This is a genomic window from Salmonella sp. JXY0409-18 (genome assembly GCF_020268625.1).
In the GTDB taxonomy this organism is placed as follows: Bacteria; Pseudomonadota; Gammaproteobacteria; order Enterobacterales; family Enterobacteriaceae; genus Salmonella; species Salmonella enterica.
In genome coordinates this window covers 3,215,736-3,273,406 of the sequence record NZ_CP084216.1, presented here as the reverse complement: position 1 = coordinate 3,273,406, position 57,671 = coordinate 3,215,736, and the positions used below count along the sequence as shown (strand labels likewise).

Sequence of the window (57,671 nt, the reverse complement as noted above, 5' to 3'; positions counted from 1 at the left end):
CCCCGGTTGCATGGTCGAGACCCGCGAAAAGAGCAGGTTCTTTACCGAAGTTTCGCGTAAACGAAAGCGGAATAACGAGCGGATCAGATGCAGCTATTTTGTTAATTATTGATTCAGTCGCATCTTTGCTTCCGTCGTTGATGAAAACAATCTCAACTTCATACGGTTTTAGCTCTTCAAACTCGCGAACCGTTTTATAGAAAATAGGTATTGTGGCTTCTTCATTGAAGACCGGAACGACTAACGAGATTTTCATTTCGCATCCCTAAAGACAATGAACTTTGAATAAATGAATCCGCATATCAGGCTGATAGCTGAAAAGGTGACAAGCGTAAGGAGTGGTGGCAGGGAGCATTTGTCAGCCATCCAGCCAACAACGGCGCTCAGTGTTCCCATAAATCCCACGTACATCATGTAGCGAAGCGTGGTGGTGCTGGCGTTAAAGGTGAAGCGCGCATTGGCATAGAAGCTGAACGATACAGCGATAACAAAACCGGAAAAGTTCGCCAACGCCTGATGCGTATGCATCCCATACACACAAAAAGCAAATACGCCCCAATGAATAAGCGTGTTAAGAACACCGATCGATGTGTACTTAGCGAATAACTTCAACATTATGAAAATCAGCGGATTCGGAAAGGTCTGGAGTGTAGCACTACAAATTGCTTTGATCGATATAAACGATCAATAATGTGATATTTGATAGTTTAAACTTATTGTTATCTTATTAATTGATCGTTGTTACCGATCAATTGGGGCTGCTGATTGCTAAGTGGTTTGGGACAAAAACGGGACACACAAAGCTTTGCATCGGCTTGCAAGGCTTTGCATGTTTTTCGAGGATGGGACGAGTGTGAGTGCCGTAGTAATGGGATAACTTGTTGTTAGCTCAGGTAGTTCCAGAAACATCTAAGCCGTGGGGCGCAGGTTCGAATCCTGCAGGGCGCGCCATTTAACCTCTCAAAATTATGTTAATCCGTAAGCTTCTGCGGCGGCGACGTTGCGCCATCCGCAGTACGTGACGCTAATATGCAAATAACTAATTGCGTTTAATCTGTTTATGGTGCTCCTCAGCCTGGATCTCGTGGGCGAAAGAATGGGCATTATTCATCGATTGATGGATGACCATTGCTTTTTCATAGTCGTCCATTTCAGAAAAGGGTGTCGCATTTTCCACAGTAGTCGGGGCGCTGGGTTTCTGTGTCTGAGCCATTTGCTGATGCGCGAAGGCGTCACCGTTATTCATCATCTCATGCGCCGTGGCGGATAATTGGCGGGATTCCATTTTCTCTGCGGCGTTTACGCCAGCTGAAATAAAAAAACGACAGCTAAAAGGGATGTAAACTTATTTATCTTATTTCTCCGGTGTGGGTTAATAAGAGAAATAATAAAACAGTCGTTGGGTCTGGCGCGTGACGGGATAATGACGATGATGTCAGATTATTTTGCTGGCTAGTGATAGCGCCTTTCACTATCGCTACAGTTCAACGGAGGTGTTTGGGTAATGTCAAAATAAAACGAGTAGCGCGCGTATCGGAGGTGACAGAAACTTTTCCCTGATGCGCAATGACGATGGATTTTACAATTGCCAGGCCTATACCGCTGCCTTCCCCTTTACGCTGGCGGGAGGGATCAACCCGATAAAAACGATCGAAAAGGCGCGGCAAATGTTCCGGCGCGATTGGCGTACCGGGGTTTTCAACAATAATATGTATCTGGTCGTCCGCTTCTTTTATCCGAAGAGTAATGGTTTTACCCGGCGGCGTATAGTGCATCGCATTAGAGAGTAAGTTACTGATCGCTCTGCGCAGCATGATGGGATCGCCGGTGATCCAGCAGGCGCGGCCTTCAAAGCGCAAGCTCCCAACACCTTTTCGGCAGAAAAACTCGATGAGACGCTTTACCACGGGGCGGTGCTCCGGGTGCGGCCAAAAGCCATGACGGTAGCGGTGATTATCGCCGGTCTGCTGCCTTTTTTATGGGGGGCTGGCGCGGGTTCTGAGGTGATGAGCCGTATTGCCGCGCCGATGGTCGGCGGCATGATTACCGCGCCGCTGCTGTCGCTGTTCATCATTCCGGCAGCCTACAAGCTGATGTGGCTGCGCAGGCATCGTCGCCTTGCGGCATAACGTGTGCACCCCGCCTGCGGCGTCAAACTGCAGGCGGGTTCAGCCTACGTTTATCGTCCGAGTGCGTTGACCCGTTTGCGGTATTCGCCTGGTGTACAACCGAATTCACGGACAAAAGCTTTGTGAAAAGAAGATTCGCTCGCATAACCTACCGACTCGGCAATCACCATCACCGGCAGCGCTTCACGCGACAGGGTCTGGGCGGCGATTTGCAGGCGCAGCGTTGTTAACACGGCTAAGGGCGTCGTCGCGGACACGTCGCGAAATAGCTGGGCGAAGCTTGCCCGAGACATGTGTACCCGTTGCGCCAGCGTTTCGACCGTCCAGGGTTGCGCCGGAGTTTCCAGCATGTGAAGGATCACGCGGCCCAGCCGGGGATGCAGCAATAAATTGAGCACGCTTTTCGCCGTGCCAGCCTGCGATAGCCAGTCGCGAACGGCGAGGGTAAACAGCGTGGCGCACTGCTGACTGTATAAGACGTCAGCGCCGGGTAAATGGCGTTCTGACTCCTGCTGTAACAGCAAAATGGCGGCGTTAAGCCAGATACTGGCGGGGCTATGCGACGGCGGGGCAAGACATAACACTTCCGGCAACGCGGTAAGGAAATAACGTGACGTCGTGTGCAGACGTAGACTACCGCACACGATATGTGTCGGTGCTTCGCCAGACTGGCGCAAACGGTGGGCGGAGTTTTGCGGCAGAATCACCACCTTTCCCGGCGTAAGCGTCATGGCGTCGCCGGTAGGCATTTCCAGTTGCGCTTCGCCCTGCGTAACGGTATGCCAGCGAATCACCGATAGTTCGCCAGCGGCGTGCGGCAACTGCCAGTCGCCGCCTAACGGGCAATTCTTGTCGATTGAGCCCTGAGGGGAGTTAAGCGTCAATAGCCGACTAAGCGCATCCATAAAGACTCCAGAACAGATTCTTTTTCAAAAATAGGGATAACCATTTCTGTCTCTGATCACTATATTTCGGACTCAATGTCATTTCTACTTTTGTTTTTGCTAACCGCCAATTTAGACGATAAGACAAAAAATGACGCGTTGCAGATAACCCTGTCTTTTTTGACGTTACTTATACTTGTCCTGACAAACAGATGGTGATTTGGCGGAGAAAGAAGATGACACAGTATCAGGCGCTCATTATTGGTTTTGGCAAGGCAGGAAAAACGTTGGCGGCAACTCTGGCGAAGACGGGATGGCGCGTGGCGATTATCGAACAGTCCGCCAGTATGTTCGGCGGAACCTGCATCAACATTGGCTGTATTCCAACGAAAACGCTGGTGCATGACGCGGAACGTGAGGGCGATTTTTCTGTCGCCATGCAACGCAAAGCGGCGGTCGTAAATTTTTTACGCGACAAAAATTTTCATAATCTTGCCGACCTGGACAATGTCGATGTGATTGAGGGAAGGGCGGAGTTTATTGATAACCATACCTTACGGGTATTTCAGGCGGACGGCGAGCGGGTGTTACGGGGAGAAAAGATCTTCATTAATACTGGCGCAGAGTCGGTGATCCCGGCTATTACGGGCATAACAACGACGGCGGGGGTGTTCGATAGCACCGGGTTACTCAGCCTGAGCCAGCGTCCGGCGCGGCTGGGGATTTTAGGCGGCGGTTATATTGGCCTTGAATTTGCCTCAATGTTCGCCAACTTCGGTACGAAGGTCACTATCTTTGAAGCAGCGTCGCAATTCCTGCCTCGTGAAGATCGGGATATCGCGCAGGCAATTACCCGTATTTTACAGGAAAAGGGCGTCGAGCTGATTTTAAACGCCAACGTACAGGCCGTATCCTCAAAGGAGGGCGCGGTACAAGTAGAAACGCCGGAAGGCGCGCATCTTGTGGATGCCCTGCTGGTGGCGTCGGGGCGAAAACCGGCGACGGCTGGCTTACAGTTGCAGAACGCCGGCGTGGCGGTGAACGAACGCGGCGGGATCATCGTGGATGATTACCTGCGTACCACGGCGGACAATATCTGGGCGATGGGCGATGTTACCGGTGGGTTGCAGTTTACCTATATTTCACTGGATGATTTTCGTATTGTACGCGATGGGTTATTGGGAGATGGCAAACGCAGTACCCGCGATCGCCAGAACGTTCCGTATTCCGTCTTTATGACGCCGCCGCTCTCTCGTGTCGGGCTGACGGAAGAACAAGCGCGGGCAAGCGGCGCAACGGTGCAGGTGGTGACATTACCGGTAGCGGCGATCCCTCGCGCCCGTGTTATGAACGATACCCGTGGCGTACTAAAAGCGGTAGTGGACGTGAATACGCAGCGTATTGTAGGGGTGTCATTGTTATGCGTTGATTCTCATGAAATGATTAATATCGTTAAAACCGTTATGGATGCAGATTTACCTTATACGGTGTTACGCGACCAGATATTTACCCATCCTACAATGAGTGAGTCTTTAAACGATCTCTTCTCTCTCATTAAGTAAAACATAAATAACGTAGCCCTGTTAATCAGGGCTTTTTTTGCCTGTCAGGCTATAAAAATACGCCAGGACAAATATGCTGGCGTCTGAAAGAAAAGGCTTTAGTCAGGCGTAACGTATTATAACACCATTGAAATAACCCACGACTGGAAATCTCGATGTTAAAAGTTACCACGCTTATTGCTTCATTATTGGCTGCGCCGCTGGCGTTTTCCGCCTCCGCCCAGCCGCTAACTGACGTTGAATATATCAGCGTTTCTGCGGTGGCAGCAACGCCGTCAATGCTTGAAGACGCTATTGCCAGACTGGCGCAAAGTAAACAGGCCTCGTCATGGAAAATTACGTCAATGCGTATTGATAATACGGGTTACGCCACTGCGATATTATATAAATAAGGAGAGCCTGAGATGGATAAATATCTTCGTCTGTTAAGTCAGGGGGATCGGCTGGGATTAACATTAATTCGCCTGAGTATCGCCATCGTTTTTATCTGGATTGGACTACTAAAATTTGTGCCCTATGAGGCAGACAGTATTACCCCGTTTGTAGCGAACAGCCCGTTTATGTCTTTTTTCTATGAACATCCGGAAGAATATCGTCAGCATCTGACTCATGAGGGCGAACTAAAACCGGAGGAACGCGCCTGGCAAACGGCCAATAATACGTATGCGTTTTCGGATGGTCTGGGCGTGGTGGAATTGATTATCGCGGCGCTGGTACTGGCTAACCCTGTTAGCCGCTGGTTAGGGCTGGCAGGCGGCGTGCTGGCATTCCTGACGCCATTTGTCACGCTGTCGTTTTTAATCACCACGCCGGAGGCCTGGGTCATGCCGCTGGGCGATGCGCATTATGGTTTTCCGTATTTATCGGGCGCCGGACGGCTGGTATTAAAAGATACGTTAATGCTGGCAGGTGCGGTGATGATCATGGCGGACTCCGCCCGTTCGTTACTTTTACAGCGACAGTAGCGACCCTCTTACCCTCTTACCCTCTTACCCTCTTTATGCCGCGATTCGTCGGGTGGCGCTTGCGCCATCCGACAATTTATTGATGAATGATGGTCTACCCTGACAGAAGTTCCTGTTCCACCTGTTGAACCTGCGCCTCCAGCGTATTGCGAATTTCGGTTAGTGCCCGTTCCTGCTCGGAGAAATAGGCTTCCTTATCCGCAACGGAAGAGGCGAGCCGCCAGGCGTTTTCCGTTTCCAGTTGCGTTATCTCTTTCAACAGCGCGTCGATTTGTGTGCGGAGCTGGCGTATTTTATGGCGCAGATGTTCCAGGTTATTTAGCCTGTCGCTTGCCATCATCGGTTCCAGACCGCTTTGCAGCTGCGTCAATAACGCGCGAATTGCCGCCAGATCGGCATTCTGCCGCGCCTGATTAAGCTGTACCATCATCTGGTGCGCTTTTTCTTTCAATTCATCGGCGACTACATCCGGGTGACACAGGCGGCTGGCCTGACGCCACAAACGTTTTAATTCACTGCGTTCGTCAGCCGACAAACGTTGATCGCGGGCGTAGCGGAATTGCGCTTCCTGCTGCTGCTCCCGGTACTGGTGATAGTCCTGTTCCGCATTTTCCTGCGCCTGGCGGAATGCGCTGTCGTCCTGATGGGAAAAATCCGCTTCCAGCTCGCGAATTTCCGCCAGCAACGCGGTAATTAATTCCGTCTGCTGCTGGATTCGCTGACGGATGCCCACCGCTTCGCGCGAGGCGGCATTCAATCCTGTCCACTGCTGTTTTAGCGTTGCCAGTTGATCCACGGCCTGGGAAATAAATTGCAGGCAGGATTGATAATCTTTTTCCCGGCGTTTTATTTCGGCTTCTTGCTTACGCTGCATACTCACCGCGAGCTGTTTACGCAACTCCAGAATACGGCTCATCAACGGCCCGAGACGCAGATGATAGAGATCGTTGAAATCGTCGAGGATTTGTACCCGCGCATTTCGTTTGTCAATCAGATCGCGAAGCTGGGCTTCAAGCGCTTTCAGCTCCAGTTTACTGGCGGCAATAGAGGGATCTTGCCACGTCGAGAGCGCCCGTTGAGCCTGTAGCCAGGCGGCGATCTCTTGCATGGCGTCACTGAATCGACGAGCTTCAATCGCCTGGGCAATCGCGCTGATTACGGCATCCTGCGGCTCATTTTTCAGGTAGATGAGCTGCTGACGGATAATCTCTTCGTCCTCAAGTTCGATGGCGCTTTTGATGATCTCTAAACGTTTGATGATCTTATTCATGACGTTGATGCCTGGCGTGGCTCAAAAACGGATAACAGATACCAGGTCTGATTCACCTTTTTGAAAATACTGAAAAAATACTAAATGTATTCTGTAGGGTGTCGTACTTTTCGTCCAGAGTTATTCACATATTTTATACTCGGCGTCTGTCACCCGTAACGTTCTATATCGGCGCGCACTCTTTTCTTTTTACTCCCCGCGACATCTTTTTTTACACGATAACGTTAACGTCCGGAGTTGAGCCTTGACAAACGATTGCGCCTTGCGGCAGCGAGAGCGAAATGTTAAAAGGTGCCCCTCAATAAAAACGATACAGGGGTAGGACGTGAAAAACGCGTCAACTGCATCCGGCGCCAGCGTGTCGGATGCCGCGTCGAAGAATGAACCGACGCTTCAACGGGGGTTGCAAAACCGCCATATTCAGCTAATTGCGCTGGGCGGCGCCATTGGCACCGGACTGTTTCTGGGCATCGGCCCGGCGATTCAAATGGCGGGGCCGGCTGTTTTGTTGGGCTATGGCGTTGCCGGGATTATCGCTTTTCTCATTATGCGCCAGTTGGGTGAAATGGTCGTGGAAGAGCCGGTTTCCGGATCGTTTGCCCACTTCGCCTGGAAATATTGGGGGCCGTTTGCGGGCTTTTTGTCGGGCTGGAACTATTGGGTCATGTTTGTGCTGGTCGGGATGGCGGAGCTGACCGCGGCGGGCATCTATATGCAGTACTGGCTGCCTGACGTACCAACATGGATTTGGGCGGCGGCGTTTTTTATTATCATTAATGCCGTAAATCTGGTGAACGTTCGTCTGTATGGCGAAACGGAATTCTGGTTCGCGCTCATTAAAGTGCTGGCGATTATCGGCATGATAGGTTTTGGTCTGTGGCTGCTGTTCTCCGGCCACGGCGGCGAACATGCCAGCATTGATAACCTCTGGCGTTATAACGGTTTCTTCGCTACCGGTTGGCATGGTTTGCTTCTGTCGCTGGCGGTGATTATGTTTTCTTTTGGCGGACTGGAGCTGATCGGCATTACTGCGGCGGAAGCGCGCGATCCGCAAAAAAGCATTCCGAAAGCGGTGAATCAGGTGGTATACCGTATTTTGCTGTTCTACATCGGTTCGCTGGTGGTGTTGCTGGCGCTCTATCCGTGGGTAGAGGTGAAATCCAATAGCAGCCCTTTTGTGATGATCTTCCATAACCTGGACAGTAATGTGGTGGCTTCGGCGCTGAATTTCGTTATTCTGGTCGCGTCGCTTTCGGTGTATAACAGCGGCGTTTATTCGAACAGCCGAATGCTGTTCGGCCTGTCCGTACAAGGCAATGCGCCGAAATTTTTAACCCGCGTCAGCCATCGCGGCGTGCCGGTGAACTCGCTGATACTTTCCGGAGCGATTACCTCGCTGGTGGTGCTGATCAACTATCTGTTGCCGCAAAAAGCGTTTAGCCTGTTGATGGCGCTGGTTGTCGCGACGCTATTGCTAAACTGGATAATGATCTGTCTCGCGCATTTACGTTTTCGCGCGGCGATGCGTCGTAAAGGGCGCGAGACGCAATTTAAGGCGCTGTTCTATCCCGCCGGAAACTATTTGTGCATTGCGTTTCTGGCGCTGATTCTGGTGTTAATGTGTACGATGGACGATATGCGATTGTCGGCGATTTTGCTGCCGGTATGGATTGTATTCCTGTTTATCGCGTTTACAGTTTTGCGCCGTAAGGCTCATTAACTTTTTTGCCCGATCCCATGCTCATGCGATCGGGCAATCCATTAATGCCGCAATGTCCCTGACAGCGCGCGAATATCGCTGCCGGTCGGCGTCTGATGAATACGCAAGCCGAACTCTTCCACCACCGCAAATATATGGTCGAAAATATCGGCCTGAATGCTCTCATATTCCAGCCACACGACGGTATTGGTAAAGGCGTAGATCTCTATCGGCAAACCATGATCGTCAGGCGCCAGTTGGCGTACCATCAGCGTCATATCTTTACGGATGCGCGGATGGTGGCGTAAATATTCGTTCAGATAGGCGCGAAATGTCCCGATATTGGTCATTCGGCGGTGATTTAAGGCTGATTCCGGCGCATCCAGTTGTTTATTCCATTCATCGATTTCCTGATGACGGCTGGTAAGGTACGGCTTTAACAGTTGCGCGGTTAACAGCCGCTGTTTTTCATCAGCATCCAGAAAATGGATACTGGTCGCGTCAATATTAATGCTGCGTTTAATCCGGCGTCCGCCGGACGCAGACATGCCGCTCCAGTTTTTGAACGAGTCGGAAACCAGTGACCAGGTGGGAATGGTGGTGATGGTATTATCCCAGTTGCGTACTTTTACCGTGGTTAAGCCAATATCAATGACCGCGCCATCTGCGCCATATTTCGGCATTTCCAGCCAGTCGCCCAGTTTGAGCATATCGTTGGCGGAAAGCTGGATACCGGCAACCAGGCCAAGAATCGGGTCTTTAAAGACCAGCATTAATACCGCGGCCATCGCGCCCAGCCCGCTGATTAAAATTGCTGGTGACTGGCCAATCAGCAGTGAGATCATCAGAATGCCGACGATAATAGCGCCGATGAGCTTAATGCCCTGAAATATTCCTTTTAGCGGTAACTGAGAGGCGGCGGGCCATTTTTGCGATAGATTGAAAATCACGTCCAGCAGAGAAAATAACGACAGCAGGGCGTAGGTCATAATCCATAACTGCGCGCAGGTCGTCAGGATATCCGCAGCCTCACTGCCTTTTTGTAGCCAGAGCGCGGCCTGAATATTGACAATGATGCCTTGCAGCGTAAAAGCCAGACGATGGAATAATTTATTCTGGGTAATAATTTGCAGCCACAGGCGGGAACTGGCGCTGGCACGTTTTTCGAAAGCGCGCAGTACTATCCAGTGCAAAATAATATGCACGACAACTGCCGTCAGAAAAATAATACCAAATATCACCACCAGCGACGTGGTGTGATTCATTTCAATTCCCGCTAAATCTTCTACCTGGGATATCAATTCCTGCATAATCTCTCCTTTATAAACAGCAGCCTATGATGACTGCTGAATGGCATTTATGCAAATCAGGACGCTCGCGCTTCAGGCATAATCAGCAACAGACGGGTAAAAGCGCTTCAGGGGTTATCCATACGCTATATTTTATCCAGCGCCCCATAAACGTCGTTATTTTACGCCACCCCATTTTTTTGAACAGGCGCCAGTTCGTCAACAATGGATGAAAACATTTTAACCAGAATGCTTAAAACGATTGCAATGTTTCTGTCGGATGATGATTAGCACCGTCGTACCTCTCAACAATAACATTAAGGAACATCGGATGACCCAAAAGCGTACCCTGCTAAAATACGGCATACTCTCGCTGGCGCTGGCCGCGCCATTATCTGCCTGTGCGTTTGACTCTCTTACGGTATTTGGCGATAGCCTTAGCGATACCGGGAATAACGGTCGCTGGACCTGGGATAGTGGTCAAAATAAGCTCTACGACGAACAGTTGGCCGAACGATTTGGGCTGGCATTAAGCCCTTCCAACAATGGCGGTTCTAATTATGCCGCCGGCGGCGCGACGGCGACCCCGGAATTAAACCCGCAGGATAATACCGCGGATCAGGTACGGCAGTGGCTTGCCAAAACGGGGGGAAAAGCCGACCACAACGGTTTGTATATTCACTGGGTCGGCGGAAACGATCTGGCGGCGGCCATCGCGCAACCAACCATGGCACAGCAAATAGCCGGTAATAGCGCCACTAACGCGGCGGCGCAGGTAGGACTGTTACTGGATGCCGGCGCCGGGCTGGTTGTGGTGCCAAACGTACCGGATATTAGTGCGACGCCAATGCTTCTGGAGGCGGTAATCACCGCCGGGCTGGGCGCAGCGGCGCCTCCGGCGTTAAAAGCGGCGTTAGACGCGCTGGCGGAGGGTGCTACGCCCGATTTCGCCAGTCGGCAACAGGCGATCCGCAAGGCGTTGCTGGCGGCGGCTGCAACGGTAAGCAGCAATCCGTTTATTCAGCAACTGCTCGTTGAGCAACTGCTGGCGGGCTATGAAACGGCGGCAGAGCAGGCGTCAGCTCTGACCGATTATTATAATCAGATGGAAGAGAAGGGGCTGGAGCAACACGGCGGCAATATAGCCCGTGCCGATATCAACGGCCTCTTTAAGGAAATTCTTGCCAACCCGCAGGCGTTTGGTCTGACAAATACCGTAGGTATGGCCTGCCCGCCTGGCGTATCCGCTTCGGCGTGCTCCTCGGCGATGCCTGGATTTAATGCGTCGCAGGACTATCTGTTTGCCGATCATTTACATCCCGGTCCGCAAGTTCATACCATTATTGCGCAATATATCCAGTCGATCATTGCCGCGCCGGTACAGGCGACATACCTGAACCAAAGCGTTCAGTCGATGGCGCAAGGCAGTCGTACCACGCTTGACAGCCGTTATCAGCAGCTTCGCCAGGGGGAAAATCCTGTTGGTTCACTGGGCATGTTCGGTGGATACAGCGGGGGATATCAACGTTATGATAATAATGAGGCCGACGGGAACGGTAATCATAATAATCTGACGGTTGGCGTCGATTATCAGCTTAACGAGCAGGTACTGCTGGGAGGGCTGATAGCCGGTTCTCTGGATAAGCAACATCCTGACGATAATTATCGTTATGACGCCCGCGGTTTTCAGGCCGCCGTATTCAGCCATTTACGCGCCGGTCAGGCGTGGCTGGATAGCGATTTACACTACCTGTCCGCTAAATTCAGTAACATTCAGCGCAGTATCACGCTCGGTGCGCTAAGACGGGTGGAAGAGGGCGAAACCAACGGTCGGCTGTGGGGCGCGAGGTTAACCAGCGGTTATGATTTTGTCATGATGCCGTGGTTAACGACCGGACCGATGCTGCAATATGCATGGGATTACAGCCACGTTAATGGTTATAGCGAGAAGCTCAATACCAGTACATCAATGCGTTTTGGCGACCAAAACGCCCATTCGCAGGTCGGTAGCGCTGGTTGGCGTCTGGATCTCCGCCACAGCATCATTCACTCCTGGGCGCAGATTAATTATCGCCGTCAGTTTGGCGATGATACGTATGTGGCGAACGGCGGCCTTAAATCGACCGCGTTGACGTTTAGCCGCGACGGAAAAGCGCAGGATAAAAACTGGGTTGATATCGCGATTGGCGCAGATTTTCCGCTGTCGGCAACGGTGTCCGCTTTCGCCGGGCTGTCGCAAACGGCAGGGTTAAGCGATGGCAATCAAACCCGTTATAACGTTGGGTTTAGCGCCCGATTTTGATGACACGCCAGGGAGGGCCAACCCCGTGGTGACAATATCGCCATCGTAGGCGCAAACCGGTGTCACGCCGTTTTCTCCTTCATCCAGATAGGGGGTATCCAGATATGGCAAACGGCGTGCCAGTTTTAAATGTTATTTATTTTCAATACCTTGAAAGAGAAAGTTAACACTAGCGATGTAAAACCTGGCACTTCGCGCCATTGATCATTGGGGAACCTGGCAGAAAGGTGAAAAAAGCCGGACGGGCGTCCGGCTTAGGCAGGGGATTAGACTTCCGTCAGTGTGGTTTCAAGCGGCAGACGTGATTTCGGCAGCCCGGCGTTGAAATCCTCGACGCTATGATGGCCGACCGGCACCACGACCAGACTGGTATAGCCTTTTTCTTTCAGACCAAATTCAGCGTCGAGCACCTCGGCGTCGAAACCTTCAATGGGGACAGCGTCGAGACCCATCGCGGCGACGCCCAGCAGAAAGTTACCGACGTTCAGATAGACCTGTTTCGCCATCCACTGGTGGTCATCTTTCAGCGAGACGCGGTGCATATCGGCGAAAAAGCGGCGACCTTTATCATTTGCCGCTTTAGCTTCCGGCGTAGCGAAACGGCCATCGGCATCTTCCTGATCGACGACGCGCTCAAGCCATGCGTCATCCATTGCGGTTTTTGCGCAGAAGACCACCACATGGGAGGCGTCTAACATTTTACGTTCGTTAAACACATAATTGGCGGCGGCGGATTTTGCGACACGCGCTTTGCCCTCTTCCGTACTGGCGACAATAAAGTGCCACGGCTGGGAATTGGTGCTGGAGGGGCTGTACTGTAGTAGTGTTTTTATTTTATCCGCTTCTTCGGCGGTCAGTTTTTTGCTGGGATCGAACGCCTTAGTGGAGTAGCGCTTTAAGGCGACAGAAACGATATCCATAAATGCTCCTGGTTGGTTTAGTACCCTTTTGTATCAGCAGGGTACCGGGTTATCGGTAAAAAGATAAGGGAGGAAAATGCGGAAACGGTTATTGCATCAGCGCGGCCGCAGGCGCAGTTGCTCTCTTTTAGGCAGCCCGTCTACGACCAGATTCCATGAGTCATTTATCAAATCGTTGAGTAGCGAGACGGTGATATCCTCGCCCGCATAGACTGAAATCCAGTGTTTCTTATTCATGTGATAGCCAGGCGCAATGCTGGGGTAAATTTGTTGATTTACCAGGGATTTTTGGGGATCCGACTTCAGGTTCACCACTGGACGGCAGTGATGTTCAGTGAAAAGCATGAATATTTTGCCGCCGACTTTAAACACATCGTACTGTGGGCCGAAAGGCCAGCAGTGTTCGGTAAAAGGCAGTTCCAGCGCAAAGCGTTTTGCACAGGCGTGCAGTGTTTGACCGTCCATTATTGCTCCTCGCGAGTCAGCGCGCGCCACATGGCTTCGAATCCCAGCGCAATATATTCGCCAGCGCGAGCGGGATCGCGCGCGGCGAAATCCATTGTTGTTTCAGCCAGCGCCAGAAAAAGGCCGTCGCCGAAGGCGCGGTACTCATCCGACATAAACACCATCAAAACGGAACGATGACATAAATCGCGCAATTCGGGGAACATATCGTCGGCCCGTTGTTCCGTCTCTTTGGTGAGCTTTTCGCTGACGGCCAGTTGACGGATCGCCCGATGGCGCGCGGGATGGTTCAGACCCCAACTGATGTAACTGTTCCAGATAAAACGGGTCATCATTTTGGCATCGGTAATGGATCGATCCAGCTCCATTATCATTGACTGGCAGAGATCCTGCTTTAAATGCAAATACAACGTGTTAATCAGCTCATCTTTGGTCGCGAAATAGCGAAACAATGTTCCTTCTGCAACACCTGCGTTACGCGCAATCACCGCCGTTGAGGCGGCGATACCGGATTGCGCTATCGCCTGGGTTGCCGCTTCCAGTAATGCTTGTTTTTTGTCTTCACTCTTCGGACGAGCCACTACACGTTACCCTTATGTCTGGAAAAACATGATTGAATCATGCCCGTTGTCGCGTCGCAACGGTGAATGTCAACCTTTGAAAAGTACCTTGACGGCGTATCTTTGCTTTCTATAATGAGTGCTTACTCACTCATAATCAAGGGCTGCCGCATGAAGTGGTAGAAAAGCATATTGCAGGCCATGCGATAAGCCGTCTCACAATTTGTGTGGTTATTACTATGCTTATTGCTGTTGCCGTAAATGTGCGGTGCGGGAGCCGCTGACGAGTTTGATAGAGGGGAGAGCACGATGACCATTTCCGCTCAGGTTATCGACACGATTGTCGAGTGGATTGATGATAATTTGAATCAGCCGTTACGTATTGATGATATTGCCCGTCATGCGGGGTATTCCAAGTGGCACCTGCAGCGCCTTTTTATGCAGTACAAAGGGGAGAGTCTGGGGCGCTACGTGCGTGAACGGAAGCTAAAACTGGCGGCGCGCGACCTGCGCGACACCGACCAGAAGGTGTATGATATTTGTCTAAAGTATGGTTTTGATTCGCAGCAAACCTTTACGCGCATTTTTACCCGCACGTTCAACCTGCCGCCAGGCGCTTATCGTAAAGAAAATCATGGCCGTACGCATTGAAATGTTTAATTGGCCAGCGAAAACCAGCGCCGCCAGATAAAGCGAATAACATAATATTCCAGCGCGCCGAGCAACAGAAACCATAAACAAAACAACAAAGTATAAAGCTGGTTGAGATCCATAAGATGAAAGATCCCGACCAGTTTTTGCGCCAGCGCAAGGCCGAGCGAAGGGGCGGGCAGCAGCAGGCTGGAGAGCAACGCCATCAGCAAAATACCGGCAGCGGTCATCAATGATTCAAGCGGGTGTTTCATGGCTTTGTTAAACGTAAGTTAAAACGCCATTGTCCGGGATATCGCCTGGTAAGGCAAATATGCTGTCTATTGTCCCGCCCAGATTTCACAATGTTTTTGTACCAGGCCTATCAGCGATCCGCCGTCGGCAATAAACTCCCGCATATATTGCGCTTCGTTACCGCCTTTTTTCACCTGCAGACGTAGTGCGTCAATGGCGCTGTCGGCGCCCAGCTTGCGCGCAGAGGGGGTAACGTTGTCCAGCAGACGCAGCGTATCATCTGCCAGGCGACGGCGGTCGCCGGTATAGGCATCGGTTAGCACGCCCTCTAGACCATAGCGGCAAGCCTGAAAACGGTTGAATTTATATAACAGATAGTCTTGTTCCTGCGGTTTAAAGGGACGCTCGGTCAGCAGCCAGTGCGCGGTCGCCTGAATCAACCCTGCCATATTGATGGCATGATCAAGGGTGAGCGGCGTATCCATCACCCGAACTTCTACCGTGCCAAAGGCCGGGCTGGGGCGGATATCCCAGTGCAAATCTTTGATGCTGTCGATCATCGTGGTGTAAGACAGACGACGAAATAGTCCGGCAAACTCTTGCCAGTTACTGACCCACGGCATGGGACCGTTATCGGGAAAAGCGGAAAAAATATTCAGGCGCGCGCAGGCAAAACGGGTGTCAGATCCTTGCATATAGGGAGACGCGGCGGAGAGCGCAATAAAGTGTGGCACAAAATGCGACAGCCCGTGTAAAAGATAAATCGCATCGTCGCCGTTCGCGCAGCCGACATGGACATGCTGGCCGAAAACCGTCGCCTGTTGAATTAAGTAGCCGAAATTTTCCAGCGTGCGTTGATAGCGCTCATTATCACAGACCTCCTGACGCTGCCATTTTTGAAAAGGGTGCGTACCGCCGCCGCAAATGCCGAGATGGTGTTCCGACGCCGCCTGTAAAATAACGTGCTGCATGGCAGAAAGTTGGGCCGCCGCCTGGTCAATATCGCGGCAGACGCCCGTGGCCATCTCCAGCATACTTTCGGTGATATCGTGCTTAATTTCTCCCGCAGTAAGTTGGGGCTTAACGGCGTCGATCAGTGTAGAAGAGTCCTGACTTAAATCGTAGCCAGGTGGATTGATCACCTGCATCTCCAGCTCAATACCAAGCGTATAAGGTTCAGAAACGTGAAAATCATTCAGCGTCATAGTGATCTCATTTATCGGGGTATTGCGCTAAGTATAGAAGCGGGAGCGCTCCTGTCGTGGGGAAAGCGCATTATTGCAAAAACAAGAGTAATAACGCTATTGTCACGTTGAAACCATTCTGTACGGACGGTACGTTCAGCCATCGTGGCGGCAAAGGCTGGCAGCAGATGTAACGAGATGTGCGTGGCGGTAAGCGAGGTAACTTTTGCGCTATCGAATCCCGGGAGCGTGACGCGGTCTGAAAAGGCTTTATAAACGCTCTCTTTGGCGGAGAAGGCCAGCGTCAGGGCAAGCGGAAAAGGGAGCGAGCTCGCCTGGAGAATTTGGTGCTCATCGCTATCGATAATGGACGGCGCCAGCTCTGTCGCCGTGTGCTGACTCATGATTTTTTCTATATCAACGCCGACACGTTGTCGGGATATGACGGCCAGCGCCGTTGACGCACAGTGGCTGATGCTGCCAAATAGGCCGTCCGGCCATAGCGGCTGTCGCTTGTCGCCAATACCGGGCACTGTCCTGACGCCCACCTCGCGTAGCGCGTGAACGGCGGCAATGCGGCCTGCCAGATGTTCAGCTTTACGCTTGCGTCCGGCAGACCGGAGCCGATCGTGATGAGGAAGCCATAGCAGGTCGTGTTCGTGAAAGCTGCTCGCATCAAAGTCGACGATATGCAGCCTGTGTCCGGCAAAGGGAAGGGGAAAATGAGATGTCCGCATCGTTTTTTGCTAATTCCCTCCCCCGAATGAGGGAGGGAAGGTTGCCATCAGAAATGGGTATTAATGCTCATATACCACGTACGTCCCGGTTCGTTATAGGTGTACGCGCCAGCGCCCGCCATATAAGCGCCAGTTTGAGTATCCCTGACGGTTTGCGCGTTACCTTCACGCCACAGACGTTTGTCAAAGAGGTTATCCACGCCACCGGTCAGGCTGACATTTTTGGTCACGTCCCAGGTCGCGCTCAGGCCAACAATACTGTATGGGCTGACCGCTTGCTTATCTGTTCCGGTAACGGGGTTACCCTGATAATCATATTTCTTCGGCTCTTGTTTGCCGTACCAGGTGAAGGTCGATTGCAGAGAAACGTCCTGACGTACCTGCCAGCTCAGGGTTGAGTTAAGCGTGTACTGTGGAATAATCGACAGGCGTTCGCCGGTCTCTTTGTTTTTACTCTGCAGCATATACGTAACGTTATTCGTCCAGTTGACGGTGTCGCTAACCGGTACGTTTAACGTGCCTTCCAGACCTTCAACGACCGCTTTCGGCACGTTCTCCCACTGATAGACATCCGTTTTGCCGTTGTTGATACGCTGCAACGGCACCGTACCCGCTTCAATCTTATTGCGGTAATCATTGCGGAACCAGGTGATGCCGGCCAGCCAGCCATCGCGTTTAAATTCCAGACCGATCTCTTTATTGATGCTGGTCTCGGCTTTCAGATCATCGTTACCCATCATATAGCAGCCGATGCCGGTACCCGCGCCAGTCGCGTAGCAACCCTGACCTTTACTGTACAAAATATAGTTTGGGTTAGTCTGGTACAGACTCGGGGCTTTATAAGCGCGGGCGATCCCCATTTTCAGGGTAAAGTCATCCCCCAGACCTTGCGACAGGTTCAGCGACGGGCTCCAGTTATCCCCCACAATACTGTGATGATCGAAACGTAGCCCCGGCGTCAGCATGGTGCTGTCGGTCAGTTCCATGTTGTTTTCAGCAAACAGAGAGAAAATTTCCGCTTTTGAATAGGGGCTACGATTGGTACTGCTGTAACCCGGGATATTTCCCCCCATAAAGGTTTGCGAGTTGGAGAGCTCGTCTTTCATACGCTGTTGGGCCCATTCGCTACCCAGCGTCAGGTTTTGATTGACCAGCAGATCGAAAGGAAGGCTCACTTCGCTGTGTAGGGTGACGTCATTCAAATCGGCATCGGCATATTTTTGCGATGCTTTGGGATCGAAAATTCCTTCGGTGCCGCCTGCTAAGCCTTCCGGCATCCGGGAGTTACGGGTATGTTCGTATTGCACCCAGTTACTGGTGGTTACGCCATTATCCCAGCCGCCGTTCCAGGTCAGAGAGTAGTTCTGCCGATAGAGGCGGTTCGTCTCTTTTCCGTAATTATCTTTCACCAGTTGGTTCGTATTGGTGTTCTGAGTATCACCGGCATAGAGATTGCCCTGGCGACTGTATCCGGCCTCCAGCTCCAGAGACTGAAGCGGAGCAAAATCCCAACGAACTACGCCGTTGATATCTTTGTTAATGACCCCCTCGCGTCCTGCCGGTAGCGTGTCGGCGTAACTCCCGGTACGTTCAGACTGATGCCCCTGGTTAATATTACGCGCATCCGCCTGCGTTTTGTCGAGGTTGCCATACAGACGGAAGCTGAAATCCCCGCCCAGCGGGCCGTTCAGGCTAAAGTTAGTGCGTTTGGTCGCGCCTTCGTCTTTATGTTCCGGCGCGTTGAAATAGGTATTCCAGGAACCGTGCCACTCGCTACCGCCTTTTTTGGTAATGATATTGACCACGCCACCCGCCGCGCCGTTGCCGTAGCGTGCGGCGGCAGGGCCACGCAGCACTTCAATGCGTTCGATCATCTCCGGCGGCACCCACGCGGTATCGCCACGGGTATCGCGTTCGCCGCGCCAGCCCAGGCGTACCGAGTTACGGCTGGTGACGGGTTTACCGTCTATCAGGATGAGGGTGTTTTCCGGCCCCATGCCGCGAATATCGATTTGGCGATTATTCCCGCGCTGACCGCTGGTGGAGTTGCCGGTCAGGTTCACGCCCGGCATGGTGCGGATGATTTCTGACACGTCGCGCGCGGGCGGATTTTTGCGGATCTCATCGGCGGTGATGGTGGATACGCCTGGCGCCTGTAGGTTTTGCTGGGCAGCGGTCACCACGATGGTGTCTTCATTGGTGAGCGCAGCGCTATCGGTTTTTTCTTCCGCCATCACGGGCAGAGCGGCCCCGTAAATCCCTAAATTGACCAGTAAGGTCAGGGAATGAATCTTCTTGTTCATTGTATATCCTGCTTTTCTTTAGCCACATAAGCCAAAGCGCCCGTCAAAGGCATTGGCCGGGTGGTGAAATTGTGTTCGCGCGTCCCATAGCGCGACAATACGCTATTGCAAATGCAAATAGTTATCAATAATATTATCAATATATTTCACCTTTTATATACAAAATTCATAATAAACACAGGGTTATAATGAAAGAGGCGCTGGCAACGGGAAGTGAGGCCTGGTGGAGGACGAAAACCGGGCCGGAATGGATACGGGAAAAAGACGGAAATTATCGGGTCACTTTTTGGTGGCGCGACCCGCAGGGAAACGAAACACACTCCCCGATACGGCGTGTCTGGGTCTACATCACTGGCGTAACCGATCATCATCAAAACGCGCAGCCTCAGACGATGGCGCGTATTGCCGGAACGGATGTCTGGCGCTGGAGTACGGCGCTTAGCGCTAACTGGCGCGGCAGCTACTGTTTTATTCCTACCGAGCGCGATGACGTTTTTGCCGCTTTTGCGCCGGGCGAAACACCCGATCGGAACGCACTGCGTGAAGGCTGGCGACAGCTATTACCGCAGGCGATTGCCGACCCGCTTAATTCGCAAAGCTGGCGGGGAGGACGTGGTCATGCGGTTTCGGCGCTGGAAATGCCGGATGCGCCCCTTCAGCCGGGATGGGATCGTCCTGAAACGCCGTACTCGCCGCCTTTGATGATGCAGTGGCATAGCGCACGTCTGGGCAATTCCCGCCGCGTATGGATATTGACGACCGGAGACAAGGCGCCGGAGGAAAGACCGTTGGCTATTCTGCTGGACGGTCAATTCTGGGCGGAAAATATGCCCGTCTGGCCCGCGCTCGCCTCGCTGACTCATCAACGTCTGCTTCCCGGTGCCGTCTATCTGCTGATTGACGCGATTGATACTCAACACCGCAGCCAGGAGTTGCCCTGCAATGCCGACTTCTGGCTGGCGGTGCAGCAGGAACTGTTGCCGCAAGTCAGAGCCGTGACGCCTTTTAGCGATGATGCCGGGCGAACGGTGGTCGCCGGACAGAGTTTTGGCGGCCTGTCGGCGCTGTATGCCGGCCTGAACTGGCCGACGCGTTTTGGCTGTGTACTAAGCCAGTCAGGATCGTTCTGGTGGCCCCATCGCATCACCCCGCCGGAGGGGGAAGTCATTACCCGGCTGAAAACCGGCGCATTATGCGCGCGCGGACTGCGTATCGTACTGGAGGCCGGCGTGCGTGAACCGATCGTGTTTCAGGCGAATCAGGCGCTTTATGCCCAACTGAATACCTCGCAGCAGTCCATTTTCTGGCGTCAGGTTGACGGCGGACACGATGCGCTTTGCTGGCGCGGCGGGCTAACGCAAGGGCTGATGCTGCTTTGGCAGCCGCTTATCGACACGCTTTAACCGGGCACATGTCCATGACAGGAGTTGAGTATGGAATTCAGTAATCCCTTCGATAATCCGCAGGGACAGTTTTACATCCTGCAAAATGCGCAGCGTCAATTCAGCCTTTGGCCAGCGGCGTGCGCGCTTCCCGCAGGCTGGGACGTGGTATGCGAACCGCAATCGCAGGACGCGTGCCAGCAGTGGCTTAATACGCGCTGGACAACACTGAATCCGGCCCATTATGCCGATAAGCAGGAGGCGAAATGACGCAGCGTTTACCGTTAGTCGCCGCCCAGCCAGGGATCTGGATGGCGGAAAAACTCTCTGATTTACCCTCCGCCTGGAGCGTGGCGCACTACGTGGAACTGAATGGCGAGCTGGATGCCCCCTTGCTGGCAAAAGCGGTAGCGATAGGGATGCAACAGGCGGATACGCTACGGATGCGTTTTACCGAAGAGAACGGCGAGGTCTGGCAATGGATAGATCCTGAGCGCACCTTCGGCGAGCCCCCGATTGCCGATTTACGCGACCAGCCCGATCCGCATCACGCGGCGCTGACGTTAATGCAGGCGGATTTACGGCAAAACCTGCGCGCAGATAGCGGTAAGCCGCTGGCTTTTCACCAGTTAATCCGCATTGATGATACCCGCTGGTATTGGTATCAGCGCTATCACCATTTGCTGGTGGATGGCTTTAGCTTCCCGGCGATAACCCGCCAGATTGCGGCGATTTATCGCGCCTGGCAGAGCGAGGCCCCTACACCGGAGTCGCCTTTTACCCCCTTTGCGGATGTGGTCGAGGAATATCAGCGCTATCGCCAGAGCGAGGCCTGGCAGCGTGACGGCGCCTTCTGGGCGCAGCAGCGCCGCGAGCTGCCGCCGCCGGCGTCAATGTCTGCCGCGCCGCTGCCGGGGCGGTCGGCGAGCGCGGATATTCTGCGTATGAAATTGAGCGCGCCGGAGGGGGCGTTTCGCCAACTGGCGGCGCACATGCCTGAGATACCGCGAGCGGATCTTGCCCTGGCGCTGGTGACGTTGTGGCTGGGACGATTATGCGGGCGTATGGATTATGCCGCCGGATTTATCTTTATGCGGCGGATGGGCTCAGCGGCGTTAACGGCGACCGGGCCTGTCCTTAACGTGTTGCCGCTGGCGGTTAACCTTCATGCGACGGAAGATCTGCCAACGCTGGCGAAGCGTCTTGCGGCGCAGTTAAAGAAGATGCGCCGCCACCAGCGTTACGACGCCGAACAGATTGTACGCGATAGCGGGCGAGCCGCAGGGGAGACGCCGCTATTTGGCCCGGTGCTCAACATAAAAGTATTTGATTATCATCTGGATCTTCCTGGCATACAGGCGCAAACCCATACCCTGGCGACGGGGCCGGTTAACGATCTTGAACTGGCGCTTTTTCCGGATGAAAACGGCGGTCTGGATATTGAATTGCTGGCGAATGCACAGCGTTACGATGATGCCACGCTCTCCCGCCATGCCTTACGATTGATGGCGCTTATCACGCAGTTTGCGGATAACCCGGCGCTGCGCTGCGGCGATGCGCAAATGCTGCTGGCGGAAGAACAAACGCAATTAACACACCTTAATAATACGGCGGTAACGATTCCCACCGCCACGCTTAGCGATTTGGTGGCGCAGCAGGCGCAAAAAACGCCAGAGGCTGCCGCGTTGGCAGATGCGCATTATCACTTTACCTACCGTGAAATGCGTGAACAGGTTGTGGCGCTGGCATACGCGCTGCGGGAACGCGGCGTTCAGCCTGGCGATAGCGTGGCGGTGGCGTTGCCGCGGTCGGTTTTCCTGACCTTAGCGCTGCATGGCATTGTCGAGGCGGGCGCCGCCTGGCTGCCGCTGGATACCGGTTATCCTGACGATCGGCTGCGAATGATGCTGGAAGATGCGCAGCCGAAACTGTTAATTACGACTCAGGCGCAGCTGGCGCGCTTTCACGATATTCCGGGGATGGAATATTTGTGTTATAGCCAACCGCTATCGGTCAGTGACGCCACTCCGCTGGGGCTGTCATTACCGCATCATACCGCTTACATCATTTTCACCTCTGGCTCGACGGGCAGGCCGAAAGGGGTGATGGTGGGACAAACGGCGATAGTCAACCGGCTGCTGTGGATGCAGGATCACTATCCGTTGACGGCGGATGATGTAGTAGCGCAAAAAACGCCGTGCAGTTTTGACGTCTCAGTATGGGAGTTTTTCTGGCCGTTTATCGCCGGGGCGAAACTAGTGATGGCTGAACCGGAAGCGCACCGCGACCCGCTCGCGATGCAGCGGTTCTTTGCGCAATACGGTGTTACGACCACCCATTTTGTGCCGTCGATGCTGGCGGCCTTTATTGCCTCGCTCACGCCAGCGTCGGCTGGGAAAAGCTGCGCTTCCTTAAAGCGCGTTTTCTGTAGTGGCGAGGCCCTGCCGACGGCGCTGTGCCGCGAATGGGAGACGTTAACCAACGCGCCGCTACACAATCTGTACGGGCCAACGGAGGCCGCGGTGGATGTGAGCTGGTATCCGGCCTGTGGCGATGAGCTGGCGGCTGTTGACGGCAACAGTATCCCGATTGGTTATCCCGTCTGGAATACCGGTTTGCGTATTCTCGATGCGCATATGCAGCCGGTGCCGCCGGGCGTGGCTGGCGATCTCTATCTTACCGGTATCCAACTGGCGCAGGGCTATCTGGGGCGTCCGGATCTTACCGCCAGCCGTTTTATCGCCGATCCTTTTGCGCCAGGCGAACGGATGTACCGTACCGGAGATGTGGCGCGCTGGCTGGATTCCGGCGCGGTGGAGTACCTGGGGCGCAGCGACGATCAGCTCAAAATTCGGGGGCAACGTATTGAACTGGGCGAGATTGACCGCGTCATGCAAACGCTGCCGGATGTTGAACAGGCGGTAGCACATGCCTGCGTCTTTAATCAGGCGGCGGCGACGGGCGGGGATGCCCGGCAACTGGTCGGCTATCTGGTGTCGCACTCCGGTTTGCCGCTGGATTTACCAGCGCTGCAGGAAAAATTACGCCAAAAACTTCCCGCGCATATGGTGCCAGTTGTGCTGTTGCAACTTGCCAGCTTGCCGCTTAGCGCTAATGGCAAGCTGGATCGCAAAGCCCTGCCGCTGCCGGACCTGACGCCGCGCGTGAAAGGGCGTGCGCCGCAGTCCGCAACGGAGATTGCTGTCGCCGCGGCGTTTTCCCGCCTGCTGGGCTGTGAGATTAACGATGTTGAAAGTGATTTCTTTGCGCTGGGCGGACACTCGCTGCTGGCGATGAAACTGGCCGCGCAGCTAAGCCAGACGTTTAATCGCCAGGTGACGCCGGGGCAGGTGATGGTGGCGTCTGACGTGGCGCAGTTGAGTAAGCTGCTCGATACTGACGATGACGAACGCTCGCGCAATCTGGGGTTCGGGCCGCTGTTGCCGCTGCGTGAAAGCGATGGTCCAACGTTATTTTGTTTCCATCCGGCGTCGGGGTTCGCCTGGCAATTTAGCGTATTATCACGCTATCTCAGCCCGTCGTGGTCGATTATGGGGATTCAGTCGCCGCGCCCCGCTGGCCCTATGCAAACCGCAACCACCCTTGATGAGGTATGTGAACATCATCTGGCGACTTTGCTCGCCCGGCAGCCGCATGGCCCTTATTATTTATTAGGCTATTCGCTGGGCGGGACGCTGGCGCAAGGGATCGCCGCCCGGTTGCGCGCACGCGGCGAAACCGTAGCGTTTTTGGGGTTACTGGACACCTGGCCGCCGGAAACGCAAAACTGGCGGGAAAAAGAGGCGAATGGCCTCAATCCGGACGTATTGGCGGAAATTGAACGTGAACGCGCAGCGTTTGTCGCCGCTCAGCAGGGAAATGCCTCCGAAGCCTTATTTACCGCCATTGAAGGCAATTATGCGGATGCCGTCCGTTTGCTGACGACGGCGCATAGCGTACCGTTTGATGGACATGCTACGCTCTTTGTGGCGGATAAAACGGTGCCGGAAGGCGTATCGCCTGAACAGAGCTGGTCGCCGTGGATAGAGTCTTTGGCTATTTATCGCCAGCCGTGCGCGCATGTAGATATTATTTCTCCCTCCGCTTTTGAAACTATCGGGCCCATCATCAGCGAGCTCATTAATAAATAACGGGCGTTGTTTCTGCCTTTAACAAATTAAATCCTGAAACCCATAATAATTACTAATTATTATGGGTTTTTTATTGCAACGATTAATTCTTTTAACATAAGTGATACATGCTACAGGCAAGTTTAATTCCGAATATTTAGCTTTTCGGGCACTGGCGCGCAAAGAGTGTTTCGGATAATTCTGACTTGCTGTTAGAATCTCTGACAGGAATGTGTTCTTTCATTGGATAAAGTTTTCAGGTCATACGGCATGCCATCTCTTAATGTAAAACAAGAAAAACATCAGTCACTTGCAGGTTACTCACTGCCGCCCGCCAACAGTCATGAAATCGATTTGTTTAGCCTTATAGAGGTGTTATGGCAGGCGAAACGTCGTATTCTTGCTACCGTTTTCGCCTTTGCGTGCGTGGGGTTGCTTCTGTCCTTTCTGCTGCCGCAAAAATGGACCAGCCAGGCGATTGTCACACCGGCGGAGTCGGTACAGTGGCAGGGGCTGGAGAGAACGTTGACCGCGCTGCGCGTGTTGGATATGGAGGTAAGCGTTGATCGGGCCAGCGTATTTAATCTGTTTATTAAAAAGTTTAGCTCGCCCTCGCTGCTGGAAGAATATCTTCGTTCTTCTCCGTATGTCATGGATCAATTAAAAGGCGCGCAAATAGACGAGCAGGATCTTCACCGGGCGATTGTCGTGCTGAGCGAAAAAATGAAAGCAGTGGACAGTAATGCCGGCAAGAAAAATGAAACATCATTATTCACGTCGTGGACGTTGAGTTTTACCGCGCCGACGCGGGAAGAAGCGCAAAAAGTGCTGGCTGGCTATATTCAGTACATCTCTGATATCGTCGTGAAAGAGACGCTGGAAAATATTCGTAACCAGCTGGAAATCAAAACCCGCTATGAGCAGGAAAAGCTGGCGATGGATCGGGTGCGTCTCAAAAACCAGCTTGATGCCAATATTCAACGTCTCCATTATTCGCTGGAAATCGCCAACGCCGCCGGCATTAAGAGACCGGTTTACAGTAATGGTCAGGCGGTAAAAGATGATCCGGATTTTTCTATTTCTCTCGGCGCGGATGGTATTTCCCGCAAACTGGAAATTGAAAAAGGGGTAACGGACGTGGCCGAGATCGACGGTGATTTGCGTAACCGTCAATACCATGTTGAACAACTGGCGGCAATGAATGTGAGCGACGTGAAGTTTACCCCGTTTAAATATCAACTGTCGCCGTCTCTGCCAGTGAAAAAAGATGGCCCGGGTAAAGCGATCATTATTATTCTGGCGGCGTTGATTGGCGGTATGATGGCCTGCGGCGGCGTATTACTGCGTCACGCGATGGTCTCGCGTAAAATGGAAAACGCGCTGGCGATAGATGAACGGTTAGTCTGATTTAAACGAAAAGCCGGATAGCGATTATCCGGCTTTGTCATCTGTGTGAACGACTATCGCCGCCCCAGCGGTACCACCAGCGGCGTCCCGGCAACCGGATCGTCGATAATCATACAGCGCAGCCCATAGATTTTTTCGATAAGCTCTGCGGTAACAATCTCTTTCGGCGCGCCCTGCGCGACAATGTTACCTTCGCGTAATGCAATCAAATGCGTGGCGTATCGGCAGGCTTGATTCAGGTCGTGCAGGACGGCGGCGAGCGTATAACCTTTTTCGCGGTTGAGATCGCTTAACAATTCCAGCAAATCAATTTGATGGCTAATATCCAGCCACGTTGTCGGCTCATCCAGCAGCATGATGGACGTTTCCTGCGCCAGCACCATGGCTATCCACGCCCGCTGGCGTTGGCCGCCGGACAGAGTATCTACGCTTTGCGTCGCCAGTGAGGTGATACCTGTTGCACGCATGGCACTGGCGACGGCATCGGCATCTTCCTTACGCCAGCGGGTAAATAACGGCTGATGCGGATACCGCCCTCTGGCGACCAGCTCTTGTACGGTGATATCGCCCGGCGTAGTGGCGTTTTGCGCCAGCAATCCGATGCGCCGCGCCACCTCTTTACTGGCGTAACGCTGTATTTGTTCTCCATCCAGCCAGACATGGCCGTCAACAGGCGTCATCAGACGGCTTAGCGTGCGTAGTAACGTTGACTTGCCGCAGCCGTTAGGGCCGATGATGGCGGTAAAATGACCGTCCGGAATCGAAACATTAAGGTTTTTTGCGACGGTATAGCTGCCATAACCCAGCGTTAACTGGTCGCCGCGCAAACGGGCTACGGATTCGGTCATTTTTTGCGGGACTCCTGAATTAACAAGACGATAAGGTAAATACCGCCGAGGCTGACGGTGACCACGCCCACTGGAAGCTGATAAGGCATAAACAGTTGCTGCGCGCACGCATCGGCGGCCAGTAGTAATAATGCGCCGCACAGCGCCGACTGGGTTAATCCCCAGCGCGCTGTGCCGCTAAGACGGCGGGCGATGTGCGGCGCGACAAGGGCAATAAACGAGATGGGGCCTGCCAGTGCCGTTGCCGCAGCGGTGAGCGACACCGCCACCAGCATCAGCATCAGGCGTGACCGCTCCACGCTAACACCCAGCGCGCAGGCGCTGTCATCGCCCATCTCCAGCAGCCGCATACGACGCACCAGTAGCGCGGCGCCTGTCAGCATCACAATAATCAGCGGCGCCGAAGGCCAGGTTTTTGCCCATGTCAGACCGTTGAGCGACCCGGCGTTCCATAAGCCGGCGGTGAGCGCCGTTTCCAGCGACGCCTGCAACAGAAGCCAGGTATTAAAGGCGACTAACATCGCGCGGATGCCGATACCGATGATAATCAGCCGGAAAGTTTCAATCCCGTTACGCCAGGCGAGCAGCCAGACAATCAATGACGTGACGATACCGCCCGCCATTGCCGCCAGCGCGATCGCGGTAAGATGCTGGCCAAACAGGACCATTGCGACCAGTACGCCGCTCCAGGCGCCGGTATTAAAGCCCATCACATCAGGGCTGCCTAGCGGGTTACGCATCAGCGACTGAAAAATCGCGCCACTGACGCCAAGCGCAGCGCCAATCAGCAACGCCATTAATACGCGCGGTAGTCGCCATTCGGTTACGACAAGGGTGATGTTACGCGGCGCGTCGCCCAACAGCGCGGCAATAATCTGCCCGGTCTCAAGAGGCACGGCGCCGCTTTGCAGGCTCCATAAACCAATGGCGAAGCAGCCAGCCGCCAGAAGCAGGCAGCTTACGATAAGCCGACGAGAAAGAAACATCACAGGCCGCCTCCGTTCGATTTACGGCGTACCAGAAAAATAAGTACCGGCGCGCCGATAAATGCACTGACAACCGATACGCGGAGTTCGCCCGGCACCAACAGACGACCAATAATATCGGCAAAAAGCAGCAGAGCAGGGGTTGCCAGTAGCGTCACTGGCAGCGACCAGCGGTGGTCTGCGCCCACCAGCCAACGCGCCATATGCGGCATCATCAGACCAATAAAGGCGATAGGGCCAACCAGCGCCGTTGCGCTGCCGCACAAGACGGTAATCGCCAGTAAACCGATAAGTTGGGTGCGCGCCACTTTACTCCCCAGCGCCGTCGCGGTATCGCTGCCGAGGCTCAGGCTGTTCAGCGCTCGGCTCAGAAATAGCGCCACGATCCCAGCGATAACCACGGGCGCGAGCGCGACTTTCAACGTTTGCAGGCTGCGAATATCCAGCGATCCCGCCTGCCAGAAGCGAAGCTGGTCATAGACCTCTGGATTTAACAGCGCGATGCCGCTGGTCAGCCCTTCCAGTACCGCGCCAAGCGCCACGCCCGCCAGTGTCAGGCGGACCGGGCTTAACTGGCCGCCGCCCTGACTACCGGTGAAGGCGACAATCAGCGATGCGATAAGCGCGCCGCTAAATGCCATGAAAAGCTGTTCCAGCGGCGTGGAGAAACCAAACAGCGCCGCGCCCAGTACAATGGCGAAGCTGGCGCCGTTGTTAACGCCCAGAATCCCCGGGTCGGCGAGCGGGTTGCGAGTAAGTGTTTGCATGAGCGCCCCGGCGAGACCCAACGCGCCGCCTGCCAGTAATCCGGCCAGCGTACGCGGCAAACGCGCATCCAGGACGATGGTGCAATCGGCGCTTTGGCACACGCCGGTGAACGCCTCCAGCACGACGGCGGCGGGCAGCGGTTTCGCGCCAATGACCAGGCTTAAAACCGCGGCGAGACTCAGTAATAACAACAATCCGGGCACGGCAAACGCGCGCGTCACGGAAAATGAGCATGACATAGTAACTTCCCTGGTAATGATAGTAATTATCGTTATCTATCTTATTTGGTTATGTTAGCATGTGCAGCCATTGAATGGATATTTAAAAAAACTCGCATTAAGGCGTTGTAATGAATCGACAATCCTGGCTGCTCAATCTCAGCCTGTTGAAGACGCACCCTGCATTTCGCGCAGTATTTCTGGCCCGTTTTATCTCTATTGTCTCGCTGGGGCTGCTTGGCGTGGCGGTTCCGGTACAGATCCAAATGATGACGCACTCCACCTGGCAGGTAGGGCTGTCGGTAACGTTAACCGGCGGCGCCATGTTTATTGGCTTAATGGTGGGCGGCGTACTGGCCGATCGCTACGAACGTAAAAAGGTGATTCTGCTGGCGCGCGGTACTTGCGGTATTGGCTTTATTGGCCTGTGCGTGAACGCGATGTTGCCGGAACCGTCATTGCTGGCGATATATCTCCTTGGCCTGTGGGACGGCTTTTTCGCGTCTCTGGGCGTGACCGCGTTACTGGCGGCGACGCCAGCGCTGGTCGGAAGAGAAAATCTGATGCAGGCCGGCGCGATTACCATGCTGACGGTACGTCTGGGATCGGTTATTTCGCCGATGTTGGGGGGCATATTGCTTGCCAGCGGCGGCGTAGCCTGGAACTATGGGCTGGCGGCCGCCGGGACGTTTATTACGCTATTGCCGTTACTGACGCTGCCGCGACTGCCTGTCCCTCCGCAGCCGCGGGAAAATCCATTTATCGCGTTACTGGCAGCATTTCGTTTTTTGCTCGCCAGTCCGCTTATCGGCGGTATTGCGCTGCTTGGCGGCCTGGTGACGATGGCAAGCGCGGTACGCGTCCTCTATCCGGCGCTGGCGATGAGCTGGCAGATGTCGGCGGCGCAAATCGGTTTGCTGTATGCGGCAATTCCGCTGGGGGCGGCCATTGGCGCGCTGACCAGCGGACAACTGGCGCATAGCGTTCGTCCGGGGCTCATTATGCTGGTTTCGACAGTGGGTTCTTTTCTGGCGGTGGGGCTGTTCGCCATCATGCCGGTCTGGATCGCAGGTGTTATCTGTCTGGCACTGTTTGGCTGGCTTAGCGCCATCAGTTCGTTATTACAATATACCCTGCTGCAAACCCAGACGCCGGAAAATATGTTGGGGCGAATGAACGGCCTGTGGACTGCGCAAAACGTCACGGGAGACGCTATCGGCGCGGCGCTGTTAGGCGGTCTTGGCGCAATGATGACGCCGGTCGCTTCCGCGAGCGTGAGTGGATTCGGGCTGGTAATTATTGGTTTGCTGCTGCTGTTAGTGCTGGGCGAGCTACGTCGTTTTCGCCAGACGCCGCCGGTTAGCGATGCTGGCTGATGAAGAGGCGTTTATCCGACTGACAAAATCGGTCTGGTCAGTCGGATAAGACTCCGATAAGGCTAAAACAGGGCGGCCAGCCGGTTAAGCAGCAACGTTGCGCTGTAATAATCCAGACGGAACGTCTCCGTGCCCAGGGCATAGACGCGCTTATTTTGCACCGCTGGCAGGTGCGCCAGCAGCGGATTGGCGTAAAGGGCCGCGACATCTTTGTTGTCGCCGGCAAACAGGAAAAGAGATTGGCCGTTTAACCCGGCGGCCAGATTTTCACCGCCAAGCTGAATGATATCGTGGCGCTTACCCTGGCTTTTGCTGGTTTGCAGCCCTCGGGGCAATGTCGCCAGCGTAAAGCCTAACTGCGTCAATAGCTTGCCTTGTGCTGATTCTGGCGTCCACAGATTGGCGCTATGCGCGGCAGGGGTATACACCAGCGCGCTAACCGGCTGCGGCGGCAGGGCGATTCGCTGTTTAACCGTCGTCAGTTGCGCCTCAAATTCCGCTATTCGCGCGGCGGCCTGTTTCTCCTGGCCGGTGATCTCGCCAAGCTGCGTGAGCAAACTCTGCCAGCTTTTATCGTCATAATTGATGACGAGCGTCGGCGCGATAGCGGAGAGCTGATCGTAAAGCGCCAGCGCGGAGTCGCCGCCGGTGGCGCTAATCAAAATGAGATCCGGCATTTGCGCGGCGACCGTTTCGGCATTCGGTTCGCCGATATACAGCCGGGCGACATGGCGAGCCTTTGCTACGTCGCTCCACTGACGCATAAACCCCTGATCGTCGGCAAAGCGGTTATTCGGCGTAGTGGCCCCGCTGGCGACGACGGGCGCATCAATCGCCAGCAGCGAGCCTGTTAACGTCACGCTGGTAGAGACGATACGCGCGGGTTTGTGGTCCAGAGTATGAACGCCGCGGCTGTCCTGGATTTGCCGGGGCCAACCGGCGTCCTGGGCTAAGGATATTCCTGAAATTGATAAACCAACCACTAAAAGCAGCCAACGATAAAAGGCGGGGAGTCTCACAATAGCGTCCTGTTATTAATAAAGTTAATGCTTCTCATTTTCATGTCAGCGGCAGCGAGATGCAAGCCTTAGTGCCATTTAACTCATGACCAGAGTTGACAGAGCGACGTTTTACTCTTAGGTTAGCGCACTAAAAATAGAAATAATAATCATTATTATACACAAAATCATTCAAGAAGCATCGCAACGGCAAGGGAAGAAATCCCCGCGAGCATAGATAACTGTGTGACCGGGGTTTCTGAGCGCAGCCAACAAAGAGGCAGCTTGAAAGATGAAGTGTATATAAGCCTTTATCATTGGAGGATGATATGGATATGTCACTGGCCGAGGACGCTCAGGAGACAATGGCAACGCTTGCTCCCGATCGCTTTTTCTTCATGTCGCCGTATCGCAGTTTTACCACTTCCGGGTGCTTCGCCCGTTATACCGAGCCTGCGGTTGCCGGAGATTCGCCGGATAGCCCTTTCCAGCAGAAATTGCGCCAGCAGTTTGCCGAGGCCAAATCGCAGGGCATCGCCAACCCTATCCTGGTGGGGGCGATCCCCTTTGATACCCGTCAGCCGTCGTCGCTATTTATCCCGATGGCGTGGCAGTCCTTTTCCCGCCAGCAAAAGCAGCGCACGGCGCGTTATTTTACTGACCATCAGCCACTGACGGTGACGGCGCGAAAGGCGATTCCGGAGCAGGATGCTTTTGAAGCAATGGTCGCACGCGCGGCTATGCTGACCGCCACGCCAGACGTCGATAAAGTGGTGCTTTCCCGGCTAATAGATATCACCACTGATGTGGCGGTGGATAGCGGAGCATTGCTGGAGCGGCTGGTTGCGCAGAATCCAGTTAGTTACAACTTCCATGTGCCACTGGCGGATGGCGGCGTTCTGCTGGGCGCCAGCCCCGAATTGTTGCTACGCAAAGAGGGCGAGCGGTTTAGTTCGCTGCCGTTAGCAGGCTCGGCACGCCGACAGCCGGATGACGTTCTGGATCGCGAGGCGGGAAACCGACTGCTGGCTTCACAAAAAGATCGCCATGAACATGAGCTGGTGACGCAGGCGATGAAGCAGATCCTGCGCGATCGCAGCACGGAACTGCAATTACCTTCCTCTCCGCAGTTGATCACCACGCCGACGCTATGGCATCTCGGTACGCCGTTTGAGGGCAAGGCCAACGCCGGAGAAAACGCGCTGACGCTGGCCTGTCTGCTGCATCCGACCCCTGCGTTAAGCGGTTTCCCCCATCAGGTCGCGAAAAAGCTGATTGCTGAACTGGAACCGTTCGATCGTGAACTGTTTGGCGGCATTGTCGGCTGGTGCGACGCCGAAGGAAACGGCGAGTGGGTAGTGACGATTCGTTGTGCGAAATTGCAAGGTAATCAGGTGCGCCTGTTCGCCGGCGCCGGGATTGTCCCTGCCTCTTCGCCAGTCGGCGAGTGGCGGGAAACCGGCGTCAAGCTCTCTACGATGTTGAACGTTTTTGGACTGCATTAAGGAACGATGATGCGTATACCTTTCACCCGTTGGCCGGATGAATTTGCCCGCCGTTATCGTGAAAAAGGCTACTGGCAAGACGTGCCGTTGACCGATATTCTGACCCGCCACGCTGACAGCGATAAGACGGCGGTCATTGAAGGCGAGCGCGCATTCAGCTATCGCCAGCTCAACCAGGCCGTGGATAATCTGGCCTGCAGTTTACGCCGTCAGGGCATCAAACCTGGCGAAACCGCTCTGGTGCAACTGGGGAATGTACCGGAACTGTATATCACCTTTTTCGCCCTGTTGAAGCTTGGCGTAGCGCCCGTTCTGGCGCTGTTTAGCCATCAACGTACCGAACTTAACGCCTATGCGATGCAGATCGCGCCGACGCTGGTGATTGCCGATCGCCAACATACGCTGTTCGCCGGGGAGGACTTTCTCAACACGTTTGTGGCTGAACACCGCTCTGTGCGGGTGGTGTTATTGCGCAACGACGACGGCGATCACAGCCTGGACGCGGCGATGCGGCAGGCGGCGGAAGATTTCACCGCCACGCCATCACCTGCTGACGAAGTGGCCTACTTTCAGCTTTCCGGCGGTACTACCGGCACGCCAAAGCTTATTCCCCGTACCCATAACGACTATTACTACAGCGTGCGCCGCAGCAATGAGATTTGCGGTTTCAACGAGGAGACGCGTTTTCTGTGCGCGATTCCCGCCGCGCATAACTACGCCATGAGTTCGCCGGGCGCGCTGGGCGTTTTTCTCGCCAAAGGAACGGTAGTGCTGGCGACCGATCCCAGCGCCACGCTCTGTTTCCCGCTGATCGAAAAACACCAGATTAATGCCACGGCGCTGGTGCCGCCCGCGGTCAGTCTATGGCTACAGGCTATCCAGGAGTGGGGCGGCAATGCGCCGCTGGCGTCATTAAGGTTATTGCAGGTTGGCGGCGCGCGGCTTTCTGCGACGCTGGCCGCCCGTATTCCGGCTGAAATTGGCTGTCAGTTGCAGCAGGTTTTCGGCATGGCGGAAGGGTTAGTGAACTATACCCGGCTGGACGATAGTCCGGAACGGATTATCAATACCCAGGGAAGACCCATGTGTCCGGACGACGAAGTGTGGGTGGCGGATGCCGACGGGAATCCACTGCCGCCGGGCGAGATTGGTCGTCTGATGACGCGCGGCCCCTATACTTTTCGCGGCTATTTCAACAGTCCGCAACACAATGCCAGCGCCTTTGACGCCAACGGTTTTTACTGCTCCGGCGATCTGATCTCCATTGATCAAGACGGCTACATCACCGTTCACGGGCGTGAAAAAGATCAGATCAATCGGGGCGGCGAGAAGATAGCCGCCGAAGAGATAGAAAATCTGTTACTGCGCCACCCGGCGGTGATCCATGCGGCGCTGGTCAGCATGGAAGATGAACTGCTGGGGGAAAAAAGTTGCGCATATCTGGTGGTAAAAGAGCCGCTGCGAGCGGTACAGGTACGCCGTTTCCTGCGAGAGCAGGGCGTGGCGGAATTTAAATTACCGGATCGCGTGGAGTGCGTTGCGTCACTGCCACTGACGCCGGTTGGTAAAGTCGATAAAAAACAATTACGCCAGCGGTTGGCGTCACGTTCACCGCTCTGAAGGAGAAAGAGAGATGGCCATTCCGAAACTACAGTCTTACGCGCTGCCCACCGCACTGGATATCCCGACCAACAAAGTGAACTGGGCATTTGAGCCGGAGCGCGCGGCGCTGCTCATCCACGATATGCAGGATTACTTTGTCAGCTTTTGGGGCCGCAACTGCCCAATGATGGACCAGGTGATTGCCAATATCACCGCTCTGCGCCAGTACTGTAAGGAACATCATATCCCGGTCTATTACACCGCTCAGCCGAAAGAGCAAAGCGATGAAGATCGCGCGTTACTCAATGATATGTGGGGACCGGGACTGACGCGCTCTCCGGAACAGCAGAAGGTGGTAGAAGCCTTAACGCCGGATGAGGCGGATACGGTGCTGGTGAAGTGGCGTTATAGCGCGTTTCACCGCTCGCCGCTGGAACAGATGTTAAAAGATACCGGACGCAATCAGCTCATCATTACCGGTGTGTATGCGCATATTGGCTGTATGACCACTGCTACCGATGCGTTTATGCGCGACATTAAGCCGTTTATGGTGGCGGATGCGCTGGCGGATTTCAGCCGGGAAGAGCATCTGATGGCGCTGAACTATGTGGCGGGGCGTTCCGGTCGCGTCGTCATGACTGAATCGCTGCTGCCGACGCCGGTTCCTGCCAGTAAAGCGGCGCTGCGGGCGTTGATTCTGCCGTTGCTGGATGAGACTGACGAGCCGCTGGATGATGAAAACCTGATTGATTATGGCCTGGATTCAGTACGCATGATGGGGCTGGCGGCGCGCTGGCGTAAAGTACACGGCGATATCGACTTCGTGATGCTGGCGAAAAATCCGACCATTGACGCCTGGTGGGCGCTGCTTTCTCGCGGGGTAGAGTAATGGCCAGCTTTGATTTTTCAGACAAAACGGTATGGGTGACCGGGGCGGGGAAAGGGATCGGTTACGCGACGGCGCTGGCGTTTGTTGACGCCGGGGCGCGGGTGTTCGGCTTCGATCGTGAATTTACGCAAGAGAATTATCCCTTTGCTACCGAAGTCATGGATGTGGCGGATGCCGCACAGGTTGCGCAGGTGTGTCAGCGTGTGTTGCAAAAAACGCCGCGGCTGGATGTGCTGGTCAACGCCGCCGGTATTTTGCGTATGGGAGCGACCGATGCGCTTAGCGTCGACGACTGGCAGCAGACATTTGCGGTCAATGTGGGCGGGGCATTTAACCTGTTTTCGCAGACGATGACGCAGTTTCGCCGTCAGCAGGGAGGGGCGATTGTTACCGTAGCCTCAGATGCGGCGCATACGCCGCGTATCGGTATGAGCGCCTACGGCGCCTCTAAAGCGGCGCTGAAAAGCCTGGCGCTAACCGTAGGGCTGGAGCTGGCGGGCTGCGGGGTGCGCTGTAATGTGGTGTCGCCCGGTTCGACTGACACCGATATGCAGCGCACTTTATGGGTGAGTGAAGATGCCGAACAGCAGCGTATCCGCGGTTTCGGCGAACAGTTTAAGCTCGGTATTCCGCTCGGTAAAATCGCCCGTCCGCAGGAGATAGCCAATACCATTTTGTTTCTTGCCTCCGATCTGGCCAGCCACATTACCTTGCAGGATATCGTGGTGGACGGTGGTTCAACATTGGGAGCCTGACGATGATCTGGAAACGGCATTTAACGCTGGATGAATTGAACGCTACCAGTCAGAACACGCTGGTGGCGCATCTGGGCATTGTTTACACCCGTCTGGGCGATGACGTGCTGGAGGCGGAAATGCCCGTCGATGCCCGCACTCATCAACCGTTTGGTCTGCTACACGGCGGCGCATCGGCAGCGCTGGCGGAGACGTTAGGATCAATGGCGGGTTATCTGATGACCCGCGACGGGCAGTGCGTGGTCGGGACCGAGTTAAACGCCACCCATCACCGCGCCGTCTCGCAGGGGAAAGTACGCGGCGTTTGCCTGCCGCTGCATCTGGGGCGGCAGAATCAAAGCTGGGAAATTACGCTCTTTGACGAGCAGGGGAGGCGCTGCTGCACCTGTCGCCTGGGAACGGTGGTAATGGGATAGTTCTGGCAAAGTAAAATGCAATTGCAGCGTTAATGAAGAAAGGAAGTGATCTGGTTAACACTGTAATGTAAAAAATGGGTAACGATCCAGTTTTATCATGTTGTTGTGTTGTTAATTACGGTAAAGGTGTTATAGAAACAAAATGTAACATCTCTCTGGAACACCCAAACGGACAACAACTATGAATAAATCAGGGAAATACCTTGTCTGGACAGCGCTCTCAGTATTGGGTGCGTTTGCCCTGGGCTATATTGCGTTAAATCGTGGGGAACAGATCAACGCGCTATGGATCGTGGTGGCGTCGGTCTGTGTCTATCTTATTGCGTATCGTTTTTATGGGCTCTATATCGCCAAAAAAGTGCTGGCGGTTGACCCAACGCGTATGACGCCCGCGGTACGTCATAATGATGGTCTGGATTATGTCCCGACCGATAAAAAAGTGCTGTTCGGTCACCATTTTGCGGCCATTGCTGGCGCAGGTCCGCTGGTCGGGCCGGTACTGGCCGCGCAGATGGGCTATCTGCCGGGGATGATCTGGCTGCTGGCGGGCGTTGTGCTGGCGGGAGCGGTGCAGGACTTTATGGTGCTGTTCGTCTCGACCCGGCGCGATGGGCGTTCGCTTGGCGAGCTGGTTAAAGAGGAGATGGGCGCGACGGCCGGGGTGATCGCGCTGGTGGCCTGCTTTATGATCATGGTGATCATTCTGGCCGTCCTGGCGATGATCGTGGTGAAAGCGCTGACCCATAGCCCGTGGGGAACGTACACTGTCGCGTTCACCATTCCACTGGCGATTTTTATGGGCATCTACCTGCGTTATCTGCGTCCGGGGCGCATCGGCGAGGTGTCGGTCATTGGGCTGGTATTTCTTATTTTCGCTATTATTTCCGGCGGATGGGTGGCGGCAAGCCCAACCTGGGCGCCGTACTTTGATTTTACTGGCGTGCAGCTTACCTGGATGCTGGTGGGTTATGGTTTTGTCGCGGCGGTACTGCCGGTCTGGCTGCTGCTCGCGCCGCGTGATTACCTCTCTACCTTCCTGAAAATTGGTACGATTGTCGGTCTGGCGGTTGGGATTCTGATCATGCGTCCAACGCTGACTATGCCAGCGCTGACCAAATTTGTTGATGGTACAGGGCCGGTCTGGACAGGCGACCTGTTCCCGTTCCTGTTTATCACCATCGCCTGCGGCGCGGTATCCGGTTTCCATGCGCTCATCTCCTCCGGCACGACGCCGAAGATGTTGGCCAACGAAGGCCAGGCCTGCTTTATCGGCTACGGCGGGATGTTAATGGAATCTTTCGTCGCCATTATGGCGCTGGTCTCGGCCTGTATTATCGATCCGGGCGTTTACTTTGCGATGAATAGCCCGATGGCGGTACTGGCGCCAGCGGGGACTGCGGATGTCGTTGCTTCTGCTGCGCAGGTGGTCAGCAGTTGGGGTTTCGCTATCACGCCGGATACGTTACACCAGATTGCCAATGAAGTCGGCGAACAATCCATTATCTCCCGCGCAGGCGGTGCGCCAACTCTGGCGGTAGGGATGGCCTACATTTTACATGGCGCGTTGGGCGGCATGATGGATGTGGCGTTCTGGTATCACTTTGCCATTCTGTTTGAAGCGCTGTTTATTCTGACGGCGGTGGATGCGGGTACCCGTGCGGCGCGCTTTATGTTGCAGGATTTGTTGGGCGTAGTGTCGCCAGGGCTGAAACGTACCGATTCGCTGCCAGCGAACCTGCTTGCTACGGCATTGTGCGTGCTGGCGTGGGGGTATTTCCTCCATCAGGGCGTGGTCGATCCGTTGGGCGGTATTAACACCCTGTGGCCGCTGTTTGGCATCGCTAACCAGATGCTGGCGGGGATGGCGCTGATGCTTTGCGCCGTGGTACTGTTCAAAATGAAGCGTCAGCGTTATGCGTGGGTCGCGCTGGTGCCAACGGCCTGGCTGCTGATTTGTACGCTGACGGCGGGCTGGCAGAAAGCGTTTAGTCCGGATGCGAAAATCGGCTTCCTGGCCATTGCCAATAAGTTCCAGGCGATGATCGACAGCGGCAATATTCCGCCGCAGTACACCGAATCGCAGCTCGCGCAGTTGGTATTCAATAACCGTCTGGATGCCGGGCTAACAATCTTCTTTATGGTGGTGGTCGTGGTGCTGGCGGTCTTCTCTATTAAGACGGCGCTGGCCGCTCTGAAGATTGATAAACCGACGGCGAATGAAACGCCGTATGAGCCGATGCCGGAAAATGTGGATGAGATCGTGACGCAGGCGAAAGGCGCGCACTAATCTTTTTACATCAATAGCCCTCTCCAGAATAAGGAGAGGGCATTTGAATGACAGGTGACAACGATGTTCGATACGCTTTCGAAAGCCGGAAAATATCTGGGACAGGCCGCAAAAATGATGATTGGCGTGCCAGACTACGACAACTATGTGGAACATATGCGCATAACGCATCCGGATCAGACGCCGATGACCTATGAAGAATTTTTCCGCGAGCGGCAGGATGCGCGCTATGGTGGAAAAGGCGGCGCGCGTTGCTGCTGAGTGTTGCCAGGCCTGATAAGCGCAACGTCACCAGGCTATATTCTGAAAAATTCAACTTTTTCAAACGCCGCACGCAGGGTGTCAGGCGTTAACGTCACCGGTAAATAGTGGATGGATTCGACCGGGCGCAGGGTATGTGCGATTACCCTATCGATCTCGGCGGTGTTATGAATATCCACGTCCAGTTCGCTAAGTCGGGCCGGCAGATGAAATCGCCGGTACGCTGCAATCAATTGCGCCAGCACGTCATCTTGTCCCAGTAGCGCGCTTTGCACCAGAATGCCATAAGCCACTTTCGTTCCGTGCAGGAATTTTTCCGTTTGCGGCAGGACGGTCAGACCGTTGTGTACCGCATGGGCGGCGGCGACACGGGTATAGCGTTCCCCGAGGCCGCCGACCATACCGCCGCCAGCGATAATCGCATCCACCACGTCGCAAAATGCCTGGGTCAGCCGACGCTGCTGTTTATCCGCTAATGCTTGTTCGCTGCTGGTCAGCAGGAGATCGCGAATAGCGCACGCGCTGTTAATGCCCAGTCTTACGGTCAAAGGCAACGTTTCAGGCTGCGGCGCAAGCACAACGGCTTCATACCATTTCGCCAGCGTATCGCCAATGCCAGCTAACAGATAGTCATCGGGCGCCTGCAGAATAATGCGCGGTTCGACCAGCACCAGAAAATTGGCATCATCAAAAATTTCGAACTGTAACGCCTGTCCCGCGTCGTTATACCAGACGGAAAGCGGTGTCCAGGCGGCGCAGGTCGCCGCGATGGTCGGGATAGCGACAAACGGCAGCGCCAGACGGCGGGCGAGCGCTTTGGCGGTATCGAGCAGCGCGCCGCCGCCGACGCCTATCACCACCTGACGATCGTCGTTGCAGGCGTGCGCCAGTTGGGCAACATGGCGTTCGCTACAATGGCCGGTAAACTGCAGATGTTTTGCGCCAGCACGTTCAAACGCTTCCGGCAGGTAAGGCCGGGCGGCGGCAATCGCGCGTTCGCCGAACACCCAAACGGCGTGGGAAAGCTGTTCCGGCGTGAAAAAGTCTGTCAGTCTTCCGAGGCTTCCAGCATGGGAAAAATAATTCGCCGGGCCGGTAACGACGCGGATTTCAGTGTGGTTCATGTTGTGTTGTCCTTAGGGTCTTCTCACCGTTGTTATTATATTTAGACATCTAAACGTCTTGATTGCCAAATACTAACACCCTGTGATAGTGTGTCAACAACCACATCACTGGCGGGTATGAAGATAATGAGAAATAACCCACTGATTCCAAAAAGCAAATTGCCCAATCTTGGCACCACGATTTTTACGCAAATGAGCGCGCTGGCGCAGAAACATCAGGCAATAAATTTATCGCAAGGCTTCCCTGATTTTGATGGTCCTCGTTATTTGCACGAGCGGTTGGCTTATCATGTCGCGCAGGGCGCGAATCAATATGCGCCGATGACGGGCGCGCAGGCGCTGCGGGAGGCCATTGCCGATAAAACGGCGGAAATATATGGTTATCGACCCGATGACGTCAGTGATATCACCGTCACGGCGGGCGCGACAGAAGCGCTGTATGCGGCGATTACCGCGCTGGTGCGGGCAGGGGATGAGGTTATCTGTTTCGATCCCAGTTACGACAGCTATGCCCCGGCCGTGGCGCTTTCCGGCGGCGTGTTAAAACGCATAGCGCTTACGCCGCCGCATTTTCGCGTCGACTGGCAGGCGTTTTCGGCGTTGCTTAGCGAGCGCACGCGGCTGGTGATCCTCAATACGCCGCATAATCCCACCGCTACCGTCTGGTGTCAGGCGGATATCGAGGCGCTGTGGCAGGCTATCGGCGAGCGGGAAATTTATGTGTTAAGCGATGAAGTGTACGAACATATTTGTTTTGCCGTCGAAGGTCATGCCAGCGTATTGGCGCACCCTCAGTTACGAGAGCGGGCGGTTGCCGTTTCATCGTTTGGTAAAACCTTTCATATGACAGGATGGAAGATTGGTTACTGCGTTGCGCCTGCGGCCATTAGCGCCGAAATACGCAAAGTTCACCAGTACCTGACGTTTTGCGTCAATACGCCGGCGCAACTGGCGCTGGCGGATATGCTGCGCGCCGCGCCGGAACACTATCGCGCGTTACCCGATTTTTACCGGAAAAAACGCGATGTGCTGGTTAACGCGCTGGCGCAAAGCCGATTAAAAGTGCTGCCCTGTGAAGGTACCTATTTTCTTTTAATCGATTACAGCGCAGTGTCGACGCTAAATGACGTTGAGTTTTGTCAGTGGCTAACCGAAGAAGTCGGCGTCGCCGCTATTCCGCTCTCTGTCTTTTGCGCCGCCCCTTTCCCGCATCAGCTTATACGTTTATGTTTCGCTAAACAGGAATCAACGCTGCTGGCCGCCGCAGAGCGCCTGTGTAAACTGTAGTTATTTAACCGTCCACGCTCTGGAGAATCGACGGTCTGCAAAAAGCTCCTGCAGGCCGTTGATCTGTTTCAGGCGCAGGACTTCATCGGCGTCCATACCTAACTCCTGGCCGATTTTGCTTTCGTCCCAGCCTAGCAGAGAAAGTTCGCGCACGATTTCTGACATGGCGTGGATCTGGTGGCGTCCGCGCGCGCGGTTATGCCGAATGGTTGCCGCCATGCGTTCGTGACGTTCTCTGTCCAGACACGTTATCGGCAGGTAGCCTTTCAGACGCCTTTTCAGGACCGTTTTTCCTTTGCCCAGCTCATGACGGTGAAAACCGTCCACAATCTCGTACTCCTCCGCATCGGCCTTTACCACCACTATCGGCTGAGTAAACCCATCTTGTTCAATCGATTTAAGCAGCAGTTTTTTCTCCGGCGGCGCAACGTTATTCGGGTTGTAGTCATTAGGCGAAATATGATCGTTTTTCACCCACAGGACACAATCGACAGGCTCATCGCGAAAAGGACTAACGTTATGTATCGCCATTCTAAATTCATTAATGGCGGCGATTCTCTCTTCTTCAGGCAGTTCAGAGAGAAAGTGAGTTATTTCGGTTGTGAGTCGGTGTTGCATAAGATCCCCCATTCCTGGCGTTTAGCTTTCATACGTTCGTTATAACGCTGGTAATTCTTAGGTTTTGTCGGACTGAATGACAGCGCCCGGCACCAGTAATCATTGTTCAGTAAAACTTTGCAGATCCGTCGCCACGACGGAATATCGCGCGATCCGATATCGCCCTGCTGCGTCTGTGGGATGGTGTTCATGCCTTTTTTCTTATACCACTGCAAATAAACGGCGATTTTATTACGGTAATGTTCGGCAGTGACTTCAGGCATACTGTGTAGCAGGAGCAGCGCGTACTCTTCCCAGTTAAGGTGATCGGGTTTTAAAATTTTCCGGTGGCCATAAAAATGGTTGTCTTGTCCAGCGTAAATACCTCCGCTGAGCACGCCGCTGACTCTGGCGCACATGGCCGCCCAGCGCTCAGGTTCGATAACATGATACAGCCATAACCCCTGTCGTTGTTCCGGGCCGAACGGTTCGCAAATACGCATGTAACGGGGCGGTACGCCAGCCTGATACATCAAATTATACAAAGGGTTACATGGTTTACCTGTTTTGGCGAACCAGGTCCAGATATCTGCGGTTTTCCAGTCATAGATGGGGTAGATATACCAGGTGTGACCCTTAGGGGCTAACGTGGTCCAGGGCTTGTCGTCGGCAAAGCGCAGCTTATGCGAGTTAGCGATAGCGGCAAATCGGTTATAGGATTCGTCGGAACGAATACCGACCAGCATAGCGGCAGGACGCTTTTCTGAAAACCAGTCGGCAAAATCGCGAACGAACTGTTCAAAGGTCATGCCGTGTTGATAAAAGGAAAAAAAGGCCGGATCGGTAATCGCATCTTCTGGCGGTTGTCGTACCCAGTCGGCACCCGGCTGCCAACACTGCCACTCCGGCTGGTATTGTGAAAGGGAATTTTGTGTGGTTAAGGGTAATGCGACCCAATAAAAACGCTCGATAACGTCCGCGTAGTATTCACGTAATGATTCAATATAGGCGATGGTACAGGAGAATTGCGCTTCCCAGTCAATGAAGAGAACGTGGATCTTTTTATTCATTTTGCGCGCCAACGTTGCCGTCAGGTGCAGCATAAGTCCTGAATCTTTACCACCGGAAAATGAGACGCAGACCCGGGGTAAGGTTTCCAGGGTCCACATTATACGCTCTTGAGCCGCTTCCAGAACATTTTGCTCAAGCGGAACTTTATAAACCGACATCTCTGGATAGTCTCCGATGTGTTAACTACAGTATATTCGAAATAATTAACATAAAGGATAAGCAGATTAGATGAACTTGCAATGCTTTATTATATTTACTAAATAAATGCATTCTATAAATATATAGATTGAATTTATGTTAATGCCCGTTACCTGACCTTTTTATTCATGCTTTTTTGTAATGTACTCAATGAGCTCAGTAAATCCGCTATTATTCATCGAAGCTCTATTATACATAAGATAGAGTTGTACAGGAGCAATGGTAAAAGGTATGGAGACTTTTTTAAGTTTGATAGTGGATGAGTAATAGTCAACAAGTGATTGTGGTAAAAAACCAATAAGCTCCGTGGCGCTGATGGCGTTGGCGATGGTTATCAGCGATTTGCTTCTGAAACCAATTATTCTTTCCCCCAGCATATCATGGATAACTGAATGATGCTCTTTTATATCGTTTTTCCGGGCGACGAATTGCGTAAATGACTCTTGTAGAATTTCGTCGATAGTTGCGGTTTCACCTAGCCGGGGATGGTTTTCACTGCAAGCCAGGATACATTCCACCTTATTAAAGTGAGTACAAACAATAGAACGATTATTGAGTGGGGCCATTGAAACCACAATATCTGCTTTGCGGTAGGCAAGAAGATCTTCAGGCTGTTCGTCAGTGGTCAAAATGTCGTGATGTTCAATTTCAACCTGTGAATCTTTGCGAATATATTCAACTAATTTCATCACATATTGGGTGATCAACAGCTGTGGGCTATAGATAATAAACTTTTTCTTCAGACTGGACTGATTCATTATATTAATAGTTTGTTCCAGACTGTTAAGGTTATTTTCTAAATGATAATGTAAATTAATGCCTGTTACGGTAGGCGTAATTCCTTTACCTGAACGAATAAATAAAGGGTCATTGAATTGCGTGCGCAGGCGTTGCAATGACTGGCTTACGGCAGAAGGTGTAATATAGAGAGTTTCTGCCGCTTTGCTAATGCTTAAATGTTGATAAATACATTCAAATATAACCAACAAGTTAAGATCAAATTTTTTAAGGTCGTAAAGATTAGCCATAGTATCTTCCAGGCATAATCATGGTATCTTCCATGATTATGACTTAATCTCAATAATTTACCAGAATTATGTTTATTAAACTTAATGTAGAGTTTATTTAAACTAAAATACCACAGTTATGAATATTTTAGCGAGTAAATAATCACAGTAAAGACGAACATAACTTACACTTTTATAATCACGCCGTTAGTCTAAAAAAGCTGTGCTGGATGATATGCTGGTCTGGCGTCGCGTTAATGCCAGGAGGAGGTTGGCCCGACAAACGCAGCGCTATCGGGCGTGGTACGGTTAAGCTTCTGCCTTGCTAATTTCTGCGTTAAGGCTGCCCCATCATGGCGTCCAGTTGCGCTTTTTCCGGTAAACCCACAACCTGTTGCAACGTCTTATCTTTATTCATGTAATAAATTGCTGGCGTCGCGTTAGCGCCAAGATCGTCCATTAACTGCTGATTCTGATTAATGACTTTCATCTGCGCCGGGGGGATGGACGCCGGAACCTCCAGCTTCATCTTTCCTGCGGAGGCTTCATAGTCATGCCATGTTTTCGCCGGGTCTTTCGCGCCTAAAATCGCTGCGGCTGTGGCCGGGCTTTCCGGTTTAATCACGCCGACCAGTAACGTACGTAATTGTACCTTGCCGGATTCGACCCACGGGCGAGCTTGCTGCCAAAACTGCTTACAATAGGGGCAGAAAGGGTCGGCGAAGACATACAGCACCACCGGCGCGTCTTTTTTACCGTCGAGTATCCATGACGCCTTTTCCATTTTCTGCCACATTTCTCGTCCGGCCGGCGCATAGATCTCTTTTTCTATCAGGGCGTTGCTAAGATTTTCACCTTTTTCATTATACATATAGCCGGAAATCGCGTGTTTGCCGTCCGGCGTCAGGTAAATCGTGACGCCCATATCCTGATACTTTCCGAGATAGCCCTTCATGCCCCCCGGCGCCTCGAAGGATTTCAGGATTGTTATGCCCTGTTTTTCAATGGCTTTAACCGGCGCAGGCAGTTCTTCCGCGTGGGCGAGAATGGGCAGCATAGCAAGCAGCAATGTACGTTTAATCATATTTTTTCCTTTTAAGATCAAAGCGAAAAGAGTATTAATGATGATGCCTATCACAGACATAGGTAAGAGCTGGCGTGCCGGGATTGCCCTTTCTATGCTGGGGTGATGTAATCCTTTTCGCTGTTACAGCCTTTGTTAAGGTAATGTAGAGCGCAACACTTAGCCAGCATATACGCTATGGATTTCGAGTTGCAGACAATACGTCTGTAATTTGCAAGACGAGTCGTACTGGCTCTGAAGTTACCTACGGGTAGTTCAGGTAATGGGGCCGCCTGTCAGGCGGCCTTTTTACTTTAGATGGCTGACAGGGCGCAGTGTTCACAATGTCGCCCGAATCGGGTTGTTAGTTAACGCTTATTGATTTGATAATGGAAACGCATTAGCCGAATCAGCAAAATTTCGTTAACTTACTCCTCAACGAAAACACGGAGGAAGTATAGATGTCCTTAATTAACACCAAAATCAAACCTTTCAAAAACCAGGCGTTCAAAAACGGTGAATTCATTGAAGTCACCGAGAAAGATACCGAAGGCCGCTGGAGCGTCTTCTTCTTCTACCCGGCCGATTTTACCTTTGTTTGCCCGACTGAACTGGGTGACGTTGCCGACCATTACGAAGAACTGCAGAAGCTGGGCGTAGACGTTTATTCCGTCTCAACCGATACTCACTTCACGCACAAAGCATGGCACAGCAGCTCTGAAACTATCGCAAAAATCAAATATGCGATGATCGGCGACCCGACTGGCGCCCTGACCCGTAACTTCGACAACATGCGTGAAGATGAAGGTCTGGCAGACCGTGCGACCTTTGTTGTTGACCCGCAGGGTATCATCCAGGCGATCGAAGTTACCGCTGAAGGTATCGGCCGTGACGCGTCTGACCTGTTGCGTAAAATTAAAGCAGCACAGTATGTTGCCGCTCACCCAGGCGAAGTATGCCCGGCGAAATGGAAAGAAGGTGAAGCGACTCTGGCTCCATCTTTAGACCTGGTCGGTAAAATTTAAATTTCCGTCGTCTTTCACGCCATAGCTGCGTTGGCGTCGCCTGCTCACCCCGGTCACTTACTTCAGTAAGCTCCCGGGGATTCTCAGGCTAGCCGCCTTACTCTGACGTGAAATACTTTGGAAATTGTTTCAGTCATGGGCGCACCCGCGCCCATTTCATTTCAGCACCATGACGCAAGTTGTATTAATGCAGTCCCGCGAAGTCGGCTTGCATGATGATGTTTTCAGAGAGGGAAGAAGAATGCTCGACACAAATATGAAAACCCAGCTCAGGGCTTACCTTGAGAAACTGACCAAACCTGTTGAGCTGATTGCCACGCTGGATGACAGCGCTAAATCGGCGGAAATCAAGGAACTGCTGGCTGAAATCGCCGAGCTGTCCGACAAAGTCACATTTAAAGAAGACAATACTCTGCCGGTGCGCAAGCCGTCTTTCCTGATTACGAATCCAGGTTCTCAGCAGGGGCCGCGCTTTGCCGGTTCTCCGCTGGGCCACGAATTTACCTCGCTGGTTTTGGCGCTGCTGTGGACCGGCGGTCATCCGTCAAAAGAAGCGCAGTCGCTGCTGGAGCAGATTCGCGATATTGACGGCGATTTTGAATTCGAAACTTATTATTCACTCTCCTGCCATAACTGCCCGGATGTAGTGCAGGCGCTGAACCTGATGGCGGTGCTGAACCCGCGTATTAAACATACGGCAATTGATGGCGGCACCTTCCAGAACGAAATTACCGAACGTAACGTGATGGGCGTTCCGGCGGTGTTTGTCAACGGTAAAGAGTTCGGCCAGGGACGTATGACTCTGACCGAGATTGTCGCTAAAGTAGATACTGGCGCAGAAAAACGTGCGGCGGAAGCGCTGAACAAACGCGATGCGTATGACGTGCTGATTGTCGGCTCCGGCCCGGCGGGCGCGGCGGCGGCGGTCTACTCGGCGCGCAAAGGTATCCGTACCGGTCTGATGGGCGAGCGCTTCGGCGGTCAGGTGCTGGATACCGTGGATATCGAAAACTATATCTCGGTGCCGAAAACCGAAGGCCAGAAACTGGCGGGCGCGCTGAAAGCGCATGTCAGCGATTACGACGTTGACGTTATCGACAGCCAGAGCGCAAGTAAACTGGTTCCGGCCGCGACAGAAGGTGGCCTGCATCAGATTGAAACGGCGTCCGGCGCAGTCTTGAAAGCGCGCAGTATCATCATCGCCACCGGCGCAAAATGGCGCAATATGAATGTGCCGGGCGAGGATCAGTATCGCACCAAAGGCGTCACCTATTGTCCGCACTGCGACGGTCCGTTATTTAAAGGGAAGCGTGTGGCGGTCATCGGCGGCGGCAACTCCGGCGTTGAGGCGGCTATCGATCTGGCAGGTATTGTAGAACACGTTACGTTGCTGGAGTTCGCGCCGGAGATGAAGGCGGATCAGGTGCTACAGGACAAAGTGCGTAGCCTGAAAAATGTCGATATCATTTTGAATGCGCAAACGACAGAAGTGAAGGGCGACGGTTCGAAAGTGGTGGGGCTGGAGTATCGTGACCGTGTCAGCGGCGATATTCATAGCGTCGCGCTGGCAGGGATTTTTGTGCAGATTGGTCTGTTGCCGAATACCCACTGGCTGGAAGGCGCGCTTGAGCGTAACCGCATGGGCGAGATCATTATTGACGCCAAATGTGAAACCAGTGTTAAGGGCGTCTTCGCCGCAGGCGATTGTACCACCGTTCCTTACAAACAGATTATCATCGCCACAGGCGAAGGGGCGAAAGCCTCGTTGAGCGCCTTTGATTATCTGATTCGCACCAAAATCGCATAAAAAGAAGTAAGCACACCTGCAAGGTCAGTTAACTGGCCATCGTAAATGGCCCGATAGTGTAAGCTATTCGGGCCTGCGCTGTTTATGCCTGGGGCTCGCCGCCAGCTAAAACACATTCTTCATTATCAATACTCTGAAACCGTCTGTTAATAACAGACGGTTTTTTATTTCAACGGTCTTCTGTTTTTAAACTTTGAAACAATAAAAACCTCTTCTACGGATTTAACGGGAATTTTTCTGTTTTTTTATCAAAGAAAGATTAAGCGCTTCCGTTAACATGCCCATTCTTTTTTCTTGATTTATATTGCATTTGTATGTGAGGTTATTTATTCATGGATTCAATCTATGAATCACTGACGGAATTAGAAAAAACAGGGCTTACATTGCGTGATTTTTTTAATTCTCATGATAGTCGTTCACTGAAATCTGCCTACGTGAGATTAAATCCCACTGCTGCGGTAAACCTTACCGATCGGGCGTGGCTGGAGGCGGAGTATGACTTTAATGCGCTATTCGTCGGTCCTGGCAAGCTGCTGGCTGCGCCTTTCGCTTCAGTGTATCTGGAGGACGATGCGCTGGTGATGGGAAAGGCGACGCTGGAGATACGGGATTTTATGGCAGCGTTGGGATTATCGGTTAATCAGGAGAGCAATATCCCTGACGATCATATTTCCTGCGTGCTGGAATTGACCACACTATTACTGGCTAATATCCGGCAAACGTCACAATACCGAACTACTCTCACTCAATATATCAATAACTATTTAACAAAGTGGGTGCCATTATATATCGAAAAAATAAAAACTCATGCGCAAACGACCACGTTATATACGGTGGCGGACATCTTATTTTATTGGCTTGATGAATTAAAACGAGAGTATCAATATGAGTAATGAGACAGGACATCTGAACAGACGTTCTTTTTTAAAGGGGATAGTGGCACTGGGCGCCGTTGCGGCTTTACCCGGAGGATTACTGACCTCCCGATGCGCGCTTGCGCAGCCGCCTGTTCCCTTTAACCCTAAAACGTACAAAATTTATCGTAACGCGTGTCCGCGTAACTGCTATGACACCTGTAGCCTCAAGACATGGGTAAAGGACGGGGTCATTACTTTCGTGGAAGGCGCGCCGGAATCAACATTTACTCACGGTACCCCTTGCGTCAAAGGGTTAAGCTATCCGCGCCGGGTTTATAGCCCCGATCGTATTAAATATCCCATGGCGCAGGACGTTCGCGGTAGCGGCAACTGGCGTCGCATCTCATGGGAAGAGGCGATGCAGCGCATTGCCGCCAAAATGCTGGAGATTAAGAAAAAAGACGGTTCTATGCTCGGTCTGGCGCTGACCAAATATTCCGGTAAGTTTGGCGTGCTGAACTATGCCGTTGAAGGGATGATGTCCTCGCTTGGCTACACCACCCGTTTCGCCGGTACGCCGTGCTGGCCTGCCGGTATCGACGCGCAAAACTACGACATGGGCGACATGTGGTGTAACGACCCGGAAGATATGGCGAAAGCGAAATACATCATTATCTGGGGCGCGAACCCTGCCTGGTGCTCAATGCACAGCATGAAGTACATCTATCAGGCGCGCGAGAAAGGGGCGAAGGTCGTGGTTATCGACCCGCTGCTGTCGCAGACTGCCGCCAAAGCCGATCTCTACCTGCGCGTACGGCCTGGCTCAGACGGCGCGCTGGCGCTGGGAATGGCGCGCCACCTGGTGGATAAAGGCCTGGTGGATCAAGATTTTGTCAACAACGATGCTCACGGCTATCCGGAATTTGAAGCCTATCTGCGTAACCATGTGACCGTGGAGTGGGCATCAGAAATCTGCGGCCTGTCTGCGGATGTCATTCGCCAGCTGGCGGAAGAGTTTACGGCGGTTAAGCCGGCCACGGTCTGGATTGGTTACGGGATGCAGCGTCATGTCAACGGCGGTGCCAACGTTCGCGCTATCGATGCCTTTGTCGCTATGTCCGGCAACATCGGTGTCGAAGGCGGCGGCGCGCGTTATGGTCATCTGCACACCTGGGGCTTTAACTACAGCGCCATGCTGCAGAAGCCGCCGGAGGGCGCTATTGGTATACCGGGAGCGGCGGGCACCACCAGTGAATTCGGGGCTGCCGCTGGCAGCGACGCCGTGCAGTACTCCGATCGCTCTCTGAATATCAACCAAACGGCGCAGGGGATTCTGGAGGCCAACGATCCGCCGGTTCGTATGCTGTGGGTCGCCTGTAAAAACCCGTTTGCCCAGGATTTCGATCGCAGCAAGATGAAAAAAGCGTTTGAAAAACTGGAAATGGTGGTCTGCGCCGATCAGTTCTTCAACGAAACGGTGCAACACGCTGATATCGTGCTGCCCGTTACCACCGCGTTTGAAGAGTGGAACGTGGATGCTTCTTACTGGCACTACTGGCTTTCCATTAATCAGCCGACGATTAAGCCGATGTATGAAGCAAAATGCGACCTTGAAATCGCTACCATGCTGTCGCGCGCCATTAATAAGATGGCGCCGGGTTCCTGTACTTTCCCGCAAGAGTTCGATCATAAGCGCTGGCTGGATCAGGAGTTCAACGACGGTATGGCGAAAATGTTCGGCATCTCTTCCTGGGACGATCTGCTGGACGGGCCGAAAAAAGCGATCCTGCCAAGCTCTGCCGCCTGGTATGACCGCAAGTTCAAAACGCCGTCAGGCAAGTATGAATTTAAATCTGAACTGGCGGAGAAAAACGGCCACACCGCGCTGCCGGAATACAAACCGGAAGCCGAGAGCAAACTGCCGTTCCATCTGTTTACGCCGCACGTGCAGTTTGGCCTGCACTCGCAGTTTATCAACCTGGACTGGATGCAGGTGTTCTACCCGGAACCGTTCGTTTATATCCATCCTTCTTCCGCACAGAAAAAAGGCATCAGCGAGAACGATCTGGTCAAAGTTTTCAATGGCACCGGTGAAGTTGAGCTGCGGGCAAAAGTCACCACCAACGTGCCGGAAGATTTTCTGGTGATGTATGAAGCCTGGTTCCCGAAACGGCAGTACAACGTGCAAAACGTCGTGGCTGATACGCCTGCTGATATGGGGCTGATGAAAACTGGCGCGCCGGGCGCCGCTATCCACAGTCAGTTTGCTGACGTTGTATTGATCGGTAAAGGGGAGTCCGTAGCATGAGACGTGCGTTTTTAGTGAATAGCGATAAGTGCATCGGCTGCCGCGGCTGTGCTATGGCGTGTAAAAGCTTTAACCAACTGGAGCCGGATCGCTTCTGGCGCTACGTTTATCCGTTGGATAAAGACATCTATCCACATGAAGAGCGGGCGTTTTACTCGCTGGCCTGTAACCACTGCGAACATCCGGCCTGTGTCGCCGCCTGTCCGGTCGAAGCCTATACCAAACGTGAAGATGGCGTGGTGGTGCATAACCCTGAGCGCTGCATCGGCTGTAAAAACTGTATTCGTAACTGTCCTTATGGCGCGCCGCGTTTTAATGAAGAGACGCGTAAAGCGGAAAAATGCAGTATGTGCTACGAGCGTCTTGATATCGGTATGAACCCGGCGTGCGTGAACGCCTGTCCGGTGGGCGCCTTGTCGATTATCGATTTGGATGTCGATCCTGTGCCCGATAATGCGGTGCAGTATCCGCCAGGGTTCCCGCATATGCCACAGCTCAATCCAGGAACGCGCTTTATTCTGGCGCGCCAGCCTAAGCAGCTGGAGGACAAGTAATGGAAAAATATGAACTGCCGCTGGTGTTTTTTACGGTATTAAGCCAGATGTCTGTCGGGATGGCTTTGGTACTGACATGGCGTACGCTGCGTGGTGAAGTGGAAGGCCAGCGTTTCTATTGGTTGGTCACTGGGCTGGTGCTGGCACTGGCGTCTATTGCCGCGATTCTGCATCTGGCGCATCCCGATCGCGCTTATAATGCGCTGATTAACCTGCGACATGCCTGGTTAAGTCGGGAAATCCTTGGTGCTACGTTGTTTGGCGCAACGGTCGGCGTAACGTTCCTGGCAAAGGGACATAAAGCGATGACTCTTATCGCCTCCGTGTTCGGCGTGTTACTGGTGGCGGTGCAGGGGATGACCTACGCCGCGCCAGCGATGGTGGCTATCGCTAATGGATTTACCATGCTGTTATTTTTTATTACGGTATGGGTCATGGGTTGCGCGGCGATTCCGCTGTTAAAACTCAGGCCTGCCGTTCCTGCGTTACGCCAGGGAATTGTGGTGTGTATCGCGGTACTTATCGCGGCGCCGCTGGTGTGGTTAAGCGGGGGAACGGTCATGCAGATGACGGCGCATTCATGGCTGGCTTCACCGTTTTATCTGGCAAGCCTGGTCTGCCTTGCGCTCGCTTTTGTCGCCAGCCGTCACGGTGATTCGCGCCCGAAACTCCTGTTCGTCTTGTTATTCGTCGGCGTATTTCTGAGTCGGCTGGTCTTTTTTGGCGACACGGTGAGTACTATTGTGAATATCGGGCATTTGTACTAACGATGATGCAATAAAAAGCCCTGCCAGGCGCGACCTGGCAGGGCGTGTCAGTTTTTAGCCACCAGAGTTAACGCACAACCAATACCGGCAGCGTCGCATGGCGCACCACGCTTGAGGCGTTAGACCCCAACAGGTGTGTCGTGATGGACGGATTACGCGAACCGATTACCACGACATCCGCATCCAGTTCTTCGCCCATCTCATTGACGACATCGCGCACGCTACCAAAGCGAACATGTGTTTTAATTCGTGAAGGATCGATACTGAAGTGTCCCACCATCGTTTGCAGACGCGTTTCCGCCTCATGCTGTAAATGTTCTTCAAAGCGACGCACGTCGGCGGCAAAGCGGTGCAGACTCATGCTCGCGGACCCAGGCAGTACATGCAACAGATGAATGACGCCATCCTGTTGCGCCAGAAACTCAGCGTGGCGAATAGCTTTATCGCTAAGTTCCATTTCAAAAACATCAACCGGCATAATGATTGTCTTATACATACCCGTTACTCCCTGTTAATCAATACTGAATTTATTCAAGCATATAATAATGTTTCTTTCTGCTATTTGTCTGGCAATTTTAAATATTGCGACAACCTGGCGCTAAAAAATCGTGTATTTTCCAGGAAAAATCCTAAAGCCGCCTGTTTTGCCGGCAGTCTCTCCGGGATAGCTACCCTTTTATAGTCGAACGCAACATTCACCGTTACCCCGGAGGCTGCATGAAAGCATTGACGTATCACGGTCCACATCACGTAAAGGTTGAAAACGTACCCGATCCCGGCATTGAGCAGCCTGACGATATCATTTTGCGTGTTACCGCCACCGCGATTTGCGGATCTGATTTGCATCTCTATCGCGGCAAGATCCCACAGGTAAAACATGGCGATATTTTCGGCCATGAGTTTATGGGCGAGGTGGTGGAAACCGGACATGATGTAAAGAATATTCGGAAAGGGGATCGGGTCGTTATCCCGTTTGTCATTGCCTGTGGTGACTGCTTTTTCTGTCGGCTACAGCAATATTCAGCGTGTGAAAACACTAACGACGGACACGGCGCGGCGATGAATAAAAAACAGATCCCGCCACCGGCGGCGCTGTTTGGGTATAGCCATCTGTATGGCGGCGTTCCCGGCGGACAGGCCGAATATGTTCGCGTGCCAAAAGGTAATGTCGGTCCATTTAAGGTGCCGCCGCTGTTATCTGACGATAAGGCGCTGTTTCTTTCTGATATTTTGCCTACCGCCTGGCAGGCGGCAAAAAATGCCCAGATTCAGCAAGGTTCCAGCGTGGCGGTTTTTGGCGCAGGGCCGGTAGGATTACTGACTATCGCCTGTGCGCGACTGCTGGGCGCGGAGCAGATCTTCGTCGTTGATCACCACGCCTGGCGCTTGCGTTTCGCCGAAGAACGTTATGGCGCGATACCGATCAACTTCGATGATGAGAACGATCCGGCGGAAAAAATCATCGAGCAGACGGCAGGCCACCGCGGCGTGGACGCGGTAATTGATGCCGTAGGCTTTGAAGCGAAAGGCAGTTTGACGGAGACGGTGCTGACGAACCTTAAACTGGAAGGCAGTAGCGGCAAAGCGCTGCGACAATGTATCGCGGCGGTCAGACGCGGCGGCGTGGTCAGCGTACCCGGCGTGTATGCCGGTTTTATTCACGGCTTTTTATTCGGCGACGCCTTTGATAAGGGGCTAACTTTTAAAATGGGTCAAACCCATGTTCACGCGTGGCTGGGGGAATTATTACCGCTTATTGAAAAAGGGTTGCTGAAGCCGGAGGAGATTGTCACGCACTATATGCCGTTTGAAGAGGCGGCGCGCGGCTACGAAATTTTCGAAAAACGCGAAGAAGAGTGCCGGAAGGTTATCCTGGTGCCGGGAGCGACGTCGGCACAAGCGGCGCAGAAACAGGCGACGGGAGTAATCAACCCGATGCCAGGCGGCGTTGTCTGAAACAGGCAGAAATGAAAGGGCTAACGGAAAGAGGATGCACAGGCATCCTCTGTGTAAACGCATTAACGCTTATGCAGATGGTTTAACGCAGGAAGTCGCCCGCGGCTTCAGGCTGATATTCGAGTTCCAGCACTTCGAGATGGGTGGAGGCGCCGCCCGGCAGTTCCCAGTGAATGGTGTCGCCGACGCGCAGTCCCAGCAACGCCGCGCCGACGGGCGCCATTACCGAAAGCTGGGTACTGCTGTCCGTCATATTGGCGGGGTACACCAGCGTCCGCACGCGTGTTTCACCATCGCTCAAATTGCGGAATTTAACGCGGCTGTTCATGGTGACGACATCGTTCGGCATCTCTTGTGGCGAACACATTTGCGCGCGATCCAGTTCGGCGTTGAGCGCGTCGGCAATCGGCAGATCCGCATACGCAGGCTGTTCCAGAAGACGATCAATACGTTCGGCGTCAAGGTCGTTAATGATAATAGTGGGTCTGGACATTTCTTACTCCATGTCATCGATACTGCGAGTAGTGCAGGTAAATGGTCCCAAAAGAAAACCCTCACCGTCTGGCGGCGAGGGTTTAACTCTCATGATGATACTGAGACTTCCCCCGTCTTTGAAGTGATTTAGTTCACATTCGGGTAAATCCTCAAACGTCATAGCCTTGAGTGAATTTTAGTCTACATTCGGGCGTGTTCTCAAATGTGGCTACGGTTTTAAACCTCTGCTTCGTCAATAACCGGCTTTATCGATAATAAACTGTTTCCCGCAGTTGCCGGGATGCGGCTGCGGCTGAAATGAGGCAGAGGAGAGCGGCGCGTTAATCATCGACGCCTTTAGTGAAAACTGAATCTCTGTTAAATAGGCGGGATTGCCATGGCAGTTTACTTTAACGGCTTTGACATTATCCTGGCCCCACATTTGTGCGACGACGCTATCAAACTCAGCGCGGCTAACGGTTTTGCCGTAATTATCCGCCAGAAACTGCCCCAGCGCGCTGTCTTTTATCGCCTTATCCAGCCGTATCATGGTGCCGAAATAGGCATTGGGATCAAACCCGAAACAGGCGCCATGTTTGGCATATTCGTAGCGCTCCAGACAGGAATTCCCCCCCGCGCCGGGCATCACTTCCTTAAGCGCTGCCGCGATGTCAGGCGAAAGTCCAGGGGCGGGGGCGGAGCATTTCCGGCTGGCCTTGACTTCAGGCAGATTCGGGATTGGCCGAGTCGCACAACCAAAGCGCTGCCAGCGTCGCTGGTCAACACCGCGTGCGGCGATAGATTTGGGTAATCCAGGCCACAAGCCGTGGACGGTCAGAAAGTCTGTTTTGTTGGCTGGCTCTTTTTGCAGACGGCACTCATCGGGTTCCCGATGGCGGCGTTCATGCTGGCTTTGACAAAAACCGGTTTGCCAGGAAAGCGCCAGCACATAGTCAGTGAAATCACCGTACTGTTGCGCCTGAAGTTCGTCGGCGTTGGCGGCAAAAATCGGGGTTAAGAGGGCAGCCAGCAGCGGGCTGTAATGCCATATTGTGTTCATGATGAATTCGATAATTTATACACATTATGAATGTTACCCATTTAATCATAAAAAATGCCGCTCAGGTGAACCTGAACGGCATCATTTTTAACCTACGTTGGCGTAATGTTTAATTCCACATTGCCAGAATCGGCCAGCCCACCAGCAACAGCATCGCGATATAGATAACGCCAAAGATTGCGCCAAGCCGCCAGTAGTCTTTGGATTTCACGTAACCGCAGCCGTAGATAATCACACCAGGGCCGGTGGCATACGGCGTCAGACAGCCCATGATACCGATAGACAGCACCAGCAGAATACACAGTTGTTCCATCGGAACGCCCGGAATGCCTTTACCCACCGCCAGAATGACCGGCAGCATGGTCGCGGTGTGAGCGGAAAGGCTGGCGAACAGGTAGTGCGCGAAATAGAACACCAGTACCAATACAATGACGGTTGCATCCGGCGAGAAACCTTCCAGATGCGTACTCATGGTATTGGCGAACCAGTCAATAAAGCCGGAGCGGGTTAAGCCATTGGCCATGACCACCAGCGTAGCGAGGTTCACCAGGGTGTTCCAGGCGCTGTTGTAGCGCGTAATGTCTTTCCACGGCACAACATGCAGCGCCAGCATCAGCGAGACGGCCAGCAGACCCACGGCAGTGGCGTTGATGATTTTTCCACCAAAAACCCACAATCCTAAGCTAAGCAGCACCAGGCCAATCAGCGTCCACTCTTTGCGGGACAGACGCCCCATGTTTTTTAACTCGCCGCCAGCCCAGGCTGCGACTTCCGCACTGTGGGTCACTTCGGGTTTATAAAGCACATAGGAGAGCCATGGCGCAACGATCAGTAAAATAATCCCTACCGGCAGAAAGCTGAGAAACCACTGCAGCCAGCTAATCTGGACGCCGGCGATCTTGCTGACGAACTCCAGACCTAACACGTTTGGCGCCGCGCCAGTGACAAACATCGAAGAGCTCAGGCTGGTACTGATCACCATCATCCACATCAAATAACCGCCGATGCGGCGTGCGGAAGGATCGTTTGGAAACGATTTAAACAGCGGCGGCAGGTTCTTGATGACCGGGAAGACAGTCCCGCCGGTACGAGCCGTATTGGAGGGAGTAAATGGCGCCAGCAAAATATCGATAATGACAATCGCATAGCCGAGCGTCAGCGTGCGTTTACCCATGAATTTTACCAAAAACAGCGCAATGCGGCGCCCCAGCCCGGTCACTTCGTAGCCCAGCGCGAAAATAAACGCGCCGAAAACCAGCCAGACCGTGGTGCTGGAGAAACCGGCAAGCCCCCATTTCAGCGCCTGTTTACTGGCGTTAAACGCCGGATCGGCCAGTTCTGAAGCGTCAAATAGCAGGTAATTGCTGCCGATAACGCAAATGGTTACGGCGATAAAACTGATCGCTGTCGCCGGGATCGGCTCCAGGATCATACCGACAATCATCGCGACGAAAACCGCAAAATAGTGCCAGGCCTGCGGCGGCATACCATCTGGAACAGGAATTAGCAACATGACGCCCATCACCACTAATGG

52 protein-coding genes and 2 pseudogenes (2 of these 54 cut by a window edge) are annotated in these 57,671 nt (G+C 53.4%); 27 read left to right on the top strand and 27 right to left on the bottom strand.

Going from position 1 to position 57,671, the window contains the following annotated elements; all coding sequences use genetic code 11:
• The 4 genes and pseudogenes from LDB27_RS16065 to LDB27_RS16050 form a co-directional block, all read right to left on the bottom strand.
• Positions 1–256: the start of a glycosyltransferase family 2 protein gene (locus tag LDB27_RS16065; protein ID WP_000703612.1), read on the bottom strand. It extends 665 nt beyond the left edge of the window; only the first 256 of its 921 coding nucleotides appear in the window; its start codon is at positions 254–256; its stop codon lies off the left edge, out of view.
• Complete coding sequence (locus tag LDB27_RS16060) at positions 253–615, bottom strand: GtrA family protein (protein WP_000915523.1); 363 nt, start codon at positions 613–615, stop codon at positions 253–255. Before LDB27_RS16060 ends, LDB27_RS16065 begins: the two co-directional genes overlap by 4 nt.
• A 424-nt stretch (positions 616–1,039) precedes the next feature.
• Positions 1,040–1,285, bottom strand: a complete 246-nt coding sequence (locus LDB27_RS16055) for a copper-binding protein (RefSeq protein ID WP_000445905.1) — start codon at positions 1,283–1,285, stop codon at positions 1,040–1,042.
• 199 nt (positions 1,286–1,484) lie between these two features.
• Positions 1,485–1,859 (bottom strand): annotated as a pseudogene (locus LDB27_RS16050) (ATP-binding protein); the annotation flags it as partial.
• 3 nt (positions 1,860–1,862) lie between these two features.
• On the opposite strand from LDB27_RS16050, the pseudogene LDB27_RS16045 reads away from it, so the two are divergent.
• Positions 1,863–2,129 (top strand): annotated as a pseudogene (locus tag LDB27_RS16045) (efflux RND transporter permease subunit); the annotation flags it as partial.
• Positions 2,130–2,179: 50 nt separating this feature from the next.
• Here the strand turns inward: LDB27_RS16045 and rclR are convergent.
• Positions 2,180–3,034: a reactive chlorine-specific transcriptional regulator RclR gene (gene rclR, locus LDB27_RS16040; protein WP_000339638.1), complete on the bottom strand. Its 855-nt coding sequence runs from the start codon at positions 3,032–3,034 to the stop codon at positions 2,180–2,182.
• Between the two features lie 215 nt (positions 3,035–3,249).
• Here rclR and rclA point away from each other — a divergent pair, with 215 nt between their 5' ends.
• The 3 genes from rclA (at position 3,250) to rclC (ending at position 5,540) form a co-directional block, all read left to right on the top strand.
• Positions 3,250–4,575, top strand: coding sequence for a reactive chlorine resistance oxidoreductase RclA (gene rclA, locus LDB27_RS16035; protein ID WP_000195924.1), 1,326 nt, complete (start codon positions 3,250–3,252; stop codon positions 4,573–4,575).
• A 155-nt stretch (positions 4,576–4,730) separates the two neighbouring features.
• Positions 4,731–4,967 carry a reactive chlorine resistance periplasmic protein RclB gene (gene rclB, locus LDB27_RS16030; protein ID WP_000922168.1) on the top strand — a complete coding sequence of 79 codons (237 nt, stop codon included), beginning with the start codon at positions 4,731–4,733 and terminating at the stop codon, positions 4,965–4,967.
• A 12-nt stretch (positions 4,968–4,979) separates the two neighbouring features.
• Positions 4,980–5,540, top strand: a complete 561-nt coding sequence (gene rclC, locus LDB27_RS16025) for a reactive chlorine resistance membrane protein RclC (RefSeq protein WP_000362177.1) — start codon at positions 4,980–4,982, stop codon at positions 5,538–5,540.
• Between the two features lie 94 nt (positions 5,541–5,634).
• Here the strand turns inward: rclC and LDB27_RS16020 are convergent, their stop codons facing one another.
• A complete protein-coding gene (locus tag LDB27_RS16020; RefSeq protein WP_001033457.1) occupies positions 5,635–6,810 on the bottom strand; it encodes a DnaJ family molecular chaperone in 1,176 nt (391 codons plus the stop codon).
• A gap of 325 nt (positions 6,811–7,135) precedes the next feature.
• On the opposite strand from LDB27_RS16020, the gene pheP reads away from it, so the two are divergent.
• Positions 7,136–8,530 (top strand): phenylalanine transporter, encoded by a 1,395-nt coding sequence (gene pheP / locus LDB27_RS16015; protein WP_000786283.1) that lies wholly within the window; start codon positions 7,136–7,138, stop codon positions 8,528–8,530.
• Between the two features lie 41 nt (positions 8,531–8,571).
• Here pheP and LDB27_RS16010 read toward each other — a convergent pair whose 3' ends face one another.
• Positions 8,572–9,819 (bottom strand): mechanosensitive ion channel family protein, encoded by a 1,248-nt coding sequence (locus LDB27_RS16010; protein ID WP_001156967.1) that lies wholly within the window; start codon positions 9,817–9,819, stop codon positions 8,572–8,574.
• Positions 9,820–10,129: 310 nt separating this feature from the next.
• On the opposite strand from LDB27_RS16010, the gene LDB27_RS16005 reads away from it, so the two are divergent.
• Positions 10,130–12,100, top strand: coding sequence for an autotransporter domain-containing esterase (locus LDB27_RS16005; protein ID WP_023197012.1), 1,971 nt, complete (start codon positions 10,130–10,132; stop codon positions 12,098–12,100).
• Positions 12,101–12,366: 266 nt separating this feature from the next.
• Here the strand turns inward: LDB27_RS16005 and nfsB are convergent, their stop codons facing one another.
• The 3 genes from nfsB to LDB27_RS15990 form a co-directional block, all read right to left on the bottom strand.
• A complete protein-coding gene (gene nfsB / locus LDB27_RS16000; protein WP_001585524.1) occupies positions 12,367–13,020 on the bottom strand; it encodes an oxygen-insensitive NAD(P)H nitroreductase in 654 nt (217 codons plus the stop codon).
• A gap of 96 nt (positions 13,021–13,116) precedes the next feature.
• On the bottom strand, positions 13,117–13,485 hold the full coding sequence (locus tag LDB27_RS15995) for an MmcQ/YjbR family DNA-binding protein (RefSeq protein ID WP_000348989.1): 369 nt from the start codon (positions 13,483–13,485) through the stop codon (positions 13,117–13,119).
• The gene (locus LDB27_RS15990; RefSeq protein ID WP_000113609.1) at positions 13,485–14,066 is read right to left on the bottom strand and encodes a TetR/AcrR family transcriptional regulator; all 582 of its coding nucleotides are present in this window, start codon (positions 14,064–14,066) and stop codon (positions 13,485–13,487) included. The genes LDB27_RS15995 and LDB27_RS15990 overlap by 1 nt, the downstream gene beginning before the upstream one ends.
• 288 nt (positions 14,067–14,354) lie before the next feature.
• Here LDB27_RS15990 and LDB27_RS15985 point away from each other — a divergent pair, with 288 nt between their 5' ends.
• Positions 14,355–14,696 carry a RamA family antibiotic efflux transcriptional regulator gene (locus LDB27_RS15985; RefSeq protein WP_000155635.1) on the top strand — a complete coding sequence of 114 codons (342 nt, stop codon included), beginning with the start codon at positions 14,355–14,357 and terminating at the stop codon, positions 14,694–14,696.
• Between the two features lie 5 nt (positions 14,697–14,701).
• Here LDB27_RS15985 and LDB27_RS15980 read toward each other — a convergent pair whose 3' ends face one another.
• The 4 genes from LDB27_RS15980 to LDB27_RS15965 form a co-directional block, all read right to left on the bottom strand.
• Positions 14,702–14,950 (bottom strand): DUF1158 family protein, encoded by a 249-nt coding sequence (locus tag LDB27_RS15980; RefSeq protein WP_000682498.1) that lies wholly within the window; start codon positions 14,948–14,950, stop codon positions 14,702–14,704.
• Between the two features lie 66 nt (positions 14,951–15,016).
• On the bottom strand, positions 15,017–16,135 hold the full coding sequence (locus tag LDB27_RS15975) for a YbdK family carboxylate-amine ligase (protein WP_000174090.1): 1,119 nt from the start codon (positions 16,133–16,135) through the stop codon (positions 15,017–15,019).
• Between the two features lie 11 nt (positions 16,136–16,146).
• Positions 16,147–16,851, bottom strand: coding sequence for an enterobactin synthase subunit EntD (entD, locus tag LDB27_RS15970; RefSeq protein ID WP_001260565.1), 705 nt, complete (start codon positions 16,849–16,851; stop codon positions 16,147–16,149).
• Between the two features lie 47 nt (positions 16,852–16,898).
• Positions 16,899–19,154, bottom strand: coding sequence for a TonB-dependent siderophore receptor (locus LDB27_RS15965; protein ID WP_001034964.1), 2,256 nt, complete (start codon positions 19,152–19,154; stop codon positions 16,899–16,901).
• A gap of 188 nt (positions 19,155–19,342) precedes the next feature.
• Here LDB27_RS15965 and fes point away from each other — a divergent pair, with 188 nt between their 5' ends.
• The 4 genes from fes to wzz(fepE) all read left to right on the top strand — a co-directional run bounded on the left by fes (position 19,343) and on the right by wzz(fepE) (position 26,073).
• Positions 19,343–20,557 carry an enterochelin esterase gene (gene fes / locus LDB27_RS15960; protein WP_000656590.1) on the top strand — a complete coding sequence of 405 codons (1,215 nt, stop codon included), beginning with the start codon at positions 19,343–19,345 and terminating at the stop codon, positions 20,555–20,557.
• Positions 20,558–20,587: 30 nt separating this feature from the next.
• Positions 20,588–20,806: an MbtH family protein gene (locus tag LDB27_RS15955; RefSeq protein ID WP_000396006.1), complete on the top strand. Its 219-nt coding sequence runs from the start codon at positions 20,588–20,590 to the stop codon at positions 20,804–20,806.
• Positions 20,803–24,687, top strand: coding sequence for an enterobactin non-ribosomal peptide synthetase EntF (entF, locus tag LDB27_RS15950; RefSeq protein ID WP_000194142.1), 3,885 nt, complete (start codon positions 20,803–20,805; stop codon positions 24,685–24,687). The genes LDB27_RS15955 and entF overlap by 4 nt, the downstream gene beginning before the upstream one ends.
• Before the next feature lie 249 nt (positions 24,688–24,936).
• On the top strand, positions 24,937–26,073 hold the full coding sequence (wzz(fepE), locus tag LDB27_RS15945; protein WP_001139570.1) for an LPS O-antigen length regulator Wzz(fepE): 1,137 nt from the start codon (positions 24,937–24,939) through the stop codon (positions 26,071–26,073).
• 53 nt (positions 26,074–26,126) lie between these two features.
• On the opposite strand, the gene fepC is transcribed toward wzz(fepE), so the two are convergent.
• From fepC to fepD, 3 genes are read right to left on the bottom strand one after another with little or no spacing between them, the layout of a single operon-like run.
• Complete coding sequence (gene fepC / locus LDB27_RS15940) at positions 26,127–26,921, bottom strand: iron-enterobactin ABC transporter ATP-binding protein (RefSeq protein WP_000140622.1); 795 nt, start codon at positions 26,919–26,921, stop codon at positions 26,127–26,129.
• On the bottom strand, positions 26,918–27,907 hold the full coding sequence (gene fepG, locus LDB27_RS15935) for an iron-enterobactin ABC transporter permease (protein WP_000480064.1): 990 nt from the start codon (positions 27,905–27,907) through the stop codon (positions 26,918–26,920). Before fepG ends, fepC begins: the two co-directional genes overlap by 4 nt.
• Positions 27,907–28,914, bottom strand: coding sequence for a Fe(3+)-siderophore ABC transporter permease (gene fepD, locus LDB27_RS15930; protein ID WP_001277879.1), 1,008 nt, complete (start codon positions 28,912–28,914; stop codon positions 27,907–27,909). Before fepD ends, fepG begins: the two co-directional genes overlap by 1 nt.
• Before the next feature lie 110 nt (positions 28,915–29,024).
• Between fepD and entS the strand changes: the two genes are divergently transcribed.
• Positions 29,025–30,269: an enterobactin transporter EntS gene (gene entS, locus LDB27_RS15925; protein ID WP_001081668.1), complete on the top strand. Its 1,245-nt coding sequence runs from the start codon at positions 29,025–29,027 to the stop codon at positions 30,267–30,269.
• 62 nt (positions 30,270–30,331) lie between these two features.
• Here the strand turns inward: entS and fepB are convergent, their stop codons facing one another.
• Positions 30,332–31,288, bottom strand: a complete 957-nt coding sequence (fepB, locus tag LDB27_RS15920) for a Fe2+-enterobactin ABC transporter substrate-binding protein (RefSeq protein WP_001238994.1) — start codon at positions 31,286–31,288, stop codon at positions 30,332–30,334.
• Between the two features lie 308 nt (positions 31,289–31,596).
• On the opposite strand from fepB, the gene entC reads away from it, so the two are divergent.
• The 7 genes from entC (at position 31,597) to LDB27_RS15885 (ending at position 38,982) form a co-directional block, all read left to right on the top strand.
• Complete coding sequence (gene entC / locus LDB27_RS15915; RefSeq protein WP_000367597.1) at positions 31,597–32,772, top strand: isochorismate synthase EntC; 1,176 nt, start codon at positions 31,597–31,599, stop codon at positions 32,770–32,772.
• A gap of 9 nt (positions 32,773–32,781) precedes the next feature.
• Positions 32,782–34,392, top strand: a complete 1,611-nt coding sequence (gene entE / locus LDB27_RS15910) for a (2,3-dihydroxybenzoyl)adenylate synthase EntE (RefSeq protein WP_001222460.1) — start codon at positions 32,782–32,784, stop codon at positions 34,390–34,392.
• Positions 34,393–34,405: 13 nt separating this feature from the next.
• On the top strand, positions 34,406–35,263 hold the full coding sequence (locus LDB27_RS15905) for an isochorismatase (protein ID WP_001007171.1): 858 nt from the start codon (positions 34,406–34,408) through the stop codon (positions 35,261–35,263).
• Positions 35,263–36,018: a 2,3-dihydro-2,3-dihydroxybenzoate dehydrogenase EntA gene (entA, locus tag LDB27_RS15900; protein WP_000135722.1), complete on the top strand. Its 756-nt coding sequence runs from the start codon at positions 35,263–35,265 to the stop codon at positions 36,016–36,018. Before LDB27_RS15905 ends, entA begins: the two co-directional genes overlap by 1 nt.
• Positions 36,019–36,020: 2 nt before the next feature.
• On the top strand, positions 36,021–36,434 hold the full coding sequence (gene entH, locus LDB27_RS15895) for a proofreading thioesterase EntH (RefSeq protein WP_000637967.1): 414 nt from the start codon (positions 36,021–36,023) through the stop codon (positions 36,432–36,434).
• 181 nt (positions 36,435–36,615) lie between these two features.
• The gene (cstA, locus tag LDB27_RS15890) at positions 36,616–38,721 is read left to right on the top strand and encodes a pyruvate/proton symporter CstA (RefSeq protein WP_001043108.1); all 2,106 of its coding nucleotides are present in this window, start codon (positions 36,616–36,618) and stop codon (positions 38,719–38,721) included.
• A 63-nt stretch (positions 38,722–38,784) separates the two neighbouring features.
• A complete protein-coding gene (locus LDB27_RS15885) occupies positions 38,785–38,982 on the top strand; it encodes a YbdD/YjiX family protein (RefSeq protein WP_000460619.1) in 198 nt (65 codons plus the stop codon).
• A gap of 35 nt (positions 38,983–39,017) precedes the next feature.
• On the opposite strand, the gene LDB27_RS15880 is transcribed toward LDB27_RS15885, so the two are convergent.
• Positions 39,018–40,106: an oxidoreductase gene (locus LDB27_RS15880; RefSeq protein WP_001016864.1), complete on the bottom strand. Its 1,089-nt coding sequence runs from the start codon at positions 40,104–40,106 to the stop codon at positions 39,018–39,020.
• A 126-nt stretch (positions 40,107–40,232) separates the two neighbouring features.
• Here LDB27_RS15880 and LDB27_RS15875 point away from each other — a divergent pair, with 126 nt between their 5' ends.
• Entirely contained in the window at positions 40,233–41,393 is a 1,161-nt protein-coding gene (locus LDB27_RS15875) for a pyridoxal phosphate-dependent aminotransferase (RefSeq protein ID WP_001245591.1), read from the top strand.
• Here the strand turns inward: LDB27_RS15875 and LDB27_RS15870 are convergent, their stop codons facing one another.
• From LDB27_RS15870 to dsbG, 4 genes are all read right to left on the bottom strand, one after another.
• Complete coding sequence (locus LDB27_RS15870) at positions 41,394–42,011, bottom strand: IbrB-like domain-containing protein (RefSeq protein WP_001164754.1); 618 nt, start codon at positions 42,009–42,011, stop codon at positions 41,394–41,396.
• Positions 41,984–43,219, bottom strand: a complete 1,236-nt coding sequence (locus LDB27_RS15865) for a phosphoadenosine phosphosulfate reductase (protein WP_000118134.1) — start codon at positions 43,217–43,219, stop codon at positions 41,984–41,986. The genes LDB27_RS15870 and LDB27_RS15865 overlap by 28 nt, the downstream gene beginning before the upstream one ends.
• A gap of 162 nt (positions 43,220–43,381) precedes the next feature.
• Positions 43,382–44,287, bottom strand: a complete 906-nt coding sequence (gene citR / locus LDB27_RS15860) for a DNA-binding transcriptional repressor CitR (RefSeq protein WP_000002494.1) — start codon at positions 44,285–44,287, stop codon at positions 43,382–43,384.
• A 316-nt stretch (positions 44,288–44,603) separates the two neighbouring features.
• Positions 44,604–45,350, bottom strand: a complete 747-nt coding sequence (gene dsbG / locus LDB27_RS15855; RefSeq protein ID WP_000597129.1) for a thiol:disulfide interchange protein DsbG — start codon at positions 45,348–45,350, stop codon at positions 44,604–44,606.
• A 440-nt stretch (positions 45,351–45,790) separates the two neighbouring features.
• On the opposite strand from dsbG, the gene ahpC reads away from it, so the two are divergent.
• From ahpC to LDB27_RS15825, 6 genes are all read left to right on the top strand, one after another.
• A complete protein-coding gene (ahpC, locus tag LDB27_RS15850; protein ID WP_000052802.1) occupies positions 45,791–46,354 on the top strand; it encodes an alkyl hydroperoxide reductase subunit C in 564 nt (187 codons plus the stop codon).
• 241 nt (positions 46,355–46,595) lie between these two features.
• Positions 46,596–48,161, top strand: a complete 1,566-nt coding sequence (gene ahpF, locus LDB27_RS15845; RefSeq protein ID WP_000887644.1) for an alkyl hydroperoxide reductase subunit F — start codon at positions 46,596–46,598, stop codon at positions 48,159–48,161.
• 332 nt (positions 48,162–48,493) lie between these two features.
• Complete coding sequence (locus LDB27_RS15840; RefSeq protein WP_000377437.1) at positions 48,494–49,054, top strand: molecular chaperone; 561 nt, start codon at positions 48,494–48,496, stop codon at positions 49,052–49,054.
• A complete protein-coding gene (locus tag LDB27_RS15835) occupies positions 49,047–51,326 on the top strand; it encodes a molybdopterin-dependent oxidoreductase (protein ID WP_225519870.1) in 2,280 nt (759 codons plus the stop codon). The genes LDB27_RS15840 and LDB27_RS15835 overlap by 8 nt, the downstream gene beginning before the upstream one ends.
• The gene (locus LDB27_RS15830; RefSeq protein ID WP_001250386.1) at positions 51,323–51,880 is read left to right on the top strand and encodes a 4Fe-4S dicluster domain-containing protein; all 558 of its coding nucleotides are present in this window, start codon (positions 51,323–51,325) and stop codon (positions 51,878–51,880) included. Before LDB27_RS15835 ends, LDB27_RS15830 begins: the two co-directional genes overlap by 4 nt.
• Positions 51,880–52,647 carry a dimethyl sulfoxide reductase anchor subunit family protein gene (locus LDB27_RS15825; RefSeq protein ID WP_000417109.1) on the top strand — a complete coding sequence of 256 codons (768 nt, stop codon included), beginning with the start codon at positions 51,880–51,882 and terminating at the stop codon, positions 52,645–52,647. The genes LDB27_RS15830 and LDB27_RS15825 overlap by 1 nt, the downstream gene beginning before the upstream one ends.
• A gap of 67 nt (positions 52,648–52,714) precedes the next feature.
• Here LDB27_RS15825 and uspG read toward each other — a convergent pair whose 3' ends face one another.
• Positions 52,715–53,143, bottom strand: coding sequence for a universal stress protein UspG (gene uspG / locus LDB27_RS15820; protein WP_000278499.1), 429 nt, complete (start codon positions 53,141–53,143; stop codon positions 52,715–52,717).
• A 221-nt stretch (positions 53,144–53,364) separates the two neighbouring features.
• Here uspG and LDB27_RS15815 point away from each other — a divergent pair, with 221 nt between their 5' ends.
• Entirely contained in the window at positions 53,365–54,603 is a 1,239-nt protein-coding gene (locus tag LDB27_RS15815; protein ID WP_000646115.1) for a zinc-dependent alcohol dehydrogenase, read from the top strand.
• An 82-nt stretch (positions 54,604–54,685) separates the two neighbouring features.
• Here the strand turns inward: LDB27_RS15815 and rnk are convergent, their stop codons facing one another.
• From rnk to citT, 3 genes are all read right to left on the bottom strand, one after another.
• Entirely contained in the window at positions 54,686–55,096 is a 411-nt protein-coding gene (rnk, locus tag LDB27_RS15810; RefSeq protein WP_000089748.1) for a nucleoside diphosphate kinase regulator, read from the bottom strand.
• 234 nt (positions 55,097–55,330) lie between these two features.
• Positions 55,331–56,137: a ribonuclease I gene (rna, locus tag LDB27_RS15805; RefSeq protein WP_001092582.1), complete on the bottom strand. Its 807-nt coding sequence runs from the start codon at positions 56,135–56,137 to the stop codon at positions 55,331–55,333.
• A gap of 109 nt (positions 56,138–56,246) precedes the next feature.
• Positions 56,247–57,671, bottom strand: partial view of a citrate/succinate antiporter CitT gene (gene citT / locus LDB27_RS15800; protein ID WP_000059039.1) — the 3' portion only. It continues 39 nt past the right edge of the window; 1,425 of the gene's 1,464 nt are visible here — the last part of the coding sequence; its start codon lies off the right edge, out of view; the stop codon is at positions 56,247–56,249.

Bases quoted from the DNA above. Each gene is read 5' to 3' on its own strand.
- LDB27_RS16060 (WP_000915523.1), bottom strand. From the start codon at position 615: ATGTTGAAGTTATTCGCTAAGTACACATCGATCGGTGTTCTTAACACG.
- LDB27_RS16055 (WP_000445905.1), bottom strand. From the start codon at position 1,285: ATGGAATCCCGCCAATTATCCGCCACGGCGCATGAGATGATGAATAAC.
- rclR (WP_000339638.1), bottom strand. From the start codon at position 3,034: ATGGATGCGCTTAGTCGGCTATTGACGCTTAACTCCCCTCAGGGCTCA.
- rclA (WP_000195924.1), top strand. From the start codon at position 3,250: ATGACACAGTATCAGGCGCTCATTATTGGTTTTGGCAAGGCAGGAAAA.
- rclB (WP_000922168.1), top strand. From the start codon at position 4,731: ATGTTAAAAGTTACCACGCTTATTGCTTCATTATTGGCTGCGCCGCTG.
- rclC (WP_000362177.1), top strand. From the start codon at position 4,980: ATGGATAAATATCTTCGTCTGTTAAGTCAGGGGGATCGGCTGGGATTA.
- LDB27_RS16020 (WP_001033457.1), bottom strand. From the start codon at position 6,810: ATGAATAAGATCATCAAACGTTTAGAGATCATCAAAAGCGCCATCGAA.
- LDB27_RS16010 (WP_001156967.1), bottom strand. From the start codon at position 9,819: ATGCAGGAATTGATATCCCAGGTAGAAGATTTAGCGGGAATTGAAATG.
- LDB27_RS16005 (WP_023197012.1), top strand. From the start codon at position 10,130: ATGACCCAAAAGCGTACCCTGCTAAAATACGGCATACTCTCGCTGGCG.
- nfsB (WP_001585524.1), bottom strand. From the start codon at position 13,020: ATGGATATCGTTTCTGTCGCCTTAAAGCGCTACTCCACTAAGGCGTTC.
- LDB27_RS15995 (WP_000348989.1), bottom strand. From the start codon at position 13,485: ATGGACGGTCAAACACTGCACGCCTGTGCAAAACGCTTTGCGCTGGAA.
- LDB27_RS15985 (WP_000155635.1), top strand. From the start codon at position 14,355: ATGACCATTTCCGCTCAGGTTATCGACACGATTGTCGAGTGGATTGAT.
- LDB27_RS15980 (WP_000682498.1), bottom strand. From the start codon at position 14,950: ATGAAACACCCGCTTGAATCATTGATGACCGCTGCCGGTATTTTGCTG.
- LDB27_RS15975 (WP_000174090.1), bottom strand. From the start codon at position 16,135: ATGACGCTGAATGATTTTCACGTTTCTGAACCTTATACGCTTGGTATT.
- entD (WP_001260565.1), bottom strand. From the start codon at position 16,851: ATGCGGACATCTCATTTTCCCCTTCCCTTTGCCGGACACAGGCTGCAT.
- LDB27_RS15965 (WP_001034964.1), bottom strand. From the start codon at position 19,154: ATGAACAAGAAGATTCATTCCCTGACCTTACTGGTCAATTTAGGGATT.
- fes (WP_000656590.1), top strand. From the start codon at position 19,343: ATGAAAGAGGCGCTGGCAACGGGAAGTGAGGCCTGGTGGAGGACGAAA.
- LDB27_RS15955 (WP_000396006.1), top strand. From the start codon at position 20,588: ATGGAATTCAGTAATCCCTTCGATAATCCGCAGGGACAGTTTTACATC.
- entF (WP_000194142.1), top strand. From the start codon at position 20,803: ATGACGCAGCGTTTACCGTTAGTCGCCGCCCAGCCAGGGATCTGGATG.
- fepC (WP_000140622.1), bottom strand. From the start codon at position 26,921: ATGACCGAATCCGTAGCCCGTTTGCGCGGCGACCAGTTAACGCTGGGT.
- fepG (WP_000480064.1), bottom strand. From the start codon at position 27,907: ATGTTTCTTTCTCGTCGGCTTATCGTAAGCTGCCTGCTTCTGGCGGCT.
- fepD (WP_001277879.1), bottom strand. From the start codon at position 28,914: ATGTCATGCTCATTTTCCGTGACGCGCGCGTTTGCCGTGCCCGGATTG.
- entS (WP_001081668.1), top strand. From the start codon at position 29,025: ATGAATCGACAATCCTGGCTGCTCAATCTCAGCCTGTTGAAGACGCAC.
- entC (WP_000367597.1), top strand. From the start codon at position 31,597: ATGGATATGTCACTGGCCGAGGACGCTCAGGAGACAATGGCAACGCTT.
- entE (WP_001222460.1), top strand. From the start codon at position 32,782: ATGCGTATACCTTTCACCCGTTGGCCGGATGAATTTGCCCGCCGTTAT.
- LDB27_RS15905 (WP_001007171.1), top strand. From the start codon at position 34,406: ATGGCCATTCCGAAACTACAGTCTTACGCGCTGCCCACCGCACTGGAT.
- entA (WP_000135722.1), top strand. From the start codon at position 35,263: ATGGCCAGCTTTGATTTTTCAGACAAAACGGTATGGGTGACCGGGGCG.
- entH (WP_000637967.1), top strand. From the start codon at position 36,021: ATGATCTGGAAACGGCATTTAACGCTGGATGAATTGAACGCTACCAGT.
- cstA (WP_001043108.1), top strand. From the start codon at position 36,616: ATGAATAAATCAGGGAAATACCTTGTCTGGACAGCGCTCTCAGTATTG.
- LDB27_RS15885 (WP_000460619.1), top strand. From the start codon at position 38,785: ATGTTCGATACGCTTTCGAAAGCCGGAAAATATCTGGGACAGGCCGCA.
- LDB27_RS15880 (WP_001016864.1), bottom strand. From the start codon at position 40,106: ATGAACCACACTGAAATCCGCGTCGTTACCGGCCCGGCGAATTATTTT.
- LDB27_RS15875 (WP_001245591.1), top strand. From the start codon at position 40,233: ATGAGAAATAACCCACTGATTCCAAAAAGCAAATTGCCCAATCTTGGC.
- LDB27_RS15870 (WP_001164754.1), bottom strand. From the start codon at position 42,011: ATGCAACACCGACTCACAACCGAAATAACTCACTTTCTCTCTGAACTG.
- LDB27_RS15865 (WP_000118134.1), bottom strand. From the start codon at position 43,219: ATGTCGGTTTATAAAGTTCCGCTTGAGCAAAATGTTCTGGAAGCGGCT.
- citR (WP_000002494.1), bottom strand. From the start codon at position 44,287: ATGGCTAATCTTTACGACCTTAAAAAATTTGATCTTAACTTGTTGGTT.
- dsbG (WP_000597129.1), bottom strand. From the start codon at position 45,350: ATGATTAAACGTACATTGCTGCTTGCTATGCTGCCCATTCTCGCCCAC.
- ahpC (WP_000052802.1), top strand. From the start codon at position 45,791: ATGTCCTTAATTAACACCAAAATCAAACCTTTCAAAAACCAGGCGTTC.
- ahpF (WP_000887644.1), top strand. From the start codon at position 46,596: ATGCTCGACACAAATATGAAAACCCAGCTCAGGGCTTACCTTGAGAAA.
- LDB27_RS15840 (WP_000377437.1), top strand. From the start codon at position 48,494: ATGGATTCAATCTATGAATCACTGACGGAATTAGAAAAAACAGGGCTT.
- LDB27_RS15835 (WP_225519870.1), top strand. From the start codon at position 49,047: ATGAGTAATGAGACAGGACATCTGAACAGACGTTCTTTTTTAAAGGGG.
- LDB27_RS15830 (WP_001250386.1), top strand. From the start codon at position 51,323: ATGAGACGTGCGTTTTTAGTGAATAGCGATAAGTGCATCGGCTGCCGC.
- LDB27_RS15825 (WP_000417109.1), top strand. From the start codon at position 51,880: ATGGAAAAATATGAACTGCCGCTGGTGTTTTTTACGGTATTAAGCCAG.
- uspG (WP_000278499.1), bottom strand. From the start codon at position 53,143: ATGTATAAGACAATCATTATGCCGGTTGATGTTTTTGAAATGGAACTT.
- LDB27_RS15815 (WP_000646115.1), top strand. From the start codon at position 53,365: ATGAAAGCATTGACGTATCACGGTCCACATCACGTAAAGGTTGAAAAC.
- rnk (WP_000089748.1), bottom strand. From the start codon at position 55,096: ATGTCCAGACCCACTATTATCATTAACGACCTTGACGCCGAACGTATT.
- rna (WP_001092582.1), bottom strand. From the start codon at position 56,137: ATGAACACAATATGGCATTACAGCCCGCTGCTGGCTGCCCTCTTAACC.